This is a genomic window from Rhodohalobacter sp. 614A (assembly GCF_021462415.1).
Lineage (GTDB): Bacteria > Bacteroidota > Rhodothermia > Balneolales > Balneolaceae > Rhodohalobacter.
In genome coordinates this window covers 1-42,413 of record NZ_JAKEDS010000007.1, presented here as the reverse complement: position 1 = coordinate 42,413, position 42,413 = coordinate 1, and the positions used below count along the sequence as shown (strand labels likewise).

At 40.9% G+C, this 42,413-nt stretch carries 28 protein-coding genes and 1 pseudogene; all 29 read right to left on the bottom strand.

What is annotated here, in order from left to right; translation table 11 throughout:
- Positions 1-140: 140 nt before the first annotated feature.
- The 29 genes and pseudogenes from L0B18_RS19440 to L0B18_RS19310 all read right to left on the bottom strand — a co-directional run bounded on the left by L0B18_RS19440 (position 141) and on the right by L0B18_RS19310 (position 41,924).
- The gene (locus L0B18_RS19440) at positions 141-1,052 is read right to left on the bottom strand and encodes a carbohydrate kinase family protein (protein WP_234573615.1); all 912 of its coding nucleotides are present in this window, start codon (positions 1,050-1,052) and stop codon (positions 141-143) included.
- 1 nt (position 1,053) lies between these two features.
- Positions 1,054-2,547, bottom strand: a complete 1,494-nt coding sequence (locus L0B18_RS19435) for a mannitol dehydrogenase family protein (protein ID WP_234573614.1) — start codon at positions 2,545-2,547, stop codon at positions 1,054-1,056.
- A 130-nt stretch (positions 2,548-2,677) separates the two neighbouring features.
- The gene (locus L0B18_RS19985) at positions 2,678-2,917 is read right to left on the bottom strand and encodes an alcohol dehydrogenase catalytic domain-containing protein (RefSeq protein ID WP_441347331.1); all 240 of its coding nucleotides are present in this window, start codon (positions 2,915-2,917) and stop codon (positions 2,678-2,680) included.
- Positions 2,918-3,027: 110 nt separating this feature from the next.
- Positions 3,028-4,323 (bottom strand): FAD-dependent oxidoreductase, encoded by a 1,296-nt coding sequence (locus L0B18_RS19430; RefSeq protein WP_234573613.1) that lies wholly within the window; start codon positions 4,321-4,323, stop codon positions 3,028-3,030.
- A 213-nt stretch (positions 4,324-4,536) separates the two neighbouring features.
- Positions 4,537-4,872 (bottom strand): hypothetical protein, encoded by a 336-nt coding sequence (locus L0B18_RS19425; RefSeq protein ID WP_234573612.1) that lies wholly within the window; start codon positions 4,870-4,872, stop codon positions 4,537-4,539.
- 53 nt (positions 4,873-4,925) lie between these two features.
- Complete coding sequence (locus L0B18_RS19420; protein ID WP_234573611.1) at positions 4,926-5,867, bottom strand: DUF6772 family protein; 942 nt, start codon at positions 5,865-5,867, stop codon at positions 4,926-4,928.
- Between the two features lie 76 nt (positions 5,868-5,943).
- A complete protein-coding gene (locus tag L0B18_RS19415) occupies positions 5,944-6,660 on the bottom strand; it encodes an SGNH/GDSL hydrolase family protein (protein WP_234573616.1) in 717 nt (238 codons plus the stop codon).
- A 48-nt stretch (positions 6,661-6,708) separates the two neighbouring features.
- Positions 6,709-8,016, bottom strand: a complete 1,308-nt coding sequence (locus tag L0B18_RS19410) for a ComEC/Rec2 family competence protein (RefSeq protein ID WP_234573610.1) — start codon at positions 8,014-8,016, stop codon at positions 6,709-6,711.
- 12 nt (positions 8,017-8,028) lie between these two features.
- On the bottom strand, positions 8,029-9,732 hold the full coding sequence (locus tag L0B18_RS19405; protein WP_234573609.1) for a sodium:solute symporter family transporter: 1,704 nt from the start codon (positions 9,730-9,732) through the stop codon (positions 8,029-8,031).
- Between the two features lie 257 nt (positions 9,733-9,989).
- On the bottom strand, positions 9,990-10,901 hold the full coding sequence (locus tag L0B18_RS19400; protein ID WP_234573608.1) for a glycerophosphodiester phosphodiesterase family protein: 912 nt from the start codon (positions 10,899-10,901) through the stop codon (positions 9,990-9,992).
- A 188-nt stretch (positions 10,902-11,089) separates the two neighbouring features.
- The gene (locus L0B18_RS19395; protein ID WP_234573607.1) at positions 11,090-12,787 is read right to left on the bottom strand and encodes a RagB/SusD family nutrient uptake outer membrane protein; all 1,698 of its coding nucleotides are present in this window, start codon (positions 12,785-12,787) and stop codon (positions 11,090-11,092) included.
- A gap of 15 nt (positions 12,788-12,802) precedes the next feature.
- Positions 12,803-16,225 (bottom strand): SusC/RagA family TonB-linked outer membrane protein, encoded by a 3,423-nt coding sequence (locus L0B18_RS19390; RefSeq protein WP_234573606.1) that lies wholly within the window; start codon positions 16,223-16,225, stop codon positions 12,803-12,805.
- Positions 16,226-16,398: 173 nt separating this feature from the next.
- The gene (locus tag L0B18_RS19385; RefSeq protein WP_234573605.1) at positions 16,399-17,472 is read right to left on the bottom strand and encodes a FecR family protein; all 1,074 of its coding nucleotides are present in this window, start codon (positions 17,470-17,472) and stop codon (positions 16,399-16,401) included.
- A 199-nt stretch (positions 17,473-17,671) separates the two neighbouring features.
- Positions 17,672-18,196, bottom strand: coding sequence for an RNA polymerase sigma factor (locus L0B18_RS19380; RefSeq protein ID WP_234573604.1), 525 nt, complete (start codon positions 18,194-18,196; stop codon positions 17,672-17,674).
- 653 nt (positions 18,197-18,849) lie between these two features.
- Positions 18,850-20,919: a Piwi domain-containing protein gene (locus L0B18_RS19375; protein ID WP_234573603.1), complete on the bottom strand. Its 2,070-nt coding sequence runs from the start codon at positions 20,917-20,919 to the stop codon at positions 18,850-18,852.
- Positions 20,920-21,107: 188 nt separating this feature from the next.
- The gene (locus L0B18_RS19370; protein ID WP_234573602.1) at positions 21,108-22,442 is read right to left on the bottom strand and encodes a hypothetical protein; all 1,335 of its coding nucleotides are present in this window, start codon (positions 22,440-22,442) and stop codon (positions 21,108-21,110) included.
- A 296-nt stretch (positions 22,443-22,738) separates the two neighbouring features.
- On the bottom strand, positions 22,739-24,220 hold the full coding sequence (locus L0B18_RS19365) for a potassium/proton antiporter (RefSeq protein ID WP_234573601.1): 1,482 nt from the start codon (positions 24,218-24,220) through the stop codon (positions 22,739-22,741).
- Positions 24,221-24,241: 21 nt separating this feature from the next.
- Positions 24,242-24,561, bottom strand: a pseudogene (locus tag L0B18_RS19950) (hypothetical protein).
- A 462-nt stretch (positions 24,562-25,023) separates the two neighbouring features.
- The gene (locus L0B18_RS19360) at positions 25,024-25,665 is read right to left on the bottom strand and encodes a DUF6266 family protein (RefSeq protein ID WP_234573600.1); all 642 of its coding nucleotides are present in this window, start codon (positions 25,663-25,665) and stop codon (positions 25,024-25,026) included.
- Between the two features lie 789 nt (positions 25,666-26,454).
- Complete coding sequence (locus L0B18_RS19355; protein WP_234573599.1) at positions 26,455-27,324, bottom strand: endonuclease/exonuclease/phosphatase family protein; 870 nt, start codon at positions 27,322-27,324, stop codon at positions 26,455-26,457.
- Between the two features lie 2 nt (positions 27,325-27,326).
- Positions 27,327-29,120, bottom strand: coding sequence for a RagB/SusD family nutrient uptake outer membrane protein (locus L0B18_RS19350; RefSeq protein ID WP_234573598.1), 1,794 nt, complete (start codon positions 29,118-29,120; stop codon positions 27,327-27,329).
- Between the two features lie 13 nt (positions 29,121-29,133).
- Positions 29,134-32,457: a SusC/RagA family TonB-linked outer membrane protein gene (locus tag L0B18_RS19345; protein WP_234573597.1), complete on the bottom strand. Its 3,324-nt coding sequence runs from the start codon at positions 32,455-32,457 to the stop codon at positions 29,134-29,136.
- Between the two features lie 439 nt (positions 32,458-32,896).
- Positions 32,897-34,243 (bottom strand): sulfatase family protein, encoded by a 1,347-nt coding sequence (locus L0B18_RS19340; RefSeq protein ID WP_234573596.1) that lies wholly within the window; start codon positions 34,241-34,243, stop codon positions 32,897-32,899.
- Positions 34,240-35,355 (bottom strand): family 20 glycosylhydrolase, encoded by a 1,116-nt coding sequence (locus tag L0B18_RS19335; protein ID WP_234573595.1) that lies wholly within the window; start codon positions 35,353-35,355, stop codon positions 34,240-34,242. The genes L0B18_RS19340 and L0B18_RS19335 overlap by 4 nt, the downstream gene beginning before the upstream one ends.
- Before the next feature lie 234 nt (positions 35,356-35,589).
- Positions 35,590-36,819, bottom strand: coding sequence for a heparan-alpha-glucosaminide N-acetyltransferase domain-containing protein (locus tag L0B18_RS19330; RefSeq protein WP_234573594.1), 1,230 nt, complete (start codon positions 36,817-36,819; stop codon positions 35,590-35,592).
- A 106-nt stretch (positions 36,820-36,925) separates the two neighbouring features.
- On the bottom strand, positions 36,926-38,491 hold the full coding sequence (locus tag L0B18_RS19325) for an aldehyde dehydrogenase (NADP(+)) (protein ID WP_234573593.1): 1,566 nt from the start codon (positions 38,489-38,491) through the stop codon (positions 36,926-36,928).
- 1 nt (position 38,492) lies between these two features.
- A complete protein-coding gene (locus tag L0B18_RS19320; protein WP_234573592.1) occupies positions 38,493-39,332 on the bottom strand; it encodes a fumarylacetoacetate hydrolase family protein in 840 nt (279 codons plus the stop codon).
- A 78-nt stretch (positions 39,333-39,410) separates the two neighbouring features.
- Entirely contained in the window at positions 39,411-40,511 is a 1,101-nt protein-coding gene (locus L0B18_RS19315) for an alkaline phosphatase family protein (protein WP_234573591.1), read from the bottom strand.
- Positions 40,512-40,592: 81 nt separating this feature from the next.
- The gene (locus L0B18_RS19310; protein WP_234573590.1) at positions 40,593-41,924 is read right to left on the bottom strand and encodes a GntP family permease; all 1,332 of its coding nucleotides are present in this window, start codon (positions 41,922-41,924) and stop codon (positions 40,593-40,595) included.
- Positions 41,925-42,413: the final 489 nt, after the last annotated feature.

The window sequence follows — 42,413 nt, the reverse complement described above, 5'->3', positions numbered from 1 at the left end:
TGCTGGCAGGCTGCCATGGACATTACTAACAAAGCGAAAAGCAATGAGAACAGATGTTTTGATTGAATCTTCATTTTTTAAAACTTCGATTAAGATTAAATTGGTATAATTAAGGACACTAGAAAAGAATCCATATAGATTTATGGAGAATTGCTAGCCATTCCTTTCGTGATAAAATCATTAATATTTTCCTGCACATAGTCTGGGCAGGCACCAGGCTTAGTAGCTACAAAACCTCCTACAGCCGAAGCAAAATCTAATGCATCCTTTATTTTACATCCGGTTAGCTTTTTTGAGAGAAAAGCGGCTAAAAAAGAGTCTCCGCTTCCCACAGTATCTTTAACTTCAATTTTATAGGCAGTGCTATGAAATCGATAGGCTTTGGAATAATAACAAGCTCCGTGTCCTCCCTTTGTCAACAATATTTCGTCAATGTTAAACTTCTCCATTAAACTACTCACCATTCCTGCTTCACTTTCATTGCCAATATCATCATGCCAGTGATGTAAAATATGCAATTCGTTTAGGTTCATTTTTACAAGGCTGGCTTCTTTCAGTAGGTATGTAACTTCATCTTTTTTAAAAAAAGGTTCCCTTAAATTGATATCAAAAATCTTGTAAGGAGCTTTTCTTAGTAATTGATGCAAAGTGTTTCGTGTAAGGTAATTCCTCGCCGAAAGCGAACCATATACAAAAGCATCCGAAGCTTCCAGTAATTTCACGTAGCTATGCTCAAATTCTATATAATCCCACGCAACAGGACTTACTATTTCATAAAAAGGTTCGTTTTCGGCATTGGTTTTTATATTTACGGTTGAAGTGGAATGTTCAGAGTCTGTCTGGCAGTAATCAGCTTTTAAGCCCAGGTTTTTCAATTCTTCTAATAGATCTTCTCCGTCAGAATCTTCACCAACTCTACTTATGACTACCCCTTCTACACCTAATTTATTTAAATGATAAGCTACATTCATGGGCGCCCCGCCAGGTTTTCTTCCCGATGGCAGATCGTCCCAAAGCACCTCCCCAAAACAAACTACTTTTGGCTGTTTCATGTTAGCGACGGTTTGTATTTTGAATAACATCTGCAATTAAAGGACGGGGACCTCTCTTTCTTAATTCATCCACCGCTGCAAGATAATGATTCAAAAACCGGTCAGAATTACCGATCTCTCCAAACAAACTTTCAATTTTAAGAAAGGCTACAGGATTATCTTTATCTGTATTGCTGATCGCTTTTTGCAGCAGATCATACTTTTCATCTATAATTTCATACCTCTGACCGTCATCATTTTTCCCATCAAGCTCAAGGTACCGATACCAGCTGGCCACAATAGCTGCACTGATTTTTATTTGTCCGTTTGTTTCAATTTGTGATTTAATAGTTGGCAGTAAGAACTTGGGAAGTTTAGCTGAAGATTCAGAACAAATCCGCGAGAGCTTATCTTTAATATTCGGATTACCAAACCGTTCTATTAACTTCTCCTTATAGGCGTCCAGGTCAATCCCTTCTACTTGTCCCAACGTGGGGCTTACTTCTTCATTAAAAAATTGACACAACATCTTTTCCAGTATTGGATCTTTTACGGCTTCATCAATTGAAGTGTATCCCAGCAAAGTTCCGATAATCCCTAACAGGGAGTGCCCAGCATTTAAAAGCCTGAGCTTCATCATTTCATAAGGTTCAACATTACTTACAAATTGTGCGCCGGCCTTCTCCCATTCAGGTCTTCCATTCACAAAATTATCTTCAATGATCCATTGTGTAAACGATTCGCACACAACAGGCCAGTTATCCTCAATATTAAATTTTGTCTTTAACTCCTCAATGTCATCAGGAGTGGTAACCGGAGTAATTCGATCAACCATACTATTCGGAAAACGGACATTTTTTTCAACCCAACCGACCAGATCTCTATCCTGTTCTTTAATAAAGGTGAGAAACATTTTCCGTGCTATATCGCCGTTAGTTTGAATATTATCACAGGAGAGAATAGTAAAACCCGGAAACCCTGCCGCTTTTCTTTTGTTCAGCGCTGCCGCCAAATAACCAAATACCGTTCGTGGTTCTTCGGGGTGATGTAAATCCCACTGCACATCCGAGTTGCTGAAATCGAATTCACCTGAACTGTCACTCAGATTATAGCCTCCCTCGGTAATTGTGAGGCTCACAATCTTTGTTGTGGAGGATGCCAATTTAATAATTGCTTTTTCTGGGGCATCGGGAGCTAAAATATAGTCAATAATTGATCCTACCACCCTTGGGTTACTACCGCCATCAGGAGATTTCTCCACAACCGTGTAAAGAAAATCCTGTTCCGATAAAGCCTGCCACATAGATCGGTCTGCTTCACGAATACCTATTCCACAAATCCCCCATTCATCAGCATCTTGTTTACTCATCAACTCATCCGTATAACAGGCCTGGTGAGCTCGATGAAAACCTCCCACCCCAATATGTACTATACCTGGTTTTAGATTATTCCTATTATATGCTGGAACTGCAATTCGTTTTGATATCGAATTTAAATTTCCTTGATTTAATATCATTCTGTTTTAATTGCAATTGTGTTGTTTATTATTATCCATTCGCTTACAAATTGATGCTCACAAATATTATAAAACCCACGTTTACAAGGTGGGCACTGGCCACAGACCAATTGGGGTCTTGCCGTTACCCTCATCTCTGGTCTAATTTTTTTACGTTCTTACCTATATTTTCTACCACGGCTGAAAACTCATGGCCTTGAATAACAGGATAAACGACCGCTGGGTATTCTCCGTGAAATACGTGAATATCTGAGCCACATACACCGATGCACTTAATTTTTAAAAGAACCTCGTCTTTACTAATACCAGAAAAACAGAGTACTTCACGAAAGGTAAGGCTTCTCGGTTCAGTTATTATAGCTTGCTGCATATCTCAAGTAAAAATCGGAGCAAAATAATTCAAGTTGACGAGTTTTTGTATCAAATACTGATATCTTACTGAAGTTAATAATGTCCATATAAGCCTAACGTTGTTGAAGGTTAATTTGTAAGATTAGCTCCATATTTTATTAATGTATTACGGAGTTTCTTGATATCAACCTCCGAAACATTTGTACCATACTGAGCACATAATGCAGCAGCCACACCAGCAGCCTGTCCAAGACCCATTGCAGACGCCTGCACACGAACCGATGCCGAAGATATGCCGTCGGCTGAAAACGCTCTTCCACCTACTAACAAATTTGGGAAACCCGGAGCTATTAAGCACCTGTATGGAACAAAAGCAGCATCTTCTAAAAACTCACACAGCTGGTTATTTGATGACGAAGAATGTATGTCTACTGGATGGCACCCCCTTGAAATAGCATCATCGAAATTACGAGCCTCTATATATTCTTCCCCTGTAAGTGTGTGAACCCCTTTAATTCTACGGGTTTCGCGTGTACCTGTTTGGGGGGCAGTCATAACAAGATGAGCATTCTCGAATGCTGGAATATTCTTTTTTAAAAGATCAACAAATGTAAATACGTCTTCCCTTAGCACGCACTCGGCATTTGTTGCCTCACGATTGTTCGCCATATCTGCATAAGTACGTGTCATATTTACTAATACAAGATCGTTGGCAAGAATTCCGCAATACCAGGGGCCACCATACTGAGGAAGATCTATGTCCAAATCTTCAAATGCCTGCCTGATATCTAAGTCATGATAATTTACTTTATGTTCGTTATGGCGAATCTTTGGAAGAGAGTCCGTATCAACCCCTCCCAACATAAAAATCAGTGATGCCGGTTGGAGTTCTGAGCTTTTCGGCTGCATTGGTACTCCAGCCTGATACGAAAGATCAGCATCACCAGTACAATCAATAAAATATTTTGCAGCTATTGCTTCTGTACCATTTTTATTCTCCAGAATTACATGAGTCAAATTGTTTTCAGACTTTTTACAACCGGTGATATAAGAATGGAAATAAAGAGATACACCTGCTTCAAGAACCATACGCTGTGCAATAAGCTTATATTTTTCAGGTGAAAATGTAATGTTACCCGAAGGTTTTTCTTCTCTGGCTCCCTCGATATCAATGAGACGTTCTATAAACTCCCAAGGAATGCCATCTATTATTCGTCGCTGATTGTAGTTAAAAACACTGATTGGCGCAACGAGGCTTGCTGTAGCCATACCTCCAAGAAACCCGTATCGTTCAATAAGCGCAGTGCGAGCTCCACCTCTTGCTGCAGCAATAGCTGCAATAAAACCAGAAGGACCTCCACCACAAACAACAACATCATATTCAGCAATCACAGGTATTTCCCTTGTTTGTCTTATTTTCTCCATGAGTAATGAGTTCTAATAAATTTTAAAATTGATTTTTTTCATGCATTCCTTCCCTTATAAACACGTCATACGTTTCAGGCTCGCGTAGCATGATTCGTTCCGTCATACAAACCCTTTCTACTGTGTGAGAAAATCATCTCAGATTTGTCTGGGATAATTTTGTTTTGAAGCAGTTTTAAATTCAAGCTACTAACCTTAGGCTGTTCAATACATTCACTCTTTCAGAGCAATCTGAATATTAAGCCTAAAGCTGGGTTTTTCACCTTCGATATGGCAGTTTAACCTTAGCCAATTCCCAAAGTGGTGGACCTTTACAAAATGAAGTCCTTTCTTATTAACCGAAGTCAAGGCTGATCCTTCCTTCGCCCAACTCATACCGTCATGCGAAATTTCAACTTCTGCCGTAAGTTCTGGAGCTTCTCCTGATAGATCTTCAACCATAACAAAGAATATACATTCACTTGCCCAGCCCGCTTCAAATGGATTGGTTTGGAAATCTTCTTTAAAATCTTTTTTTACTTCCAGGTGTGCCGCATTAAATACCTTCATACTTCAATCTTTTTTAAAAATTTGATGACTGACTTATTTATGAGTTTTCCAAATTATTCCTGTGATATTACTACAGAGTCCACAAACAGGAATACTCTTCTTTTTGCATCATTTTCAACCCACACCAGAGGATTCATTAACCCATCAATTCTATCATAAGGAGCACTCACCTCTATAGGAAAATCACTCAAATCAAATGTCTGGTCTTGGCATTGCATCTCTACATATCTGCGGTTTTCGGTATCAAACAACAATCGGAAGTATTGCCAGTTGATCTTACAATCGGTTTCGTTGTAGCATAAATCCTGCTGGCCCTTAGGGACATCTTTAAATCCGTCATGCCTTCCGTCAGGATACCGACGCCCAAACCAAAATGGATCAACACCCTTCTTACACCAGTCCCCTTCAGTGCCATACGCCCATTCCTTATCCGTTACATCAGCAGGGCTGATAAATTGCCACTTCTTTTGAAGTTCACCATTTACAGAGTTGAGGTATCTTGCCCCTACAAAATATCTGTTTCCGCGTTCTTGTAGATCAAAACCAGCACCAAATGAACGAATTGAATTTTCATGAAGCCCAGGGAGCTCACCTTCTCCATCTACCTTGTCTTGTTCTGCTGTAAAAGCAAACCACATCTCAAATTGCAAGTATTTTCTCTTACGCTGATGGAACGATAGCCGTTTTATGGCGTGTCCCATCGATCCAGGAACCGGCGGTTCTTCGTATGGTCCACAAACCGGCCGTGTTGATACTTTTAAACTATATGTTCCTGACAGTGCTCCATGGGTACCTGGATAGCGGAATGTTGCTGAGCTCAGCATCGCAGCTGGCCACTGGTGTTTAGATAAAATACTTGGACTTTCTTCAAAATCAGGTGCTTCACAAAAGTTAGGCATAATTTCCATCCATCCGTGATGCCCCTTGGAGAACACATCATGGACCAAAACTCTTTTTAATGGCTGAAATCTGCTTACTGTTATCGTATCACTCATTATATTAGCATGTAAGTTTAGTTTTAAATTGGTTTTAGGATTTATTATTGAATGGACTTGAGTTATTTTTTTTATTTCATTGGTTCAATAGCCTTGACAAAACTCCCGGATAGGTTTCTCCTGTAGCTGTTCCACTGCCTTTTACATGCACTCCTTTGGTAATAGAATCCCCGAAGCATATTACTTTCATACCAGGCTCCACCAAATTGTTGCTCAACATAAACTTGTAGATCAAGTTAGCCATTAGTTCATATCCCTTAGGTGTGGGATGAACGCCATCGGTGGCTTTACTATTTTTTTCATTTCTGATAAATTCATCTTCGTTATGTGTAGGTATTCCTCTATCGGTAAACTCACGGTTCATATCAAAAAAGAATATCCCTTTCTCTTTTGCTATTTGCCTCATCACATTCCCTGCAGTTTCTATTCTTGTGTTAGGAGGTTGTACATATGCATCCCGGCCATGTCTTCTAAAAAGGTAAGTGGTGTCTACAGGGATTGGGCTTATTAATACCACCTCAATATTTCTTTTTTCCAATCTATTGACTATATGATTCAGATTATTTTCATATTCATTTACTGATATCAGTTTGTTGGAGTTAACCATGTCATTGGTTCCAATCATCATTAATACGACATCAGGATTATGAGATATAACATCTGAATCTATCCTCTGCAAAAGATCTCTACTTGTATTTCCTCCTATTCCCGCATTCATAACCTGAATCTGTAAATCCGAGATCATAACTAAAAATGCAGAGACGATAATCCATACCTTATTGTAAACTTTCATCACAAAGAGAGTTTTTTTGAAAAAATTTAATTTGAGCTTTTCTAAGTGTTATTTGCTTGAGTAAGGGCCATAAACTTTTTCAACTCTATAATTTTTTTCGTCCGAATCATTTAATACATACACATAGTATTCGTCCCCGCCGGGATTCACTCGTACCACGACATGTCCCTGTAAACCTTTCAGCCTATGAATATTATCTCCCAACCGTGACTTATTGGCATCCGTCATATTGGTAGAAAATATTTGACAACTATTGTTTGCAGCATAGATCCTGGATATGGTTTCAGGATTAGGATGTACGTCTCTCCAGGTATGAGCTACTACCACCTTCGGAGTTAAGCTGTTAAGAAGAGCATCACTATTACAGTGAGCAGTACCATGATGATTTGCTTTCATCACATCTACAGCTGGAACTACCTCTGCCACTGGTGCTTCAATATCTCTCCAAGGGTAAGTAGATCTCCCGTTATATTGAAGATCTCCTGCAGTGAAATAATTAAAATCACCGTATGATAACAAAAAACCCAAGCTGAAGATATTTTCTGCTCCAATTACCCCGTCTACGTTAGAGCCTGAAGGAAGCGTGTTTACAGATTCCGATCCGGTTCCAGTCCACACCATTCCATTTGAAACAACATTGCGAATCTCAAAATTTTCATATTTTGATGGATTCTCCATCAGAGTGATCTGATCATTTCTTCCAGCAATGAATTGCTCTGCTGTTGCACCATACGCTGATTCAGCCCATTCGATAAAATGAATGTAATTCGTTATTCTGGCGGTTGAAGTCATATCGGTTGGATAGTTGTAATCTGGATATCCCCTATCCAAAATTTTATCAAAAGTGATTTTCGCTCCTACTTCGGTGATCCCTCCCATTCGAAAATTTCGCGTAGGATCCAACGGTAAATCATCACTGTAGCTACCCATATGATCTGGATCGAAATGGCTAATCATTAGATAGTTTAACTTTTTACTGGCCGGCTCAATAAAGTGTCTCGCATAATTTGTTATTGCCTGTCCCGGAGACACATTAATATTCGGCTTTTGAGGTGGAGGGGGTATTTCATGTGTAGGGGATATCAGGGAACCTGCGGCATCGATCAACATAGTCGTTCCATCGGGAAAAATCAGCAAGGAGCTTTCCCCACGTCCTGTGTTGATAGCATGAATGTCCAAATATCCTTCTTCCCAAGCTGGAAGTGTCTTTGGAATACTAGAAGAATCCGCAGGAGTGACGGGTCTTTTATCAGTCTTATTATTAACACTACAGGCAGATTGAATGAGTAATATAGTACCAGCAAGAAATAATATAACTTTCTTCATAATTCTTTTGTTTTCATTGATATTGGACATGTTCGAATTCGTTTATGTATTGCCCTTTGTTTTATATAAAAATGCCGTAAGAGCTTTAAGTATTAAGGTTAAGCATAAGATTGCCCCACTTGTAAATAATAGAAATGATTTTTCTAGCGGATTTATAAATGCCAAGCCTCCTATAAAAACGCCTAAAGCAACTAAGGTAAACAAGATGATTTTAATGGTAAGCTTAGATAGAGATGCAGTGCCCGTATAATCAACATCAGACTTAGACGCCTTATTTGTATTAATAAATTTGACAGTATTGTCCCAACCAGAATCAATCCCTTTTTTCCTTCCTAAAACTTCTACCGTTAATAAAATGGTAACTGGAACAAGCAATCCAATAAATGCATCTACAAATTCAACATTTGACTGAATAAAAGAAGCTACTTGAAAACCAATATCCCATACACCTTCAAAAATAATGGGATCGGAGAATGCAATTTTAATAATGAATCCAATGGAATAAGTTATTCCTAAAGAAACCCATACAGATTTTTGGCTTATATATTTAGAGAAAAGACCCCAGACAGCTGGAATGGCAAGAGGACCGATTACTAAGGTTAGAAAGGACACTACGACTCTTTCAGCGCCTCCTAAAAATGGGATCAAAATAGCAAATGTAATAATGCATAATCCGAAGAGTAGTGTAAAAAGGCGTGCAACAGAGAGTAGTTTTTTTTCAGATGCCCCAGGCTTTATTTCCCTATATATGTCATAAGTAAATACATTTGCAAATACATTCAAGGTTGAATCTATCATACTCATTGTAGCAGAAAGCATTGCTGCAACCATAATCCCTAAAATTCCAGCTGGTAGGACATGCTGGCTCATTAGTATATAAGCCTGTTCTGGATTCGCGTCAGGATTAATTACCTGATATAAGAATGTTGGAGTGTACCAAAATATTGGAGTTATCAAATATAGTGCAGCGACAAGATAAGCAGCTTTTTTAGCCTCATTCTTTGTAGGTGTACTAATATAGCGTTGCACAAATGGCCAATCACCACTAATCGTAAAAAAATTAATGATACACCATAATATCAGCCAAACAAATGAATACTCTTCACTTACTAAAGAGAAGTAATTTTCAGGAAGGTTTTGAGTGAAATTTGTAATTCCACCTATGCTTTTAAAGCCAAGAGGAATAACAATAATGATGCTTACAATTAAAACTACAAATTGTACTATATCCGTTACTAATACTGCCAGAAAACCACCAGCGATTGTGTAGATGATTGCGATAGACCCAAGAATAATGATGGCTGAAGTAACAGACATATTTCCGGTCGAAGGATCACGCAAAAAGTTACCTTCAGGTAACGCAATAAGTGCAACCATTATAACAGAAATCGCATATAAAGCAACTGCTGTACTTACAGTACGGCCTATGAGGCCAAGAATCATATAGAAGTTTATAGTTTTTTTACCAAACCTTATCCCTAAAAATTCTGCAGGAGAGTCAATCCTTAATCCATTCCATCGGCCTGATACAAATAAACCAGTAAATATCGACGCGATACCTAAAGCCATGGCAATTATTACAGCAACTATTCCAGAACGATAAGCTACCCCTCCCCACACGACAAAGGTTCCTGCAGAAAATATTGTCATATATGTTGATAAACCTGCTATCCACCAAGATGTATTTCTCCCCGCAATGAACATGTCTTTTGAATTCTTAATCTTTCGGCTAAGAATTCCGCCCAAAATCAATACTCCGATGAGGTAAATTGACAGCGATATATAATCTGTTATAACCAATATTTTATCCTTTCAAATTCAGTTTTTATTAGTATTTGAATACTCTATTTTTTGAATAGAAGCTTTCGGGGGTATTTGTGGCAGGTTCCTTAAATTTTGTAGATATCGTTATCAGGTACTGTTTCTAAGACCACAAAGGTTGCCAATGAATGTGATATTTAACGTACTTTACTCATTAAATTGAAGTTGTAGACGGCACTGTATCAGTCTGGAAGCCCCGCTAATGCGTGCGCTACTTCAATTGGGTAATTCGACTCTATCATTGAGGCTCCATTTCTAATGATATTACGATATGCCTCTGCACGTTTACTTTGAGTTTCAAGCTTGTCGTACGAAGAAGCTGATGCTATTAGGTATCGAACTTTATATTCGGATATGGTGTCGTAAAGTTCTTGTCTTTCGTTTTTTATAGTTGTGCCTGCTGCGATAAACATCTGGGAAGGAGAAATCCCTAAATCAAGATAGTTTTGAAATTCTTGGGTAGATCTAAGTGAAATTGAAAACATTCTTGCATTATTGTCCTCATAGTAAAACGAAGCTTCTTCTACACTTCTCACTAATGGAATGGTAAAAGATTCTGCATTTTTCTCCCGAATTATATTCGCCGTCAAATGTAGAGGAACATTCTTTTTATCAAGTATAAATGCGGTCTTACCCCGTCCCCATTCAAGTACCTCAGAAAGCGAGGGTATTTTATATTTGGTTGGATTCCCCTTATCATCCTTCAAATTAAATTGTTGCAACTCTTCCCACGTATAATCAATGAGCTTTCCTTTCCCATTTGTGGTGCGTTCCAGCGTTTCATCATGAAATACTACGATTACACTATCTCTTGTTAATCTTGGATCAATTTCAAAAATAGCTTCTGTGTGCTCTAAAACATATTCAAAAGCTGCAATAGAGTTCTCCGGAAGTTCATTTTCTACAGTTCCTCTATGTCCCTGAATGATGGGTTTGGCATTTTCATGATATTTAAAGTATTCATGTAATGCATTAGGAGTGGGGAAAGACAGATAATTGCTGTTACTTTCTGCTTTTTGAGCATTGGATATAACAGGTAGTAAAATTAAAAGAAAAATATAAAAAGGTTTCATTATCAATTGTTTTCTATGCATTTAATACTCTTTCTATAGAAATATTTCATTGCATTTAGTGAGAAAAAAAGGGTTTCTGAATACTATCAAACAGTGTGGGGATAATTAAATTCTAAGCTTACTTTCTTGATCATATAATCAGATATGAAATAAAAAATAGTCTTAAAGCTACGGTATTAACTTTCCCCACTTATTGTGCAAATTGAGGTTTAGTAACCCGGATTCTGTTTAATATTTTCATTTGCAAGAACCTCAGAGTTGGGAATTGGCCACAAATACTGTTTTTCATCAAAATTTCGCTCTATATAAAGAGCTATTAAACCAGCGTCATGCATGGGGCCAAAATCAGCAATACCATTTTCATCGATTTCAGGAGTCCAAGGCCAAAACCATAATCCTGGATCTGTTATTCTTTCTTTTAAAAGGGCCAAGGGGTGATGACCATAGTACGGTTTATAAGCTTCTTCAAACATTCTCCATCTCAAAAGGTCCCAGTATCTACGGCCTTCCCACGCCAATTCCATCCTTCTTTCAAGTCTTACAATCTTTTGAAGTTCTGTTTGATTTGTGGTAGTAATGGCAGGATATTCATGAATAGCTGAAATATCCGTTTTATAAGCTCGTGCTCTAACTTTATTAATAGCTTCTAAAACAGATTGATCAATTTCATTCAGTTCAATTTTGGCTTCAGCATACATCAATAATAAATCTGCATATCTAATAATTATTAAAGGCTGGTCATTATATCTTCCATCACTGGCTTTCCAAGAATTGGTCACCCATTTCTTTAACATTAAGCAATCAAAAGCTGCCCAAGGAGTATTAGCCTTACTATCTCTATTTGTAACCATCTCCCCTGTTTCAACATTTAATACTTCCAATGTATCTGGATGCGGTTGATATATAAACCCCACATGCTCAGTACCATGTTCAACTATGGTCTCTGTAAGTCTTGGGTCCCGATTTTCAAAAGGATATTTCGGATCAAATAATGGAGATTCATCAATAGGTAGTCCATCCGTATTCAAATAGGCCGCTAATAGCCCCCATGAAGGCTGAGCATCTGCAGTTCCTCCGGCTGTTCTAAGTATGAACCCTCTTGAACTAGAGTAATTTCCTAAAGAATAGTCCCTTGGAATAGCAAAAATAGTTTCAGATTCAATTTCTTTTGACCTAAAATATTCTCCGTAATCTGGATATAGTGAATATTTATCTAAGTTCATGACCGCTTCTGTAGATTCGACAACCATGGACCAATCGGACATATATAATGCAGTTCTTGCTTTCATTGCTAAAGCAGCTCCTTTATCGGCACGAAATTCACCTCCAGATCCAGTATTGTTTAACGGTAAGTGATTTATTGCATAGTCAAAATCTGTATAGACTTGTTCCAACACTACTTCCCGATCTGTTCTTCCCATTTCAAAAGCTTCATTGATAGATATTTCATCTGTATAAAATGGAACATCGCCGTAGAGAGTTATTAACCTAGCATAGAAATTGGCTCGAAAGAAACTAGCCTCAGCTTTTAATTCGTTAATTTGTTCACTTGGAAATTTTCCTTCAAGTTCAACTAAATTTTCTATTATTCTATTAGCTCTGCTTATTCCTTTATAGGTATTACTCCAAACCTCTTCAGCATCGCCCCACTCACTAGTGATTGACCCTACAGCAAATGAATAGGCTACTTGTCTTTGGGCCCAATCGTCAGTCCATCTATCCGTTTGAAAATTCCTCTCGAGTAACCATAAATACTCTCTATAAAAATCATTTAAAGCTAATTCAACCTGATCTGGATTTGAATACCAGTTTCCACTGGAAGCTTCGGATAGCGGATCTAAATTTAAATCGGTACATGAAACCGTTAGAATAAATCCAAAAAGTAAAATAAATATGTTAGTTTTCATTTTTTTTTACTCTGTTTAAAATTTAACATTGACACCAAAATTGAATGTTTGTGAGATATATGAATTACCCGCCATTTCAGGATCCCAACCATCAGGATAATTATCAAAGCTGAAAAGGTCTGAAATAGAGGAATGTATTGTTATCAGATCCAATGCTAATCTTTCAGTTATTTTTTGAGGTATTGTGTAGCTGATTGAAATGTTTTTTAATCTGATATACGAACCATCAATTAGCCAATGATCAGACATTACATAATTGTTATCCGCAACCATATTGGACAATCTGGGGTACTTTGCGTTGAGGTTCTCCTCTTCCGTATTATTGTAGCTCCAATAATTACCATCAATTATATCTGGTGGAGATAACCAGTTTGCCTGGAATGGCATAACCATGTCTGGAATTATTCTACTGTTTTGTTTAGCTACACCTTGTATGGCTAAAGAAATTCCAAAGTTTTTGTAATTAAGATTAATATTACTACCAAATATTAATCGTGGCAGTGATCCACCTAAGAGTACCTTATCGTGCTCGGGGGTTATCTCCCCATCCGGCTCTCCTTCTGGCCCAGAAATGTCAACATACTTCAAATCACCAGGACGAGTATTAGAAACAAGAACAGGTGAATTTTCAACCTCTTCCTGTGTTTGAAAGATCCCATCTGACAAATAACCATACCATTCATTGTACTCACTATCTTCTCTGATTATTTGGTCACCAAGAAAAACAGTACCACTAAGGTCACCCATAGTTGATTTAAAATCGGAAACATTAAACGAAACTGAATATTCGAAATCTCTGATTTGATCTCGCCAGCCTAATTCTATATCCCAACCCTTTGTGTGCATTGTGCCTGCATTCTGATCTGGATCCTCAAAACCAATAAAGTCAGGAATTTCCAGCTTCAATAGCATGTCTTTCGTCTGTTTTTCGTAATAATCGAAGGATATTTCTAACTTATTGTCAAAAAAGTTGGCGTCAATTCCTACATCCCAAGTCTTTGTAGTTTCCCATGAAATGTCTCTTACAGCATAATTAACTTGCGCGGCCGCCAATCTTGACATAATGTTATTACCTTGCCAAAAAAGTGCATCTGTAGCAAAGTTTATTGATGCCTGATATGGATAGTACCCAATTCTCTCATTTCCTAAACTTCCCCATGAACCTCTCAGTTTTAAGTATGATAGTGGCTTAATGTTCGACATAAACGCTTCATTCGAAACAACCCACCCCCCAGATATAGAAGGAAAATAGCCCCACCTGTGATTTGGATGAAATCTAGATGAACCATCGGCTCTAAAATTAACTTGAAGATAATATGTACTGAAATAATCATACTTTAACCGACCAAATAATGAACGATATGCAGACTCGATAGCATTTCCATTATTTATCATATTATCTCTGTTTCCAAGATTGAGATAAGGAAAATCATTTAGCTGAAAGCCAATGCTCTGTCCATTTAAAGATTCTTGGAAATATGAATAATCTTCATAGCCTGCTAAAAAATTCAGATTATGTTTATTTAAAAAAGAAACTTGATAGTTTACAAGTAACTGTTTTGTCAGAGTTTGTCGATCTATTCGATCCTCATATAGTGATGTCTCATTATAACCAGATATATACCCAGCTATTTGAGTAGGATCATTTGCATCGGTATAACTTATCTTTTTATTAAAATCCTTAGTTTTGAAGGAATGGAAAGTTGGGGCCAGTACTCCTGTAATAATTAGTTTATCAAGGGGCTTAAAGTCTAAAGAAACTCTTCCATTAAATTTATTGATCCACGTATCCTCAAATCCACCATTGTGTAGAAGTGCATACATATTTGATCCATCTTTACCACCCGAAATTCTTCCATCATCGTACATTGCCGAATATATAGGTGCATACTTATATGATGAATAAAGAGGATTGGCAGAAGGCCTTTCTGTTATACTTCTGTTAAACGAAATATCAACATTTGTCGATAGATAATCCGTAAAAGTAATATCATTATTTAATCTTGTCATTACCCTTTCATAACTCCGGTAATCGTATAGAGCATCAGTTTTTTCATACTGAATTGATGCCCTTGTCTTAATAAACTCACTCCCATGGCTCAGGGTAAATTGATGATTATGTTTAGGTGCATAGTCATTAATCAATAAGCTATTCCAATCAGTTAATGGATACTGATTTGGATTGGTTTTATTTCTTTCGATCCAGTTGGCAATTTCATCTCTGGAGAATGTTGTAAACTCACCATCTTCAGGATTCCCAGCATCATTCCACTGCATTTCATTGAACATCTCCATATACCTAATGGGCCCAACTGTTCCTGGCCATCTTGTTGGTTTTTCAAACCCATAATTAGAATCAAACTCAAAGTTAATTTCACCTACCTCTGCATTTTTTGTTGATATTAGAATCACACCTGCAGCTGCTCGTGCACCATAGATTGATGCTGCTGCGGCATCTTTCAAGACGGTTATCTGGTCAATATCATTCTCATTAATGTCATCAATGTTTTCATATGGAACACCATCAACAATTATTAAAGGCTGACTATCACCTATAGTCGTAATACCTCTGATCCTTATATCAGCAGAAGAGCCTGGCAAACTACTATTTCTTGTTACCATGACACCTGGCATAAATCCTTGTAGTGTTTGAGATAATTGGGTGCCATTTCTTGCATTTAATTCTTCCCCCTCAACAGTAGTAATCGAACCAGTTAAATCCTTCCTTCTTTCAAATCCATACCCCACCACTACCAAATCCTCTAGCATCTGAACATCCGGGGTCAGCTGAACATCAACCTCTGTTCTGCCATCGATTTCAACCTCCAAACGCTCATATCCTATATATGAAAACCCCAAAGTATTCAACCCCTCTGGTACGCTGATAGAATAATTACCGTCTGAATCAGTTTGTGTACCTATTATTCTTCCGGCCCTTTCTTCTGAATCCAAAACAAGTATATTTACTCCGGGAAGCGCTTCTCCACTTTGTCCGTCAGTAACATGACCATAAACTTCTTGAGATTGTTCTTCCATCGGCGATATGAGCTCATCCCCCTCTTCTTTTAACCAAACATTCTCCGTATTTACGGCAATAGTTGAGTTTATCTGTCTAAACCACAGTCCGGTTTGTGCCCCTACAGCCTTCAATAGATCAGCAACTGAAATGGAGTTGTAGTTAAAATCAAAAGAAGTTTGGACATCCCTTTTCAAAGAAGCCGGGTAAACAAACCGAAACCTGGTTTGATTCTCGACCAATTCAAACAACTCTGCCAGATTAGCTTTATTGATAGCGACTTGAATTTGAACGTCGTGAAGTGTTTGTGCTTCTACCTTTTCCGAGGCATGTATCATATTTGAGCATAGACACACAAGAAAAAGGGCTGCAATCGTTAGGCGAGACATCTTACCCAGTTTCCTCAATACTGTTTTTTTCATATTTTAGGGTGTTAACAGGTTATGGTTGACTTGTTAATGGCAGCCCGGCTGATCCGTCGCGCGAACTTCGAGATCAGACGGGCTATTTTTATATGTAGTATTTAAAATAGTTTTACTTTTTTAGAGATCTGGAAAAATCATCCAACAACAATCTCTCAAAAACTGCTTACTATCTATTCTTTGCTGCTTAAAATTACTTTATCTACTTCGTTATCTGTGTTTCTTTCCATTTTATATTCTATCCCAGCCACAAAATTCAGTGTTTCCAATACATGCTCCAGGCTTTCATTTTCAAACGTTCCGGTTACTTTTATTTCGTTGGCAGCAGAATCATCTATTAAGATTTCAACCCCGTACCAGTTTTGAAGAGTTGAGGCAACTTCAGTCAGTGTATTGTCTTTAAACTCCAAAATACCTTCACGCCAGAGTATTTTTGTTTGAATACCCTCCCCAACTGCCATTTGGTTATCAGTACTTGAATACCTGACCCATTGATTGGGTTCAAGTGTTACAGAAGAACTCAAACTCTTTTTATCGGCCACCCCTACCTGAACCCTTCCCTCTACCAAAGCTACTTCTACATCACCCAATTCAGGGATATATTTTACATTAAATTCGGTCCCTAATACTGTTGTGGTTAATTGGCCCGAGTGTACTTTAAATGGTCTTTTTTTGTCGGACTCTACATCAAAAAATGCTTCCCCCTCCAAATATACATTCCGTTCACTCGCCGAAAAGGATGAAGGATATTTCAATGTACTATTTGCGTTCAACTCTACACGGGTGCCATCAGGTAATGTTCTCGTGGTTATGGTTCGAACTGGGCTGGTAACTTGGCTGAAAAAAGGTTCGGAAGCTTCTTCATTTACGTCCATCAACCATACGGTCATCAAACTGGTAGCAACCACCAAGATTATTGCAGCAGCACGGAACATCCATGCTTTTTGTGGACTACCCCAAAAGTTCATAGAATGAGAAATCATTTGGGTTGTGACCACTTTTCTGTTCGTAGAAACCTGAAGATCTTTATAATCTTCCCCTTGAATTTTCTCTAGAATACCGGCTTTGACCTTTTTCTTGTTAAAATTAGTTAACAAATTTTCATCTGGGTTCAATAAACCCTCTAAAAAGTCAATATTTTCAGGTGATTGGTCCAACCACTGTTCCACTTGCCGGATTTCTTTGTTCGTACAATTCCCATCCAGGTAAGCTTTTAAAAGTCGAATATTTGGTTTTTTACTGTCCATCTACTCTTATATACCCGGACTTTTTTGGATACCCTTAGTTTTTTTTTAAAAAACTTACTTTGACAAGATTTAAGCTGGTTTCCATCTGTTTGTAATAGGCAGTAATAAAGAGAAAAGCTTATAACGAATGCCACAGGTATCTACAACCTTAGGGAGGCAATTAACGATAAACAAATAGTCTATGGCCAAAAGAAGCGATTTATCCCTGAAATTCTTCCAATTCCTTTCTGAGCACATGTAGAGCTTTACTAATGTGTACTTCGACTGTTTTCGGAGATATTTGAAGAGTTTCGGCAATTTCTTGATAGGTTAGTCCCTCTTCACGACTTAATTGGTACACTTCCTGTGCCCGGGGGGGAATTTTATCAAATACATCATTATACTTTTCCATAAAAATACCAGGCTTTTGCTCTTCACCAGCATGAGTATACCACTCTTCAACTTCTTCAGACTTTGGAATTTCATTCATGTCTGCCTTATACTCTACTATTTCTTGTTTCTCTTTAGACAATTGTGTCAAGGCTACATTCCTGGCAATTTTAAGTAGATAGGTTTTTAAATACTCTCCGTCGACATCTACGCTCTCTCGATACTTCCAAAGTTTAAAAAAAACAATTTGAACCCAATCTTCAAGCTGATCCGTTTTCTTGGTATAGTGGGAAAGAAAACGGGCAACCGAGGTTACATAAGAATCATATAGGTGTTCAAATTCTTTTTGTGTCATCAACTCAGAATCTAATTGAGCTTATAATATGATTAAAATTTTAAAAAAAATTATGATTAAAAATCTTTTCAGTGCTATAAAATGGGACAAATATGAAAACAAATTATTAAGGTAGTATTATAAAATCCTACGCCTAATAATCATATTCAACTCTCGTTATTAGGTCATTTTCTACACTCAAAACTTGAACTTCTACCTTAGCCGCTTCTTCAAAAATTTGTATAACTCAATAACCAAAACAGTATTGATCATTTGAAGACATGTAAATACTTTGTTACTTGGTTTTATCTCAACTAAAAACTGCTCAAATTAGCTGCCACTTTCAGAAATTTATATTATTCTTTGCGGTCGTTCAAGATTTACACTACCTAAGCCTTGAAAACTTAATATACAACCGTTGTATAAAAACAGTAATAATTTCTTTTTTTGTACATAAGAAAAAGATAAACGGCTGCTAAGCGATCAGAAGAGGTATGTTCGCGAGGTCGATTATTAGTCGTAAACTTCTGTTCCCTCCAGAGCCGTATAACAAAGCTTCATTGCAAAAAAACAAAAAATATATGGAAATCTCCTCACGAAAAGGAAATTTTAAAAGCTCCTTCCCCCCCTTGTGGCACCGATGTTTTCCCGAGCCATTGGAAATAGACCGGGGGTCACAAAAACCAAAAATTTCGCTTTCCAAACTCTGGTATGGCCTCACCTTCAAAAAAAGGAAACTTCCGCGCAACCATTTCGGGATACCGAACGGTAACCGGCAATGCTTTTACACGTATCGTTTGCCAATTCAGGCGGCTGAACTGGTATACCTGTGTCAATAGCTCTTCCACCCATTCATTGTCATTCAGGTGCCGGTTTCTCCACTCTCGATAGGATTCCTGACCGTCGCCTCCATCGGGATTTCCCGCTATATCGATATACACCTTAATCGGAAATGGGAACGATTTGAGGGAATCATCCGGCAAATCGAAACGTGTATTATTGCACAGCAAATATTGGCCGGGACCGCTTTTCATCCAGGTTCCGCTAAGCGGAAGATTATGAGTAACAGAACGATCGCTCAGTACAAGGTCTTGCGATGCTGTTTTTCGAATTGTGATAATTACAATTGGGATATCCAGACCCAGCTCTTTCAGCGACCGCTTAATCATCCTTGCTTCCTCGCGGTTCATACGCTTATAAAAATGAATCACAAGCCGTTCAACCCCTTCATTCTCCTCTTTGAATTGTTTAATCGCCTTTTGAAATGATCCGGCCAGCATCAGGTGGTCGTCGGCTGTAAAAGAATCAAAACTCCGGAAATCTCCATTATTGGAAAAACAAAATGCACTGCCAAGATACTTCTTTTGCTTTCGCCGCGGGCTGTATGCACCGACTCCAATCACCAGTTCATTTTTCTGCTTGCGCTCAAGTGTCCACGGTATCCCTCCCAATTTAGCAATTAACGCCAGTGAAATATTGGGCAGATAATAGGCGAATGACGGATTGGTCACTGAATCCACATCAACCACCTGGGAGGTAATATCATACTTCAACAATTCCTCCTTTAAACGGTAATAGACTTGGTTCTTTTTTGGATCAGGATCATCTCTGTGAATAGGACTGATATAGAGAGCACCATAATGTACATTTTCTCTCCAGTGCATCTGCTGAAGTTTTTGACGTATCTCCGGCAGCGGATTGTCAGTATTCGAGAATGTCATATGATGTTCGCTGTGATTCACGGGGATGCGGGCAAACGAATTCAGTCCGCCGAAGTGGCCTGTTCCGTCACGCATCATTTTATACAATTGATTGCCGGCTGTACCTGCATCCTTTTCCGAAACGATTAAAAACAGTTCGATATGAGAAACCGGCGGCGGCTGGAAAGGCCCTCCACTCTTCAGTCCTTCATAAGGATTTTTATCTGTAATTCCTTCGCCAAAAAGCAGGTTTGACGCTTCTACCGGAATTCGGTTGAGGCTGTCATTATTTACTTTGAGGAATCCGTTTGGGGAAGGTTTAAACTGTTCGACAAAATCGGCGTCGCAGATAAACTTTTTATAAAAGCGGTCAATATTCTCCGTATATCGTTTCAGTTTGTTGATCTTTTTCCATGGAGGGCGCGGTAAATTTAGTGCAGCAGCCACATCCCGATTTATAACCGGAAATACCTCTTTTCTGTTGATTCCCGTCTGTTCCATCAAATTTTCATACCTGTAGAGTTCTTTTTGATACACAACCGTTGAAAAATCGGTCGATTCCCCCCGGTATTCATAGATTGGTTTCAACCAGACATTCATAGTACCTGAATAGATGATGGTTAGCTCAAAGCCGTCGGTCAGTCTTCCATACGTCCCCCGTATACGGTAGCGTTCAAACTCTGCGATATCGTTTTTCTCATCGGTTCCGCTTTTAAAATAGAATTCGTTGTTCTGTATAAAATTCCGTTTTCTCAGGTACGCTTTATCCTCAAACCATTGATAGATACGATAGTTTAAGTAGTGTTTGGCAAACCTCGGACTTAACTCATACTTAACGGTTACCGTCATATCGGCCAATAGGTTTTCAGTAAAATCTGTATAAATAGGCTCGGTGTACATATCAGCCACATTTACAGGCATCTCTTGCGGAGTGAGTGGAAAAGTAGTACCGTTATCCGGTTTGCTCTCAAAAAAACTAAAGCGCTTCGACTTTTCTTCCAGTTCTAGGGGAATTACATTCAGTGTAACGTCTGTTGATTTCATAGGTCTGTAGTTATTTTTAGGGTATTGAGTTTCTCTCGCGAGAGGAGAAACATAAAGGAGAATCGCCGTAGACGGATGAGCCTTACAAGAAGTGTGTTCGTGATCTCAGTGGACTATTGTGAACACACCCCTGGCCAATCCCGTACAGCGATTGAGACTTTCCCCTCTCCCAAAGGGATTTATACTCATCAATTTCTTCGATGCGTACTCTTTTTCTTAAACTGCTCCATAAACATTTCAAAGTCTTCAGCATGAACCCACTTACTCTTGGCTGTAATTTCAATGACCTCCAAGTTATAATCACTGATATAGGTTCTCATTGTCCGGGGCGTTACGCTTAATTTCTCCTGTACCTGATATAAGGGTATGTATTGATCCAGCAGCCAGTGACCTTCAGTATTTGGCGGGAAGTTTTTTCCGGGAATTTGAGAAGTTCCGGTATGAGTCGCCTCTTCAGAAAAGAGGTCTTTAATCAAAAGGGCCATCTCAGCAGCTTCCGAAAATGGTTCACGTTCCGTTTCAAGGGTGTATAAAATCTCAGTCAGACAGCTCAAAATAGTGTTGTAGATTTCCCGATGCTCTTTTTCACTCTTCTCATCCGGTTTTGAATGGCCCAATAGCGTCTGCTTCCATTTTAAAAGCAAATCCTTCTGCTTTTCAGGTTCTGATATATACAATAATGTCTCACTCCCTTTTTGCTCTGAAAAGATTTTCCAACAGAACCAGGCGTTTTCAAGAATGTGCCGAGAATTCAACAGGCGATCCTGATGCAATGGATCTTGCTGACTTTGTTCTTTCTTCAATTGAGTGAGTAATTCTGTGATATTTTTCCCTGCTTCTGAATCCTCTTGAATACCTTTTAAATACCATTTAATTCTGTCTACAGTAGAAAACCAGCCCTTTCTTGAGGGTACCTGTGTTTCGAGATACCTGACAAATATCTCATCAACCCCTAATTCTCTTTCTTCCAGAAGGTGTCCAAATCGTTCATTAATTTCCACAAGAAGAATAAGAATGGAATCTTTGACAAGTGAGTTCAGATAGCGGAAAAGGGTAGCAATAATCTTATCCGGATTAGATATGGAACCCGAAATTCTCTTCTTGCACTCCAGCAGATAATCGATCAGTTGGTTTTGAAGCGACACCAACTCATACTTTAGAATAGTTAATTCCATCTGTTCCTGCCACTGATGCAAAACCTGCATGATCATTCTGCTCTCACACCATAGAACGGACCTGTAAAATCTGCAAATCGGGTGAAACGGCTCAAATGATGAGTTATTCATTTGATAGAATGAAGGCAGCCAAGATGAAAACCCGGATTGCGAAGCCGCCAGAGCCTGCCAGCGGGTCAATAGCATCTTATCCGCCTCCAGATATAACGCAGGGGTACTTGGTATGTCCCACAATTCATCAATAATAGGAAGCCTTTCCGCTTCATACTCTTCAATCAGAATGTGCGGCATCCACTGCCCAAACAACAATTCCCGATAGCCATCTGTCATTGAAAATGAAGGTTTCATAACTCGTGTTCTCTTGTGAACACCTATATATAATAAATTATGGGAAAACCTTTAGGGAGAATAAGGTGAAATTATTAGACTTTTTGGAACCCTCCCCTCTTATAAATCAATAACTTTCACATTTGATTCGTACTTATCCTCATTTAAGAGGGTACCTATGACGAAACTTTTAGCAAAATTATCGACACTCCGCATATCCGACACACGGATTATGATTTTAAAAGGTTAAATATTTGAACAAACATTGGTAAGAAACATAACAAAAACCATATTTTCGTCCGCCATTAATACGGTTGTTAGACGGCATTTCCCGATGTTTGATTTTCGAAATCAGATTTTAATAGTCTCTTGATTTTGTCAAACTGATCTTTTTTAGAAAGTACAAGCAATTTATCATTTGCTTGTAACTCTGTGGTTCCCCGGGGTACTAAGAACTTTCCTTCCCGGTTAATGATTACAATCAGTGCATCGTTAGGGAAGTCTAAATCAATGATTTTTTTCCCAATTATGGAATCCTTTTCATCAACAACAATTTCTTTGAGTGCACTTTTTGTATCTACGGATGGTTCGAACTCTATGGGAAATTTTGTTTTAGGGAGAATGGGAGAATCAACATGAAGCCACCGTGCAATCAGGGGGATAAACGGCCCCTGAATAAGAACAGAAGTTACCACTACAAAAAATACTATACTGAATATCAATTCGGCATTTTCCATACTGGCTCCTAAGGGAAATGTCGCCATGATAATGGGAACTGCACCACGTAATCCAGTCCATGAAATCATTAATTTTGAGCGCATCTTAAAACGACTGAAAAACAGCGATACAAAGACACTTACTGGGCGGGCAACAAGTATTAAAACTAACGCAACTAACAACCCTGTTCCTGATATCGCCATTATTTGAGTAGGAAACACTAGTAAGCCAAGCGTAAGAAACATAGTGATTTGCATTAACCATCCCAGACCGTCGAAAAAGTTAATTAAACTTCTTTGATGAATAAAATTGGAGTTTCCCAACACCATTCCCGCAATATAAACAGCCAAAAATCCGCTTCCTCCCATTAAATCAATAACAGAATAAATCAAGGGAACTAAAGCCAGCATTAACACCGGATACAGACCATCATATTCTAAATTGATGCTATTGATAATCCAGGTAGTAAGTTTGCCAAAAATGTAACCTCCAAGCAAACCAACAGATATCTGCTGAAAAAATAAAAGGGTCATTTCAAGCCAACCGAAATCCGGTAGAATCAGCAATTGGATAATACCAATGGCAAGGAATATAGCCATTGGATCGTTAGTGCCGGATTCAAATTCCATCAATTCCTTGAGACGATATTTGAAGCCCAAAGCTTTTGACCGAAGCACTGAAAACACAGCAGCAGCATCAGTTGAGGATACAATAGCACCTACCAGTACACCTTCAAGGAGACCAAAATTCAGCAGCCAACTTGTGAAAACTCCCACAATTAACGCACTGACTAAAACACCTAAAGTTGAAAGAGAAATGCCTGGAATAATAACTGGCTGTATTTTTTTCCATCGTGTATCCAGACCACCCGAGAACAAAATATAAATAAGTGCAATAATACCGAGGTATTGAGCTAATTCATAGTTATCAAAATAAATCCAGTTTAGACCATCTGAACCTACAATCATTCCAATACCCAGAAAGACTAATAATACTGGTATTCCAAATCGAGTTGAAAGCTTACTAGAAAAAATACTCAAAAGTAAAAGAAGAGCTCCTACAAGCAAGTATATTGAGAGCATGATGATATTTATGTAGTACTATTATTCATTTGCAAAATATCTTTCATGGAGTTCAAGCACAATATTAGTTGCAATAAAAATAGAACTATAGGCACCTACAATTAGCCTAACTAATAAGCAAAAAGTAAAGCTCTTTAGTGATTCGCCTCCAAAAATAAATAAAACAGTTACAACAAATATGGTGGCAAGAGATGTGATTGTTGTCCGGCTGAGTGTTTCATTAATGCTTTTGTTAAGTAGTCATGAGTTTTGTATTTGTTTATATTTTCTCTGATCCGATCAAAAACCACTACTGTGTCATTGATTGAATAACCTACAATAGTTAGAAATGCAGCAATCATTGGCTGGTTTATTTCGAGAAAAAAATGCTACTCCCTGAAGTAAAACAACAATCCCCAATGTAATAAGTACATCATGAGCCGGTGCGGCTATATCAGCTACTGCAAATGTCCATTTTTTGAATCGAATTAACAATTAAATACATAGTTGTATCCGATAATGTTGTAAGGAATATTTGTCTAAGTTCTTGCAATAAGTAATAATAAAACTATCCATTCCTTCGATCTTGATAGGTTTAGAAGTTGCACGGTTTGCAAAACGGTCCAAAAGTAACAGGACAAAATTTACAGCAGTGCTTACAATTTACATGGCGGGGATAGCTAAGCGGGCATTTTTATCTATCTATGGATCGAACACGGAAAGGTGTACCAGACTATGTCAGGTTTTCTCTTTAGTCCAGTATTCAAAAAAAAAGACAGCCCGTCGCCGGACTGCCTTTCCAGGTATGATTTGAAACAGCTTGATTAAGCTGCAACTTCAATTCCCAGGAACTGATTGTCTGAGACATCTTTTCCTGTTTCAGAACGGAATGAAAGATAACAGGCAATGTTTTCTCCACTCCACTCTTGCGGAATATCTACATCAACTTGTCCGTCCACCCTTGAGGCACCGTGAAGGCTGTAAACAACCTCGTCTCGGTCTGTATTGCTTAGCAACACAAGGGCTCCATCCGTGTCGGAACTACTGGATGTGCTTTGGGTATTCTCCCAGGTAATGGTTACTGTATCGGCAACCGAAAGGTCAGCCGCAGCATTGGTTCCCATGGCAAGATTTCCCTGGGAGAAGATCAGCTTCTCCCAGTTGATCTCAAGATCCGGGAATGTTCCGGTAATGGCCTCTTTTAAGTTCAGAGACATTCCACGATTCATCGGTGTTCGGTTATTCGAACCGTTGCTCAGTCCAATGTTGACCAAAGGACTTATTTTGCGTAAAAACTGAATAACCAGCTTGAATCGCATTCGCTGTTGCTGTTGTGCTTCCGTGTTCGGGTTTTTCACCGAGGCGGGTTTCGATCTGATGTAGTCGATGCCCCGCCAGCGGCCTCCTACTACATTTCCGACGGTACCTGAGATTCCACCCAGGATACCAGAAGTTAAACGTGCCATAATAATATTGGCTTTAAATTAAGATTTATCGCTTCTCCTGAAATCACTCTCGCAAATCAGGTTTTGCGTGTTCAGAGGCCAATCTATCAGGCAAATTTCAGCTTCAGAAACAATCTCTATCCTGTTTCCAAAATCTTCCGGGATCTTCCGAAATCTTCCAGAAATGATTGTAAACAAGTCTTTTTAAAGAGACTTTCGAACGGCATAAAGTCATTCCGAATTTAATTCAAAACCTCAATACAGCAATTGATTATAGAATCTCCACATGTATTCAAAACGGTATCAAGCTTCTACCAAATCCGAAACTTTGGGGAGTTGGTACGGAGATGGTATAGAGTTGGTATGAGTGAGTTTCTATGATTTTCAAATACAAAATCCTGAACATCCATTACCCTGTCTGAATTTGTCTGATTAGTTGCTCATAACAATAAATGCACTCATTGTAGTTGTAAAAGATGTGACTTGAATTCCTTTCTCGGTAAACAGGTTTGATTTTAATTATCATCGCTCGTACATCCGGTGACGAAATTCTAAAAAGGTAAACCGGCAACAATCAATCTATATTTATAAATATTGGAAATGAGAAGCTCAGCAATTAACAAACCGATTCCATTTTCATTCGCCTATTTTACGAATGGGCATGTCAAATGATATGAAAAAGTGCCGAACAAAAATTTGAACTTACTTATTTCACACTTAATACGTTTCGGAAGTTTCTTTTTTATACCAAAAAAAGGGGCAGTCCGTGTGAACGGACTGCCCTTTATGATGCAAAAGTTTGCAGTGATTTTATTTGAAACGAACCGTTGAAAGAACCGGCAGGTGGTCGGATGGAAAATGACCTTCATAACGGTCATCAAGTATTTTGTGAGTCAGTACCTGGATAGAATCGTTTACAAAAACATAGTCGATCCGTGACTCGGGCGATCTCATCTCCACCCAGTTATTGCTGGATGAGGTCGGGCCTTCATGAGCGGTTTCAGAAAGATACCGGGCATCATGAATACTCTCCTCTTCTTTCATAATGGCGTAGGCTTCTGTCCGTTCATTTACATTAAAATCCCCGGTAATGAGAACCGGAGTATCTCCTGCAATTGATTTCACATGATCAACAAGAACCTTTGCACTTTCAATACGGGCTTGTTCGCCACGATGGTCGAAATGCGTATTAAAGAAATAGAATTCTTGTCCGCTTTCAGCTTCTTTGAACTTCGCCCAGGTTACAATCCTCGTAATGGATGTATCCCAGGATTTACTGCCGGGAATCTGGGGATTTTCGGACAGCCAGAATGTGTTGGTGGCTATTAGCTCAAACCGGTCCGATCGATAAAAAATCGGAGAAAACTCTCCTTTTGATTTTCCATCATCGCGGCCAACACCAACCCATTCATAATCGGGAAGCCTTGTCTCCAGATCTTTCAATTGATGAATCAGCACTTCCTGTAATCCGGCAATATCGGCCTGGTATCGGGACCCGATCATTTCCGCCACATGATCTTTCCGGTTGGGCCATGCATTCTCACCATCTCCCGGATTATCATACCGGATATTGTAAGACATGACGGCAACCGGTTTCTGATTGGCTTGTGCAAAAATGGCCCGTGTCAAACCGACCGCAAATAAAAGCAATAATAAATACAGATAAATTTGTTTCTTCATCGTTACCATCCTGGATTTTGATTCAAGTTTGTATTGCGTTGAATGTGTACCTGGGGAATCGGGTACAGATATTTTCGCTGCTGCCATTCTTTTTGAATGTTAGGCAGCCACATTAACTCCCCGCTGTCACCATCCGACAGGATAAAATCTTCTCTGTTTACATCCACATATTGCACACCTTCAATTTGATCCTGAGGGGCATCAGGTGTTGTGTAAAAGTAGACATTCGGTTCGCCGTCGCCACTTAAATCCATGTAGGTGTTGGCGGCCGGCACATAAAACCCGCGCCATTTTTGTTCCATTAACTCTCCTCTTCCCCAGCGCCGGATGTCATCAAACCGAATCGCTTCAAAGGCAAGTTCAATACCACGCTCTCTGCGAATTTCAAGCAATACCGCGTCATTAATATCCGGGAAATAAACTTCCTGCAGATATGGATCAGCCTGAACGGGAAGGGTGTTAATGCCGCCTGTAATCCCGGCCCGTTCGCGAAGAGCGCCAATGGTTTGCTGCCAGTCAGACGTATTCAATTCACCTAACTCTGCTTTAGCTTCAGCATAATTGAGGAGAACTTCTGCGTACCGAAAAATGGTTACGGAGTTGGTGTTATTGCTTCCACCGTCCACGCCAATATCATCCACTACCCATTTAATGGGTTGATATCCTGTTTGGGTATAGGTAAATGTGGGCGGAGCGGAAACGACGGCTCCCGCATTGATTCGTGTATAGCCCGGAGTACGAATCGTTTGGCTCAACCGGAGATCGCGGTTTTGCACCTCTTCCGTAAACGTAAGTGTTTCATGACCTGGCATATCTGTAAAAGGAGTTCCATCTTGCATCAGGTACGTATTGATGAACTGACGCGTAAAATTCAGCCCGATTCCAAACGTACCGCTCGTCAACCACCAGTTTGCTGTATGCCTTACACCAAGTGCTTCATCCGAAACAACAGACAGAATATCTTCCGCACTGTTAGGAGCATCGGTAATGAACAATTCTCTGTATGAAAATTCCGGTCCTGCGCCGGTATACAAACTGTATGCGCCCCCATCCATAATTTGTTTGGAAGCGTCCGCAGCTTCTGACAGCCAGACATCCGCGCTACCTTCTAATCCCAGCCACGAATTATATTTTCGGAAGGTACCTTCAAATAAAGCTACTCGTGATTTTAAAGCCAGAGCAACCGTTTTTGTGATTTCGGTGCGACTCGAAACTTCATTTTGCCTGATGTTTTGAATGGCGAAATCAAGATCTTCGAGAATATGATTCATCACTACCTCCCGGGAGTCACGGTTGCCTTCCAGGCGGGGATCGTCCACATCAAGCGGCTCATCAATCCAGGGCACATCACCAAACCGTTTTACTTTATCAAAATAAAACCATGCACGAAAAAACCTGGCGATACCGCTGTAGTGATTTCGCACTTCCTGGGGAACGTCCTCATTCAAATTGTTTACCAAAAAGTAATTGATGTTTCTCAACCGGCCCCAATCCCATCCCTGGTCGTGGGTTTCTGCCGTCCAGGCTCCGGGAATGATAAAATCAATTGTCCCGAGACTTCGGGTTGCTCCGTAGTCGCTCATCCCATCTCCCCGGGTAATATCGTCTGCACTAGGCAAATATTCATAAAAGGAGTTGGTATATAGCTGCAAGCCCGTTTCGCTACTGAAAACGGCATCCTGCGTGGTGGAGTCTTTGGGTGCCTCGGTGAGGTCACAGCCAGTTGCTGCTAAAAATACAGCCACCAGTACAATAATGGAATAAATAGATTTATTTACTTCTGACATGATTTTCATCTTTAAGAATTATTTAAAATGTAAATGATACGCCGAATGCAAAGCTGCTTAGCCTAGGATAGTTTAAACCATCTCCGGAATTGGATCCTGTAAACAGTTGATCAGACGGAGCGGTAATGGCTTCAACATCCACATTGTTGGCCGTTTTATAGAGAGGTGACCATGACCACAGGTTCTCGCCGGTTACGTATACTTTGGCATTTCGCATGCCAATCCGGGAGGTTAACTGAGCCGGCAAATTGTACCCAATCTGGAGGTTTTTAAGCCGGACATAGCCCACATTCATTAAATATTTTGTCTGGGGAGCTCCAAGACTTCGGTTTGATCCGAGAGCGATATATCCCACAAACCGGGGGAAGAAAGCATTGGGATCCGGATCTTCTTCTGTCCAAATCATACCGTCTTCCAGGTGCCAGTTGGGTGTGTCGTTATAAATTCGGTTATAACCACCCCAGAAATGACCGGCATTGCTGCTTGGATACCAATCCTGTTTCAACACACCCTGGAAGAAACCGGTGATAAAAAAGTTATTCCAGTCGGCGCCAACATTTACGCCAAATGAATATCTCGGAGAACTGTTGCCAATAATCCGTCTGTCGCCGGGGTTATCTACGGTATTGTCTCCGTCATCAATCACGCCGTCGCCGTTGAGATCTCTGAATTTAATATCGCCGGCTTCAAAACCTCGTCCGCCCCTGTGGTTGAACCAGCTCTGGTCGGCATGGTTCTCAACATCGGCCTGATCGCGGAAAAACCCTTCGGTTTCAAATCCCCAAATCTCTCCTACTTTTTGGCCTTCGTAGTAGTCGCTTAAAAATTTATCAGGATTATTATATCGTGTAATTTCTGACACATAATCAGACAAGCTGACTCTCACATGATAGCCAAATGGCTTATCGGCCATGGCAAACTGGTCGCGCCAACTCAAGGAGAGTTCCCAACCACGGGTCTCAAGATCCGCAAAATTCCCAAACGGAGGTGCGGCTCCAAAAACAGCCGGAGGCGTGAGTCCCCGCGTAAACATATCGGTGGTTTCCCTTACATAGGCATCGCCCGTAAACTGAAGTTTCCCTGAAAGCATCTCGAGATCCAGGCCAATATTTCGGGTCGTTGCGGTTTCCCAGGTTAGTCCTTCAGGCAATACATCGGGATTTGATGTGGCCTGTGGCCTCACTCCATTTATAATTCGTCCAATTTGTGAGATATCGAATATTTCCTGGAATACGTACGATTCAATATTTCCATTTCCCATCGAGCCATAGGATGCCCGTAACTGGAGGTGAGAAATAATATTCTCCGGGACATTCCAGAAATTTTCCTCAGAAATTCTCCATCCTACAGAAGCAGATGGGAAGAAGGCATATCGTTCATCTTCAGGAAATTTCGAGGATCCATCGTAACGCGCATTGAATTCAACCAGATAACGCCCGTCATAAATGTAGTTCAGCCGGGTAAATCCACCGAAAATCTGCCATTTTTCATAGCCGCCCTGGGTAATGATGGACTGGCCCAGCGCAAGATTCAGATCTTCTGCATTGGGAAATATCAATCCGTTTCTCTGCGCAACAACGCGTTCAAAGGTTGAACTCTCATAGTTTCCACCCAGCATCGCCTTGAAATAGTGCTTGCCGGAAAACTCATTCTCATACTCGGCATAAAGGTTGGAGGCAACATAGTCGGTTCCGTCATTCTGAATGGTGAGATCGTTATACTGGGTTCCAAGATATTCTATAGAACCGGGTGCACGGCTATACGGAACCGGTACCCTGCGGCGACGGCTGTTGTCTGTGCTATTCTGAAAAGTGAAGTTTCCCCGTAATTGCAATTGATCATCCATCAAGTCTGCAACGAGCTCCGTAGTATTCCGGATCACTCTCTTTTCAGAATCGATATTATTATTTCCGAGATAAAAATCTCCGACGGTGTAAGCTGCTGAATGGGTTAGCGTTCCGTCCGGATTCAGCATCGGTGCCAGTACATGGCCTTCATCCGCAATATTTCTCCAGATTCCACCGCCTTCCCCAACATTCAGCGGATTGATATAATCACGTTTTGAGATATCAAAATTATTGTTGATTCGAAGCCAATCGGTAATATCCACAAATCCTTTTGCTCTCAGGTTCAGTATCTGGAAATCGTCCGAGTTGTATCTGAACAAACCATCTTGCCCCTGGTACCGGCCGGTAACCATAAAACTTGTCGTTTCCGTACCACCTGAAACAGACAAATTGTGATCGGTAGACATCAGCCGGTCTTTGTAAAGCAAACCATACCAATCTGTGCTATGATAATATCTGTAGAGGCCGTCCGGGCCAACATCCGTCCGGGGCAAACCGGGATTATTCACTCTTCTCTCCAGCTCTTCTAGGTATTCTTGTGAAAAGGGAAGCGTTTTGTTCACATTTTGCGGGAAATTTCCGGAATTCAGAATAAATCCTTCAGCGAATCTTGTTGCATAGATCAAAGGATCCGTCGAAAAATCCGGTAAAATAGTAGGTTTCTTAAATCCGAAGTTTCCATTATAAGTAACAGAGATCTGATCGGTTTCGGGCTCTTTTGTGGTAATCAAAACAACCCCAAAAGCTCCGCGGGCACCATACACAGCTGCCGATGAGGCGTCCTTTAAAACGGAAATCGATTCAATATCGGCGGGATTGAGCATAGATGGATCTCCTTCAACACCATCGATTAAAACCAATGCATCCCCACCCTGACCGATAGAGGTGGTACCGCGGATATTAATGGACGGAGATTCCACCGGTTTTCCATCCAGCGGCTGGATATTCAGGTTCGGGATCATTCCCTGCAGCCCCTGTGAAATATTCGGCACATTTCTGTTTTCCAGTTCATCGCCGCCTACATAATCAACCGATCCTGTAAGATTTTCGCGTTTCTGGCTTCCATAACCGACAACCACCAAGTCATCCAGCACCTGGATATCCTGTACCAGTTCTACACGAATATCCGTTCTGCCATCTAAAGTGACGACCTGTGGTTCGTAACCTATATACGAAAATACAAGAGGACGGCTTGTATCCTCGATATCCAGTTCAAACTCACCATCCGGATTTGTTGTCGTTCCTGTTGTGGTTCCTCTCACAAGTATATTTACACCGGGAAGCGGCTCTCCAGTTCGGGAATCGACAACCGTTCCGGTGATGATTTCCAGTTGTTGGTATTCCCGTAACGCCAATGTATTACTGCCGGAATCATGAAGAGTCCACGCATGAACAACCGTAGTACTCAATAGCAGAACGGGGAGCAAGAATCCGCCAATAACCGACAGATATTTCCGACTATTCCAGCCTGATTTTTTGAATTTTAACATCTTTAACATAAACACAAGTATTTTGGAGATTTTAATTTTGAGTCTCAGAATTCAAACGACAAGGAGATGTGTTTAAAATGGGTTTAACAGAAGAGAAACTTCTCATTAAGCAATTGTTTTTTAAGCATTACGAACACTTCAAACTTCTTAATCCTATCGCGCTTAAAAGTTGGGGATCGCTCTTTATGAAAATGTTACCTGAACGATAAGATTGATGAATCCAATGTTAATCTTTTGTAAAGCCGGACGAAAAAAGGGGCCTCCCGGAAGTCATTTATTGTATGTGAAAGGCAGTGATTTTGTGATCCATAAATGACTTTGAAACACAAATTCTTTGGAGCGTGAATTCGGCACAAGGATTCTGAAGGGCGTTAGTCTGAGAACAATTCCAATCTATTCAGTGGAATTATCTTCTCAAATAATAGATAAAACCGAAGAGCTGTTTTCTCTATTGTTGTGGTTCGGGGAGTTCTGCTCCAACTTCACCGGCAAACTCTTCCATTTTCAGGCGAATTTCCCGGACAATTTCGGGATGATCTTCTGCCCTGTTAAATCGTTCGCCGGGATCATCCTGCATGTTAAATAGTTCAGGATTTTCTTCCATCATCCTGAGCTTCCAGTCTCCAACTCTCATTGCTTCCAGTACACCATACCGGATGTATGCATATTCTTTCCTCGGGGATGTTTGAACTTCTCCGGTCAAAAAAGGGATTAAATTAAACCCATCAACCGTGTGATCAGGGAGACTTCCTCCACCGGCTTCCAGCATGGTTCGATAAATATCAGGCATGGCTACCAATTGATCACTTACCTGGTTGGGAGAAATGACCGCCGGCCACCGAATCATTGCGGGAACGCGGCTCCCTCCTTCATAGGTAGTGGCTTTACTTCCGCGTAAATGTCCGGTTGAACCGGCGTGCCAGGGTTTATTTCCGGCTTGCAGCATTCGATCGGGCAAATTCAGCCACGGACCATTATCGGATGCAAAAAAAACAATGGTATTTTCGGCAATTTCCTGCTCATCAAGTTTGGACAAAATCTGTTGTACACTCCAATCGATGGTTTCAATTACATCTCCATACAATCCGGCATCTGATTTTCCACGGAATTCTTCAGTTGTATGAATGGGAAGATGCGGCATGTTATAGGCCAGGTAAAAGAAAAATGGTTGCTCGCCACGACCATGTTCTTCAATAAAATCAACCGCCTCTTTAGTGTAGCGAACGGTGAGGGAATCCTGATTAAAGGGGTGTTCCACAATTTCAGTTCCACGGTATAAACCCAGCGGCTCATCCGTTTGCACCCACGGTTTCATATAATCATTTGAATATGGGAGGCCAAACCAAGAATCAAATCCTTGGTTGGGAGGAAGAAACTTCTTTTGTTTGTACCCAAGATGCCATTTTCCTGCCATTCCCGTAATGTATCCGGCTTCTTTCAATCCTTCAGCCAGCGTGAGTTCACTGTCGGGCAGTCCGCCTTCTCCATCCGAACCGGTATCACCACCAAAATCAACCCGGGGCATATAGCGGCCGGTCATTAGTTGGGTCCGGGAAGGTACACACCAAACGGCTGTTTCAAACGAAGTGAATCGTATCCCCTGGGAAGCCAAATTGTCAATATTCGGTGTTTGAATGGTGGGATGCCCCTGGACACTCAAATCACCATAGCCCATATCATCCGTCAAAAGGATAATAATATTTGGTTTCTGAGATTGAGCGACAGACGCGGAGAAACCCGCCAAAAACAATCCAAAGGCTAACAGAATGGTCGACAAACGTGTTTTTTTAATCATCTCATTTTGCTTTCATCCAGTGAATTTACATGATCATACATCATTTTGAAGGTATGCCATTGGGTGTTGGTTCCGCCTTCTTCATCCAGCCTGTTTTCATAATATCCATCCATAAAAGATCCGGCTCCGGACCAAACGGTATGCATGACTCCGTAATAGTTGTCTTTCATTTCATCGGTTGATAATTCCCTGAACCGCAGCATATTTTCCACATGATCTACTCCTACTTCCGGTATTCGCCACGGACAGGAAACCACTTTAAACCCTTTCATCGCAAAATAAGCAGCGGTTGGATAAGCTTTTACATAGTGCCAGTCATTGATTACAACATCTTTTGGAATCATGTCGATGGCGCGGTGAGTATTGTTCATGCTCGCTTCCCACATACCGATTCCGGTGGTTTTGCCGTCGATCAGCCGATCGCCCCAAATCCAAAGTTCCACACCATTTTCAGCAAGATGATTCCTGATTTTCGTCACTTCACCGGCAAATAATTCCGCTTTATCGCGTCCGTTACATCGTGGACATTGCTCGTGTCCAATATAGAAAACCTCGTCCATTCCGGCATGAAAAGCATCGGTTTCAAAAACCTCCACAATCTCATCAACGATATCAAAAACCACATAGTGAACTTCGGGATGCAACGGACAATAACTTTTGCAATAGAGTCCATCCTCATTCGGCCATTCGTAATTTTCGGGCATTTCTACATCGGGTGTCTCATCAAATTCCGGGTAGACTTCCAGGAGATTTTCCAGGTCGCCCGCCCAGGATTGATGTCCCAGTAAATTGACTTGTGGAATAATCCGAATGTTATGCTTTTTAGCAACGCCTACAATCTTTTTTACATCCGCTTTCGAAAGGGCAATGGAATCACGCAACTCAGGCCGGCTTTCATATTGATAGTTATAATCAACCCGAAGAATGAGCGTATTAACATTTCGCGGAGCCAACTCCTCATCGATAAAAGTGACAAACCTGTCCACTTCATCTACTTGTGGAGCCGCAATAGCAAACCCGCGGACGGTCAGCAGACTATCAAGCGGTTGTTGAGCGAATGATTGGAGTGAAACCAGGAACAAGCAGACAATCAAAAAAGGAATCTTTTTCATATGGCAGGTATAGGTTAAGAATTGGTTGTGTCCATAACCAGTAAAATAGTATTGACAGGTAATTATTCCAGTCCAAATCCATAAGAATCAATTTTTGGAACCGGTTTCATGAGTCATTTGGAGAAGACACGGAGTAATGACTTGGCAATCATAAAGCAATCAATGTGCGGGGATTGCTTCACTTTGTTCGCAATGACTGATCTGCGACTTTTAGATATTTTCAGTTTGATATCTCTAAAGCTTTAACCGAACGAAAGATTTATTCAAAAGAAAAGTAATTCCAACACAGAAGAATGCAAATGCCAGCGATTTGATCAACCCAACCATTCCGTTCAAAAAGAAATCAGGTAAACTCAAACCGGTAAAAACCACAAAAGCATAGGCAAAATAGGGAATCAAATAGGTGAGCAAAGTGTCCGTACCGGCCGGTTTGACGGGTCTAAACCATTCGGCTTTTCCCCAAACATCTGCAATCCAGTAAACAGCGACAAATGCAAGAAGTGTAAATGCACTGCACAGAAATAGCCAGGCGGGTGTAGCGCCAAGTTTCATCAATCCCCAATACGGGCGGGTCACCACGGACAAGATGACCAGAACCACTGACGCAATTAAAAATATGGTTGTCATGGTTTTATCATCCCCTCTTTCGCGGTAGTGCTGGAATACCCATGATGTTAAAACGCCCCCCATTGTAAAGCCGGTCAGCGTTCCGTCGAGAATGGCATCGGGGATAAAGGTTAAAAATGCGGGAATATTCCCGGCATCTGAAATCATACTTAGCACAGCAAAGAAAATCCACGCTCCAAACAAGAATTTAAAGTTGTCTTTTGAGAAGACCAACACAAGTGAACTTGCCAAATACGCCCACCCGATCAATCCTAGAATTCCCCACCATTGTGGAGTGAAACGGACCAGTTCCTCATCTCCTCCACCCCGATAGATGAATGCCAGAACCACAAGAATAATTACCCCAAGAACCCTGCCAAGATTGTAAAATTTTGACTCGGTGACGTTTCGATGAACATTCCAGATGAGGATAAATGAGAGACAGCTCAAGGTATTCCAGCCATGGCGGCTGATACCTGTTGCGGCCTCATTGATAGTTTCTCCATTGACGAGAAAAACGCCCATAACAAGTAACGCAATCGTACGAACCAGGATGTGCTTGATAAGCTCCCAATCCGAAGCGCCTTTATTTCTGCGGGCACGAATGGCATACGGCAGAGACAAACCCACGATAAAAAGAAACGCCGGAAAAACCACGTCAGCCAGCCCAATTCCATCCACGCCGGGGGCCACATGTTCCAACCATTCCGGGATATTAGTCAGCGACCACAGATCGTTCACGAAAATCATGAGGACCATGGTGAGCGCCCGGAGAATGTCAATCGTGGCAATGCGTTTGGAAGCGTACGGCTTGTCGTTAAATGCGGAAGGTTGAGTTGCTGAATTGCTGGTTGCCATTTATAAACGGCTGTGCGTGATCAGGTTAGTTGTCATCTAACATTAATTCATTCCTTCATTATACAGCCTTTCAAGCTAAGTTGGAATCCGAAAATATTGTATAAATCTATCTTACAGAATTCTTCAAAAACTCTCCATCCACCAACCTCCAAATTTCCAAAGGATTATCATCCTTTAATTCATCAGGAAGAGCTGTGCTTGGTAAATCCTGGTAGCAAACCGGCCTTGAGAAACGTTCTATAGCTTTCGTGCCAACCGAGGTTGTTCTACTGTCGGTTGTGGCGGGAAATGGTCCGCCGTGGATCATGGCGTAGCAAACCCGAACACCTGTTGGATATCCGTTAAAAATGATTCGTCCGACTTTTTGTTCAAGGACTTCAATGAGTTCGGAATACTCTGTGAGATCTTTTTCGGTTCCGTGAATGGTCGCCGTCAAATGGCCTCTTAATTTCTTCGCAGCATTCAGTATTTCTTCTTTACCGGATGATGAAATCAGAACGGTTGATGGCCCAAAAACTTCTTCCTCCACATCCTGGTTTTCAAAATAGACGGATGCCGGAGCCTTTAAAACAGCCGCCGATCCCCGGAATCCATTTTCATCATCCTTCCCTTTCGCAAGCACTTCAATTCCCTGAATCCCGGAAAGCTTTGACAGGCCGGATTGATAGTTCTTTTTGATTCCTTCATTCAGCATCACTCCCGCTGAAATCTCTTCTACGTGATTTGTCAACTCCGTTTGAAAGGATTTTGCATCATTGGAGTCCTCATGAAAAACCAATCCGGGATTGGTACAAAACTGTCCGACTCCCAGCGAAACGGAACCGGCCAAGTCTTCCGCAATTTTCTCTTTACGCTCTTTTAATGCGCCGGGCAAAATAAAAACGGGATTTGTACTTCCCATTTCTGCGTAAACAGGAATAGGTTCAGCGCGTTTATTGGCTTCATCAAAAAGAGCTTTACCTCCGCCGTATGATCCTGTAAATCCAACCGCTTTGATCTTCGGATGGCGGACAATTGCCAGGCCAACTTCATGCGATGTTCCATGCACCATTGAGAAAACACCTTCCGGCATTCCCGTTTTTTCCACAGCAATTTGAATGGCCTTGGCAACCCATTCACAGGTTCCGGGATGCGAAGGATGTGCCTTTACAACAATCGGGCAGCCCGCCGCTAAAGCCGAAGCGGTATCGCCGCCCGCTACAGAAAATGCGAGAGGAAAATTACTGGCACCAAATACGCCGACGGGTCCCAACGCTTTTCGCATGCTTCGCACATCCGGTTCCCCGGTATCAATGCGGGCATCCACCCAGGAACCTTCCCGAACTACATCGGCAAATAGTTTTAGCTGGCTGACGGTCCGACCGCGTTCGCCGGTCAGTCTACCTTCCGGCAGACCGGATTCTTTCATACATCGTTCAATCAAATTATCACCCAAAGCCATAATCTCGTCCCCGATGGTTTCAAGAAACTCTGCCTTTTCCTCTCCACTTTTTTTGCTGTATTCCGTGAAAGTATCAGCCGCACGTTCAACGGCTTCGTTCACTTCATTTTGTGTTGCTTCAGGGAAAAGAGGTTCTAACAATTCTTTTGTGGCAGGATTCACAGCCTGAAACCGTTCATTGCCCTGACTGGATCGCTTATTACCGATAAAATTTTCTCCGGTTAACTTCATATTAAGATGTAACTTTATTGACTAAGGTTCCTATGAGTGGAATAGTAATTTGAATGTCATCATTCTCTTGCAGCGTAAAATCTTTGCCGGGGACAATCCCGGTGCCGGTCATTAAAAAACTGCCATTCGGAAATGAACATTCACGATAGAGATACGACACAAGGTCATTAAAATCCCGTTTGATTTGGTTGATTTCAATTGAACCTTCAAAAACAGTTTTGCCGTTTCTGTTAATTTCTAATGTGATGGTGGTGTCGGATGGAAGAGGTTTTTTCGTCACGTAAATGCAAGGACCAATTGCCGCCGAACCATCGTAAGTTTTTGCCTGGGGAAGATAAAGCGGATTTTCTCCTTCGATGCTCCTCGAACTCATATCATTGCCGATAGTATACCCCACAATTTTTCCGCTGGATGTAATGCACAATGTAAGTTCCGGTTCCGGCACATCCCAGGTTGAATCCTTCCGAATTCTAACGTTTTCACCGGAGCCGACACATCGATACCCGGTGGATTTGAAAAAAAGTTCAGGCCTGTCGGCCACGTACACCCGGGCATAAAAATCACCGCCACCGGCTTCTTTCGATTCTTCCTGACGCCCCAATTTGCTGTTGTAATAGGTTACTCCGCTTGCCCAGATTTCCTGGTTTCCGATTGGGGCCATCAGTTTATCCGTAATAAAATCATCACCGTTTGCAATGGATTCCAGGGAAGAAATTTTCTCTGTTGCTTTTTCGGAGAGATGGTCATCGTTGATGAACGTATCCCAATCTTCATTTTTCAGCAGATAAAAGGATGCATCGTTTTCAATAACCACACCCCTTTTGGTTTTATAAATTTTCATTCATGCGGATTTTCGTTCACCTTTAAATAAAATAATAAACAGACGAAGAAGCGACTCCATACGGCCTTTTTGTATGATTTAATTGCTATTCTGTATGATTGTATTAATCGCATCCCCGACCACCACTTTGTTTTGATAATTTAGCCCGAGAAGCTCTGCAACCGTTTTTGCAATTTGATTTTGATAAAGCTGACCGCTCTCTCCGAGTTCACCAAGTGCCGGTGTGTCTGGACCGATAGCGGCGATCCAAATTTCATCTGCGCCATCAACATCCGCCCCATGATGCCGCCATTGGTCTGTCGGTTCCGTTCCACGTCCATGATCGGTTGTGATGATGAATGTCGTTTTTCCACGATACTGCTCTTCCTCCTGGACAAATTCCCATAATTGCCGAATAAACCGATCCGTTTGATTCGCAGATTTGATATATGCTTCATAATCGCCATCGTGTGCAAAATCATCCGTCTCACCGTACGCGACATACAATAGCCGCGGTTTGTCGGTTTTCAAGTGTTCGAGTGCATAATGATGGGTAAATGCATCGAGCCGAACCGTTCCCCACGGACTTGGAATTTCGCTGATTAATTCATTCAGAAAACGTTCGCGATCGGTTAATTCTGTGCCCTCAACAGGTTCAAAACCGGCGTTGACGGGAATTCCGCTTCTTTGGCTGTTGATGATAAACGGAAAGACATCCCATGATGCAAAAGCAGCAACTTTTCCTGCAAATTCCGGCTGTTCATTGACAAACTCCAACACCGTTTTGTTCGGGTTCCAGATCTTATCATTGCTGTCAACTTTTTCATCCGCATAGCCGGTAAGAATCTCATTATACCCCGGATAGGAGAAAAACAGTCCGTTAGTTACGTTCACATGGTTCCCAGCATTTCGATTGCCATACAATTGTCCTTCTCTGGCAATGGTTGTCCAGAAAAACGGCATCAGTTTTTCCCTTCTCAACTCCGGATTTTCTGCCCAATAGAGTTCTTTCAGATGATCCTGATTTTCAACATACTCTTCATTATTCATCAAACCCGCATCGATTCCGGTGTAGAGTTCTTGCCATCTAAATCCATCGAGTGTAATGAGAATTACGTTTTCTGTTTTCAGATTTGATTGAGAGAAAACCGGAATGCTCAAACAGGAAAACAAAAGTAGGAATGTGATTTTTCTGATCATACGTATTTTAAAATTTGATTTATTTTTTTCTATCTGGCAGATCTGTGTACTTCAATCATAATCATTCTTTGTTAACTGTATTTAAACGATGATTAAGTATAATAAAAACAATGTGATTACCGCAGTTATTCCTAAAACAAATGTTCCCAAACTGAAAAGCCGATATCCCATTTTGGTATCCATACCCGAGAGTTGGGTCATGACCCAGAAAAAACTGTCGTTCGCATGAGAGAAGACAGACGAACCGGCTCCGATCGCAATAACCACCATCGCTTTTTCCAGTTCCGTGTCGAAGCCCAGGGTGCCCATCATCGGGGTTAAAATAGATGCAGCAGTAATTAATGCAACGGTTGATGACCCTTGCGCAGTTTTGATGGAAGCCGCAATCAGGAACGGCAGCCAGATACTCAGATTGATATCAGAAAGAGCGGACCCAAGTATAGCCGCAATGTCTGAATTTTGAAGCACTTTCCCGAAGATTCCACCGGCACCGGTAATCAAAATAATAGAGGCCGCATTTTTTAGCGCATCACCTACCCATCCGTCTGTTGAAAGCATGCTTCGTTCCAGCTTTTTGGGTAACAGAAAAGCGAGAAACATTCCGATGAGGAGGGCAATCATCGGCTCACCTAAAAACAGAAGAATCTCTATAAAAACATTCCCGGGAGCCACTTCAAACATATTAATAACAGACTGAAGCACAATGAGAATTATCGGGACAAAAACAGGCAATGAAGATTTCACAGCGCCGGGCGCTTTCTGAAGACGCTTTTTAATTTCAATCTCATCCACTTCGGGAATCGGATCGATGTAGGTTTTGGCTACATATTTATTGGCATAAATCAATCCCGCCAATAATGCGACGGCACTGATTGGCACACCCAACAACATGACCAGTCCTAAATCGGCATCTAAAATACCGGCGGCGGCAATCGGTCCCGGAGTGGGCGGTACAAGTGTGTGGGATGCTGTCAATCCAAGAGCGAGGGCCACGGCTGAACCGGAAAGCGTAATTTTGGCCCTTTTTGAAAGACTTTTGTTCAGCGGTGAAAGGAGAATGAAACCGCTGTCGGCAAATACGGGAATTGAAACAAACCAGCCAATGATTCCCATTGCTGTGGGGACACGTTTTGGGCCCGTCCACTGCAATACTTTTTCTGCAATTTTATAAGCTCCGCCGGAGTGTTCCAGAAAAGCACCGACAATCACACCAAAAACGATCAAAAGGCCAATTCCGCCCAGCGTATTTCCAAAGCCTTCGTTTACTGAAGTGATGATTTCATCGAACGGCATACCGACACAAATTCCGTAGAAAAGTGCCACCAAAAACAACACAATAAATGGATGTATTTTGTACCGTGCCGTCAACAGAATAATCAGCACTATAGAAAGAACAAGGTAGAGAACAGCCATCGGCTCAGCAGGTTAAGTGGACATGTTTGGCAGAACTACACCCTCTTAATACTGATTTTTTTTTGATTTTAGAAACCGGTTTAAAAATACAGATCCATTCCTCAACCGTTCCGGCTGTTCGCCAAAGACTGACTCGCGTGACAACTTCCCTTCCGGATGGGTGATTTACGCTAAATTCATCCCCCGTTAAACGTAAGTTCCTCAGGGTCTCTCTTCATTACGAATAACTCTCTGATTCCAACCATTTATGCAATTCTCCAGCTCATTCTCAATCTTTGCGGCAATTTCTGTTCTTGACTTCAGAACATTTGCAAAAAACATCACAAGGACTGAGAAAGAGCTTTTTTAAATTGGAGAATTTTATTCATGAATGTTCATACACAACCATAATTATTCAGGTTGTTCCTCAATGGTTTTGCCCCAAACCTCAAACATCTTTCGTGCGATTCCGGTGTTGTCATACCGTCCTTCAAACAACTCGCCTTTAGG

What these genes read in the sequence shown, in the direction of transcription:
- L0B18_RS19315 (WP_234573591.1), bottom strand. Translation starts at nt 40,511, where the DNA reads ATGATCAGAAAAATCACATTCCTACTTTTGTTTTCCTGTTTGAGCATT.
- L0B18_RS19425 (WP_234573612.1), bottom strand. Translation starts at nt 4,872, where the DNA reads ATGAAGGTATTTAATGCGGCACACCTGGAAGTAAAAAAAGATTTTAAA.
- L0B18_RS19340 (WP_234573596.1), bottom strand. Translation starts at nt 34,243, where the DNA reads ATGATTAAAAAAACACGTTTGTCGACCATTCTGTTAGCCTTTGGATTG.
- L0B18_RS19375 (WP_234573603.1), bottom strand. Translation starts at nt 20,919, where the DNA reads ATGAAATCAACAGACGTTACACTGAATGTAATTCCCCTAGAACTGGAA.
- L0B18_RS19430 (WP_234573613.1), bottom strand. Translation starts at nt 4,323, where the DNA reads ATGGAGAAAATAAGACAAACAAGGGAAATACCTGTGATTGCTGAATAT.
- L0B18_RS19360 (WP_234573600.1), bottom strand. Translation starts at nt 25,665, where the DNA reads ATGGCACGTTTAACTTCTGGTATCCTGGGTGGAATCTCAGGTACCGTC.
- L0B18_RS19310 (WP_234573590.1), bottom strand. Translation starts at nt 41,924, where the DNA reads ATGGCTGTTCTCTACCTTGTTCTTTCTATAGTGCTGATTATTCTGTTG.
- L0B18_RS19355 (WP_234573599.1), bottom strand. Translation starts at nt 27,324, where the DNA reads ATGAAGAAACAAATTTATCTGTATTTATTATTGCTTTTATTTGCGGTC.
- L0B18_RS19420 (WP_234573611.1), bottom strand. Translation starts at nt 5,867, where the DNA reads ATGAGTGATACGATAACAGTAAGCAGATTTCAGCCATTAAAAAGAGTT.
- L0B18_RS19415 (WP_234573616.1), bottom strand. Translation starts at nt 6,660, where the DNA reads ATGAAAGTTTACAATAAGGTATGGATTATCGTCTCTGCATTTTTAGTT.
- L0B18_RS19395 (WP_234573607.1), bottom strand. Translation starts at nt 12,787, where the DNA reads ATGAAAACTAACATATTTATTTTACTTTTTGGATTTATTCTAACGGTT.
- L0B18_RS19400 (WP_234573608.1), bottom strand. Translation starts at nt 10,901, where the DNA reads ATGCATAGAAAACAATTGATAATGAAACCTTTTTATATTTTTCTTTTA.
- L0B18_RS19335 (WP_234573595.1), bottom strand. Translation starts at nt 35,355, where the DNA reads ATGAAAAAGATTCCTTTTTTGATTGTCTGCTTGTTCCTGGTTTCACTC.
- L0B18_RS19390 (WP_234573606.1), bottom strand. Translation starts at nt 16,225, where the DNA reads ATGAAAAAAACAGTATTGAGGAAACTGGGTAAGATGTCTCGCCTAACG.
- L0B18_RS19985 (WP_441347331.1), bottom strand. Translation starts at nt 2,917, where the DNA reads ATGCAGCAAGCTATAATAACTGAACCGAGAAGCCTTACCTTTCGTGAA.
- L0B18_RS19410 (WP_234573610.1), bottom strand. Translation starts at nt 8,016, where the DNA reads ATGTCCAATATCAATGAAAACAAAAGAATTATGAAGAAAGTTATATTA.
- L0B18_RS19350 (WP_234573598.1), bottom strand. Translation starts at nt 29,120, where the DNA reads ATGAAAATCATGTCAGAAGTAAATAAATCTATTTATTCCATTATTGTA.
- L0B18_RS19325 (WP_234573593.1), bottom strand. Translation starts at nt 38,491, where the DNA reads ATGAAGTTAACCGGAGAAAATTTTATCGGTAATAAGCGATCCAGTCAG.
- L0B18_RS19370 (WP_234573602.1), bottom strand. Translation starts at nt 22,442, where the DNA reads ATGAAACCTTCATTTTCAATGACAGATGGCTATCGGGAATTGTTGTTT.
- L0B18_RS19320 (WP_234573592.1), bottom strand. Translation starts at nt 39,332, where the DNA reads ATGAAAATTTATAAAACCAAAAGGGGTGTGGTTATTGAAAACGATGCA.
- L0B18_RS19345 (WP_234573597.1), bottom strand. Translation starts at nt 32,457, where the DNA reads ATGTTAAAGATGTTAAAATTCAAAAAATCAGGCTGGAATAGTCGGAAA.
- L0B18_RS19330 (WP_234573594.1), bottom strand. Translation starts at nt 36,819, where the DNA reads ATGGCAACCAGCAATTCAGCAACTCAACCTTCCGCATTTAACGACAAG.
- L0B18_RS19380 (WP_234573604.1), bottom strand. Translation starts at nt 18,196, where the DNA reads ATGACACAAAAAGAATTTGAACACCTATATGATTCTTATGTAACCTCG.
- L0B18_RS19385 (WP_234573605.1), bottom strand. Translation starts at nt 17,472, where the DNA reads ATGGACAGTAAAAAACCAAATATTCGACTTTTAAAAGCTTACCTGGAT.
- L0B18_RS19435 (WP_234573614.1), bottom strand. Translation starts at nt 2,547, where the DNA reads ATGATATTAAATCAAGGAAATTTAAATTCGATATCAAAACGAATTGCA.
- L0B18_RS19365 (WP_234573601.1), bottom strand. Translation starts at nt 24,220, where the DNA reads ATGCTCTCAATATACTTGCTTGTAGGAGCTCTTCTTTTACTTTTGAGT.
- L0B18_RS19440 (WP_234573615.1), bottom strand. Translation starts at nt 1,052, where the DNA reads ATGAAACAGCCAAAAGTAGTTTGTTTTGGGGAGGTGCTTTGGGACGAT.